Source organism: Flavobacterium sp. YO12, assembly GCF_004119495.1.
GTDB lineage: Bacteria > Bacteroidota > Bacteroidia > Flavobacteriales > Flavobacteriaceae > Flavobacterium.
Map to the genome: position 1 here is coordinate 1 of NZ_NRQU01000031.1, position 51,421 is coordinate 51,421.

The following is a 51,421-nucleotide window of genomic DNA, read 5'->3' on the forward strand; positions in this document are numbered from 1 at the left end:
AAAAATCTAATAAGAAATTCTCTGCGTAAGTATCAGCAAAATCGTTTACAACATATTGATCTTTAAAAGCAACTGACTGTAAAAATGCTGTAGCACTTTTTTTCATGGCGCGCATTACATATTCACGACCTTTTGGATCTGACATTCTAAGCGAAACAGATTGGTGCCCGCCGCCTTCTCGAATAGGTTTTAATCCTCCCATTAAAGTATCAACTGTAGCCGTTTTTACTTCGATTGGCATGCTGTAATATTTTCTGTAATGCTGTCCGAACAAGAATTTATGAAAGATACTTTTTTCAGTCATTTTCGGCGGATAGATCGAAGTCGTTATTTTTGGAGGGAAGTTATTCGGAATATCTGCCGCCCAGTTAATTTCTTTAGCTTTGATTATTTCGCGTTCAAAAAGCAGTTTTTCTTTATTGTTTTCATTTCCATAAAAAGAAACTTTAGCATCACCGCTTTTAAACAAAGTTAAAGTCGCATAACCATTTCCGCCATACGAGAAATCGTAAGGATTTACAGCTCTGGCGGCTTCAGATTTTGATCCAGCTCCGCTGATAATCTGCTGAATATTTTCTTTGCTGATGTATTGCAGATTGTGATCGTGTCCAGAAACGACAATTACATTTTTCTGTTTCTGCAGCAGCGTTTTAATTCTTTTGGCGTAAATAGTATATTGCTTATTTTGAATATCCTGCGGACTTACACCAGATGTTTTTCGAAGTAAATTAATAAAAGATCCAATAATTGGAAGCGGAATTTTATTCTCAAGAGGGAATAATTGCTTTTCCATAGAGAATTGTCCGCCATGGGTTCCATTGCTCAACAAAGGATGGTGAATTGCCAAGACAACTGTTTTTTCTTGATTTTTATTTAAAATACTTTCCAGCTCATCAAAAAAATCTTCTCTTGTTTTTATAGAACAATTGTCATTGATAGTCGGGTGATCGTCCCAGTTTTCTAGAAACCATTCGCTGTCAATTGTTACTAAAGTTGTTGTACTGTCAATTTTTACGCCTTCAATAGGGCATGATTTTCTTGGTAAAAAAGCTTTTTTATCATTTAAATAATTAGTCACAAAATCAGCTTGTCGTTCTAAACCTTTTATGCCGCTGTACCAATCGTGATTGCCGGGAATAAAAATAGTTTTTCCCTTAAATCCTTTAGTCAGTTTTAATTGATTGGTAAGTTTAGTTTCTGCAAGTGCTTTATCATTAGGGTTTTTATCGCTCGGAAAACCTTTTGGGTATATATTGTCTCCTAAAAAAAGCAAAGTTGACTTTTTACTGGCTTTTTTTAATCTTTGATGTAAAAGCTCCAAAGTCTGCTGTGCCTGTTCTTCGTCAGCATTTCCAGCATCTCCAACAAGATAGAATGTTTGGGCAATTTTTATGGTATCAGTTGCGTTTTCTGTTTCATTAGCGCTTACATTTTTTCCATATTGAGGTTTATGCGTAGCACAAGAGCTAATTAATATAAGAGTTGCAATTGCTAATAAATAGTTTTTAATCTTAGCAATGAAATGATTTTCCAAAAACAATTTCATAATTTAGTGGTATAAAAATATTCTTTATGAATCTAATAGATCAATCCGAAGATTTCGTCAGTAATTTACTCAAAGATAAACTTTCTAATTTATATTCTTACCATAATTTTAACCATACATTAACGGTAGTTACTGCGGTTAAAGAACTATGTAAGAAAGAGGAAGTAAGTGATGGCGATAAAGAGGCTCTTATAATTGCGGCTTGGTTTCACGATACAGGTTACATTAATGGTTATGATAATCATGAGAAGGAAAGCGTGAAAATTGCAACTGCTTTTTTGAAAGAAAAAGGACAGTCAGAAGAGTTTATTGCCACTGTTGCCGGTTTGATTTTGGCAACACAGAAAGAATATGTTCCTAAAACGCATTTAGAAAAAATTATTAAAGATGCAGATTATGCTCATCTTATGGGAACGGAATACGTGACCACGTGCGAGCTGCTGCGTTTAGAATTAAAAAATACAGGAAAAATATCGTTCACAAATGCAGAATGGGCAAAAGAGAATTTGAACTTTTTATTGAATAAACACCGTTTTTACACAGATTATGCCTTGCGAAAATGGCAGCCACTTAAAGAGAAAAATTTAGTTCTTGTTCGAAAAAAAATAGATAAACAAGAATTAAAAGCTGCCGAAGCAATAGAGGAGGAGAATAAAAAGAAAGAAAAACTCGAAAAACCAGACCGTGGTATTGACACTTTATTTCGTGTTACTCTTGGAAATCACACACGTTTAAGCGGTATTGCCGATAGTAAAGCGAATATTCTGTTATCTGTTAACGCTATTATTATTTCGATTGCACTTTCGTCTATTATTCCAAAACTGGACAGTCCAAAAAATGCACATTTGGTATTGCCAACATTTATTATGTTGATGTCTAGTGTAGTTACCATTATTTTTGCAATACTTTCTACGCGGCCAAAAGTAACTTCTGGTTTTTTTACTCGTGCCGATGTTGAAGAGAAAAAAGTGAATTTAATGTTCTTTGGGAATTTCTATAAAATGCCTCTTGAAGATTATGACTGGGCAATGAATGAAATGATGAAAGATCGTGATTATTTGTATTCAACAATGATCAAAGATTTATATTACTTAGGATTGGTTTTACAGCGAAAGTACAATTTACTACGTATTGCCTACAATTTTTTCATGGTAGGTATAATTATTACGGTAATTGCGTTTGTAATCGCTTTTAAGTCTATTTAATTTTAGTACGTATTTAGACGCTGATTTTACGGATTCGCTATCGCGAAAACGCTGATAAAATCGGATTTTGGAATAAATTAAAATACTTTTCAATCTGTGTTCATCTGTGTTTTCGCGATAGCGAATCCGCTCGATCTGCGTTCAATATATAATAAAAGAAAAAGCTCAACTAATTAGTTGAGCTCGTCTAATAAATCCTGATAGGTTATTTTTTTTACCTCTGAATTCGAAGTATTGTTAATCACTTTTACTCGAATCGCTCTTAAGCCCGAAACTCCCTGAAGATCTTCGACCTCAAATTGTTCTATTGCAGGTTCAAGAACTTTAGTATGCTGCAAGTATTTTATATATTTTAAATACTCCGCTTCTTCTCCGTTTTGCGAATACACAATCGTTATTTTTTCCTTTTCGGTAATACGTTCGTTAGTTCCTTTAATATTTGCTTTGTCGATTCGTTTTTTAACAACTTCATATCTGGCATTATAAGTTCCATCAACATCAAAACGTTTTTCATCCATTCTAAAACGTATCGAAAGCGGAGAACTAAATACCAAAATCAACGAAGTAACATCTAATTCGTATGGCAATGATTCTTTTAACTGATGATGTGCCAATTCCATTTCGCATAACGTTTGCAGCTGCCACAAACGTAAATTATGAAGATACATTATATCAAACGGTTTTGTTGGTGCAATTGAAGCTCCAATATATAAATTATGTTCAACACCGTCCGTTTTAAAACGCTCGTAATAATGTGGATAAATTTGCTGTGCCTCGATTTGCTTTTTATCTAGAACAGAAGCTAATCTTTTGTTGATAATCGACATCGCATTGTCAAACTTCTTTCTTTCCTGATAAAACATTCCTGTTTTTTCGTCTAGAGTTTCAAAGTACAATTCTTCTAATTTTACATTTTTAGCATTGTCCTTTGTGTTTTTTAATATCGGATGAATTTCTTCTTCGATATAGCGCTGAATATGCTGCTCAGTATCTGCTTTCAAAGGAAATTCTAACTCGTCTCGAAGCGATTCTAACTCAAATTTTCTCTGCTCTAAAAGAACTAAATTAGAGTTGGGTTTTTGATTATTGAAAATTTCTAATAGCGCTGTAAGTTGATTTTGAAGATCTATTTTTACAGTTTCATTTCGATGTTCAGATGAACTTTTAATATCAATTTGTCCGTATAATGGGAATACATTTTTAAACACTATTTCTTTAAAAATATAGTCTTTGGTATGATTTATATTTTGAAAGTAATTTTGAGATTCTTTTTTGAATTTCCAATAAACACTTGGGTGAATTGTTGTATACTCACGCTGAATAATGGCTTCAACCTGATGCTGCATATCGGTATTATAACGATCGATAGTATCTGTTAAATACGGTAAAACTAATTCTAGTTTTGTAGCATTTACGCTGTTTAGTTCTCTTGCATTTTCAGAAACCAATTCGACTACACCCAATAAATGACCATCTTTTATAACCGGAGCAAAAACACAGCTTTGAATTCCTTGTTTTAAAAGATGTTCACCTAGTTTTTTGTTTGAAGAATCTTCGATGAATTTTTTAACATTAGAAATAACAAGCGGTTCTTTTTTGTCTAATAAATTTTCAAAAGAACATCCAAAAAAAGCGTTTTTGCAATCTACTTCCTGATCTGATTTTAATAAAAAACTGGTAAGTTGATTGTCAAACTTTATGGGTCTGATGAATTTTTCTTCTTCAGGATTATAGATTATAAATCCCACTTTTAAATTCGAAATTTTAAAGATGGATTTAAAAATGTTTTCAATTATTTCTGTCGAAGCAACTCTTGTTGTTTCGGGTTTTAATAAATTACTTTTTAAGTTCGAAATCGCGCTTTCAGTCGTTGCATCAAACAAAGAAACAATGCCAAAACCTTTTAGAATCCAGCTTCCTTTAGGGAATTTAGATTTCCATAAATCGATATCATTATAATTATCAATAAGAAGGTCAATATCATCCTGTGTTAGATGTATTGCTTTTTCTGTTGGAGTAATTTCCATAAAATCGGCATTATACAAAATTCTATAATGCTTTTCGATGCCGTTTTCGTCTGGAATATCATAGAAAAAAGGTCTGTTGAAATCGAGATTTTGTTTGTAATAATCGCCTAAAATCAAACAGCAATTGTTGATGTAAAATTGATGTTCATCAAAATCACGAATTTCCATATAAAATTCGTCGCCGGCGTTACGTAAAATTTTCTTGAAACGTTCGGTATAATTGAATGAAACGTTTTGAAAAGGAATCGTAATTGCCTTTATCTCGTTATGTGTAAGTGCAGTTGGAAATAAATCGGCAACTAGATTTTTGATTAAACCTTCGTTGTTTTTAATAATAGAGTAGTCGTGAATTCCGGTTCTAAATTCCGGATATGCTTCAACCTCTTTTAAAATGGCTTTAGCGTAATTAGATCGATAATCAACATCAGATAAAGCAATTTCTTCAAAAGATTCAATCAGCTTATGAAATGAGATTATCGTTTCGAAAGGACTTTCGTTGTGTAAAAGACGATCCATCTGTTTTGGTTTTAATATGCAAAATTAAGCATAAATTAAGAATCTTTTGCATTTTGCGATTTCTTTCGCTTATAGTGCTATCAAGTTTAATTGATGTTTTGAAATAAAAATGTTTTATAGAGGGAAACGTTCAATAAAAAACGGCAGTTACAAATTGCAACTGCCGTTTTTCGTTTTAAGTAAGTAATAGAAAATGAATAACTCTTAGCTTTTTTCTTCTTTATTGAAGTATACTAAGTAGTAATACATTTGTTTTTCTTCATCCCAGCCTTTTTCAACAAATTTCTCTGCACTTTCAGGATTGATAAAATCCATTTTAATCTGAATATGAGTATCTAGATTAATAACGTTTTTAATCGATTTTCTAGCGTCAGAAACGGCTGCATTTGCAATTGGGAATGAGGTTACATCTTCGATGCTGTATTTTTCTCCTTTATCCACTTTATAATTTTTGAATTCAGGAATTAAGTCTGGATTATCAAGTACTTCATTCAAGAAATTTTGTTCTTCAAACTGATCGTTTTTAGCGAAATAATTCACTGATCTGTTCATGAACATAACTTCTTCTTTCTTGTCTTCTGCAGGTAAAACAACATCTTTTGCGAAGTTTTGACAGAATTTTAAGTACTTTTTAGTGATGAAGTTTTCATCTTCAAAAGCATCAACAGATAAAAAGTGCTCTAACCAATAACGTGCATCATAACGGTTGCTGTCTACAGTTAGGATTTTATATCCTTCTTCTTTTTTATAATTAAAAATCAAACATCCTTTGTCAAGTTTACTCAAGTTGATACCTTGTTGTAAAATCATTTCAAGATTGCTGTCTTTTTCTTCAAATTGTAAAAAGTCAGCCTGTAACTCACTTTTAAAAATTCCGATAGCATCAACTACATTATTGTCGATACTTAAGTTGGTTAAGTACGTAACATAAACCTCTCCGTTTTTAATATGCGGATGGTTAGACTGCTCGTATAAATGCTTTGTGATTTTTTTTGAAACTTCCTGAACATTCCCAGGATTATCAAAAATTTCAGAAGCATACTTAAACATATCATTGTAATCCAAATCCACTTCATGCGCAAACTGATAATAGTTTTCTTCCTTTTCTCTAAAAGGTTTAAAGAAATACTCTTTTATCAAAGGCACAATTTCGTCATTTAAATTAAATGGCTGTTCTGATAAAAAAATAGCTTCGTTACGGCTTTTGTTCCCTACGCGGTGTATCGAAAGCGTCTCGATGTGGGTGTTGAATAAGTTGATCATGTATTTATTTAGGTTCAGAGAAGCAAAGATTCAGAGAAGCAAAGGTTAGTTTCTATCTTTTATTTTTCTGATAAAAGAACTTAACATTCGTTCTATTTCTCTGCTTTCTCCATTTACTTTATTGAATTGGTGCTCGGTTATATATTTTAAATTGAATGAAATTTCAAGTTGAGTCTGCATTTCAAACAATGACGAAATTGAGATGTTTAAAAACCTCAAATAATCATTATTTCCATCTCTGCCGTATCCCTCAGCAATATTACTTGGTATTGAAATGGAGCATCTTCTAATTTGTGAAGATAAACCATAAATTTCTTCTTTAGGGAATGAATTTGTTATTTGGTAAATTTCAGTTACCAAATTCATAGATTTTTGCCAGATTAAAAGATCTCTAAAAGTTTTCATTTTTACAATTAAGAATTAAGTGTAAAAATAGTAAAAAACCTACAATTTTAAACTGTAAAGTTTAAAGAGAACCTTTGTGCCTTCGTTGCTCTGTACCTTTGAACCTCAAAAAACTAATTCCAATTCTCCTCAAATCCAAAATCTTCAAAGCTGTCATCGCCTTCAAACATATCTAGATCGTCTTCGTCTAAATCATCTTCAAATTCGCCGTAGATATCGTCGTGCATATCAGCTTCAAAATTTTTCTCGCCAGAATCATCAGGCATTTCTCCATGAGAGAATAAAGTTTCTGGGTAAACAGCTCCAACAGATTGATCTTCAATAGCAGCCAATTCAACTAAGAAAGTCCACATATGAATGAAATCGTAAACATAAATGATTTTGGTATTTTCTTTATCTAAGATAGAAGATAATGGATAATCGCCCATAGTTCTTTGTTCACCAGGAACATCGCCAGTATCAAAAAGCGGAATTTCATCTTCTTGATTCCAAGTTTCATCGCAGGTGTAGAACGAAGCTACTTCCATTCCGTCAAAACCAAAAGCGTTGAAGATTGCATTGTGTAAATCTTCAAGAGTATCTTCTTCAAGAATAGCAATGTCTCTAAAAATATCTTCTTCGGCGTCTAGAATTACTCTAAATTTATAAACCATAATCTTTGTTTTTATTGAGAGGTCAAAGGTAAAATATAAAAAACAAAATACGAATTGTGAATTACGATTTGTTGAAAAGATTTTAAACTATTGTTTTCCTGTGATTTAGTCTGTTTTGTGAATTTGCCGAATTTTCAGAATCATTTATTTTTCAATGATTCCTAAAATTATAGCTGTAAGTTCATGAAAACAGTACAGGAACAGTTGAAGCAATTACTGCTTACCAGTTAATCTCTTTTTGATTTTATGATAATGTTTGTGGTATGTGCTATGGCTTGGATAACTTCTGCTTGATGTCATATTATTAAAAAGCAGAGCAGTCAAAAGTAAAATAAGAGTTCCAACAAGAACCGGCGAAATCACATAAAAATATCCCAAAGCTTTAATTTTATCTGAACCAATAATAGCAATCAAAGCTGTTGCACCTCCGGGTGGATGCAGGGTTTTAGTAATCTGCATAAAAATTATCGCAAGTGAAACTGCCAAAGGTGCTGCAATCCAGATAATATCCGGTGCTAGTTTATGAACTGTAACGCCTATGAAAGCCGAAATTACGTGCCCGCCAACTAAGTTTCTAGGCTGCGAAAATGGACTTTGAATAATTCCGTAAACCAAAACGCTTGAGGCTCCAAAAGAACCAATTAAATAAACAGCATCATTTCCTGTAAAATGTATAGATTGTACATAAGCTAAAATACCAATACCAACAAATGATCCGAGAAACGACCAAAAATGTTCTTTATAGTCAATTAAAGTTTCTTTATAAAGAATATAACGAGTTTTGCGATAGCTTCTTTTAATTCTAGGAGTGGGCATAATTATTTAATATTTGTGTATTTTAGAGCGAATGGGTTAAAGATTAATATTTAAATCTGTAAGATTTGTGAGTTGGTTTCGGAACTGTTATTTTGTTAAACTTGGAGCATATGTATAAACGGTATGCGGATAAATCATTTTTGCGGTGTATTTAGAAATTAAACATACTACAAGAATTGGTAAAAACAACGTGTAATCGTTTGTTAAACCGCATACTAAAAATATTGCTGTAAAAGGGGCATGAATGCTTGCGCTTAATACCGCAGCCATACCAATAATCATAAAGTTTACTGGAATTACATGCAGATTGAAAAAGGTGTTTAAAACTGATGCAAGCAATAATCCTAAAAAGGCACCAATAAAAAGACTTGGCGCAAAAACACCGCCATCACCGCCAGAAGCTAATGTAATCGAGGTAACGATCGGTTTTAGAATTAAAACACCAATAAAGGTAAAAGCTAATGTCAGGGTTAAAGGGATTTCTGCCGAATTTCCAAAAATACCTTTTATTGCATGATAGCCTTCTCCGTACAATTGAGGGAAAGCAAATAATGAGATGCTTAAAACTACAGAACCGATAAGGATTTTATAATAATGCGTATCTATTTTTCCAAATTGAGATTTAAAAAACAATACACATCGTGTTAAATACACAGAATTCATTCCAGCTAAAATTCCTAAAAGAATAAAATACGGAATTGCTTTTAGATGCCAAGTTGTAATAGAAACGGCAAATAAAGGTTCTTCTTTTAAAATCGAAAGCAAACCGAATGCAATAGAAACGGCAATTACATTTGAAATAATAAATGCACGAGTTACTTTTCTTGAAATAACTTCAAAAGCGAACAGAATTCCTGCTATTGGACTACTGAAAAGAGCAGTAACACCAGCAGCAACACCCGCACAAATTAATTCGGTTTTGTATTGACGGAAGACATTTTCTTTTTCATGAGCAACAGATCCAATGGTTGCAGTAGCTACAACTGTAGAAACCTCTATTCCTGTTGATCCGCCAAAAATAACTGTGATTAAACCATTTATAAAATGCGATGGGATTTTATAAGAAGGAAGATTTTTTTTTGTTTTTGTACTTTCAAAAACCTCTTTGATTCCTTTGTTTTCTTTTTTCTTAAAGAGATATTGTCTCAGGAAATAAATTACAGACAATCCGAAAACTGGAAAAATAATATAGAATATTGGATGAACCGATACTTCATGAAAGAAGATTTCCTCGTAATATTCAGTGATTTTTTTAAGTGAAATTCCCAAAAAGGCTGATAAAAAGCCAATTAAAACAGATACAATAACTAATTTTCGGAATTTGATAAATTGATGATTTTTTTTGATTTTCGCCGTTTTGTTCATCAGAAGTAAGTCGCAGCTTTTTTATGCGGATTACAAAATTAAGCATCAAAATCGGTTTTTAATAGAAAATCTTCAATATAGTGTGTTAAAATGTATATAAACAAGAAAATTCTTTCAGTGTGTTTTTCTTTGTATATCGGTTATTTAGGGGCAAAGGTACAAAGTAGCAAAGGTTCAAAGATTCTTATTTCAAGCCGTTCTATAAAATAAAAAAAATAAGAAAAATCTTTGTTCCTTTGAGCCTCTGTACCTTTGAACCTTAGTTTCTATCTTTCATAAAACTCAATTGGCAATAAATCAGGATCAGCAATAAATGTAAAACGTTTTTCGGTCGTTTCATCTATTCTGATAGGTTCCGCTTCTATATTTTTTGAAGTTAAAAAAGCGATAGTTTCTTCTAAATTAATTACTTCAAATGCCAAGTGTCGTAAACCAACTGCTTCAGGTCTCGATGGACGCTGCGGCGGATTTGGAAAAGAGAATAGTTCTACTACATAACTGCCATTTAATGCCAAATCAAGTTTGTACGATTGGCGTTCCTCACGATAGATTTCTCTAATAATGGTAAGTCCTAAAACTTCTGTATAAAAAGTTTTAGATTTTTGATAATCCGAGCATAAAATGGCAATATGATGGATTTTGTTTAAGGTAAGCATTAGTTTTTTTGTTGAGGTTCTTGATTTAATTTTCGAATTACTTTAGCAGGATTTCCAACGGCAAGTGAATTATCAGGAATATCTTTTGCTACAACAGATCCCGCTCCAATAACACAGCCTTTGCCAATTGTTACGCCAGGACAAATAACGGAGTTTCCGCCAATCCAGCAATCATCGCCAATTGTAATTGGTTCTGCGTTTTCTAAAGATTTTCTCAATTCAGCATCAAGCGGATGCGTTGCGGTGTAGATTTGAACATTTGGTGCAAAAAAAACATTTGATCCAATATTTACTGGACAACTATCAAGAACAACACAGTTAACATTAAAATAAACATTATCGCCACAAGTTATATTGTATCCATAATCGCAATGAAAAGGAGGTTCGATATAAAAATTGCTGCCAGAATTAGGGATTAATTCTTTTAAAATTTCTTTTGCTTTTTTGGTCAAGCGGTATTCTTTTACATTTAATGTATGCAATAATATTTTTGCTTTTCGGCGGTCTTTTACTAAAACAGGATCTCCTGGTAAGTAATATTCTCCCGCAATCATTTTTTCTTTTTCTGTTTTCATATAAAGAGATTACATTTTTGTCTTGGCAATTTTTTCGTGAATTTTTACCGTTTCCTGCAAAGCCGCACTCGAATACCACGGTGTTAATTCGGCTTCAAGCAAATTGGCTTTTATGGCAGGATCTGTTGCAACAAGAGCTTTTGCTTCGTCAACAGTTTCTACATTAAAAATATATATACCGCGATAATTTCGATCGTTTTTCATAAAAGGACCAGCAACAGCCAGTTTTCCTTCTTTGGCTAGTTTATTGATATTTGCCATATGACCTTCAAAAAGTTTTTTAGTTTCTTCTTTTGAAGCTGTTTTGTTTGTTCCAGATTTCAATAAACAGAAAACATATTTTTTCATTCCATATTCATCTGCATTCAACGATTTAGCTAAATTTTCATCAAATTTAACTTCCGTTTCCTGAGCGAATCCAATTGCATTTATTAACAAGAAAGCGAATAAAAAGAAAGAGTTTTTCATAACACTATTTTTAAAGAAGTTTTTTCAAAATAACAATCTGCCCTAAATGATAAACATCGTGCTGAATTATGCCGTGTATATGTTCGTAGAACGTGTGATTGTTCGCCGCATATATTTTTGCCAGATCAGCATCGTCAAAATCCTCAAAAAATGAATTCCATGATTCTTGTGATTTAGCCAAATTTTGAAGTGATTGTTCCCAAGCGGCTTCAGACGGATCTAAAACGGGAACAAAATAATTATGATCTGGCGTTACGACCGTTTCTCCCTGAACACGTTCTAAAATGTTTCTTCTCCATTGTATCAGGTGATTTACAATTTCCCAAATCGTGTTTAAATTAGGATTTGCTTTTTTATAAGCCTGTTCAGCACTTACATTTTCTAAAGTATGTGCTAAAGTAACCTCCAGCCATGGATTTCCATTATAAATGGATTGATATAGATTTGAAATTCTCTTGCTTTCTGACATAATTGATAGTTTTGCAATTCAAAGCTAATATACAAATAAAGTAAATTACAACTCAGTCATAAATTTCTACAGTTCAGTTATTATATATTTTTTAACGCTGAATGTTAAAATACATTTGCTTCAACAAAAACCAATGTTATGAAAACCAAGTTATTTTTTACAATTACTTTTTTACTTTTTACCGTTTTTATTTTTGCTCAAAATACGATTTCTGGAAAAGTGCTTGACCAAAAAGGAAGACCAGTTCAAGGCGCTAATATTTACCTAGACGGAACATATGACGGAGCAACTAGCTCTGCAACGGGTGAGTTTTCTTTTGAAACAAGTGCGACTGGAAATCAATTTCTTGTAGTGAGTTTTTTGCTTTTTGAAACCTATAAAAAAGAAATTGATGTTACTAATTATAAAGAGCAAACGGTTAAACTTAGAGAAAATATAAATACACTTGATGCCGTTGTAATCACAGCAGGAACTTTAGAATCTGGAGATAAAGCAAGAGTTTCGGTTTTAAAGCCTTTAGATATTGTAACAACGGCGGGTTCAGCTGGAAATATTATTGCTGCTTTGCAAACTTTACCAGGAACACAATCTGTGGGTGAAGACGGGCGTTTGTTTGTTCGTGGTGGAGAAGCAAACGAAACACAGACTTTTGTAGATGGAATTAGGGTTGCACAGCCTTATGGCGCAACGACAAATAATTTGCCAACTCGAAGCCGATTTTCTCCTTTTTTGTTTAGCGGAATCTCTTTTTCGACTGGAGGTTATTCTGCAGAATATGGTGAAGCATTATCAAGTGTTTTACTTTTAAATACACAGGATGAAGTAGATCATAATAAAACAGATATTGGTTTAATGACTGTAGGTCTGAGTTTAGGACATACTCAAAAAATGAAAAAGAGTTCGTTGAGTGTAAACATGGCTTACATAAACTTAGCTCCATATCAGGCGGTAATTCCTCAAAATGTAGATTGGAATAATCCGTATCAGTCTCTTGGAGGTGAAACGGTTTACAGATATAATTTTACAAACGGAATCTTTAAACTTTATGCTGCTTTTGATTCAGAGAAATTTGATTTGAATCAGAAAAATATCAATTTCGAGAATCCTATTAGAACAGATTTGAATAACAATAATTTTTATTTGAATTCTTCTTACAAAGGAACTTTTGGAACTGGATGGCAGCTAACTACAGGAATTAGTTACGGATACAGTAAAAACAAAACAAAATATGATATAAATGATATTGATGCAGATGAAAATGCGGCACAATTGAAATTGAAGTTTGGTAAAAAAGTTTCGAATTATTTTAAAGTATCTTTTGGAGCGGATTATTTCATTACAAAATTCGATGAAAATTTTAATGACAATATTTCAATCGATGTTACAAACGGATATGATTCAAACATTTTTGCTGCTTATACAGAAGGAGATATTTTATTTTCTAAAAGGTTAGCAATGAAAGTTGGTTTAAGATATTCAAACAACAGTTTATTAAATGAAAATAATATTGCGCCAAGAGCTTCAATTGCCTACAAGTTTTCAAAAACCAGCCAGCTTTCATTTGCTTACGGAGATTTTTCGCAAACACCAGTTGTAGATTATATTAAATATTCAAAATACCATCAGTTTGAAAGCGAAAAAGCAAGTCATTATATTTTGAATTATCAATTTACAAAACCGGGACAGATTTTTAGAGCAGATCTTTATTATAAAGATTATAGAAATTTAGTTCAATACGATACAAAAGATATTAGATACAATTCAGTATTCAATAATAACGGTTCAGGTTATGCAAAAGGTTTAGAATTATATTGGAGAGACAGTAATTTGTACAAAAACTTAGAATATTGGATTTCTTATTCTTATATCGATTCTGAGCGACAATACAAGAATTATCCAACAATGGCTAGGCCAAGTTTTATTGCAAATCATACTTTATCTGTAGTAACAAAATATTTTATTACAGATTGGAAATCACAAATAGGTTTTACAAACAACTACAGTTCAGGACGCCCTTATAATGACCCGAATCAGACACAATTTATGAGCGGAAAGACAAAGTCATACAATAGTTTGAGTTTCAACTGGGCTTATATATTAACAACACAAAAAATCCTTTATTTCTCCGTTTCGAACGTTTTAGGAACACAGAATGTTTTTGGATATGATTATGCAAAATTACCAGATCCAAACGGAGTATATCAAAGACAAGCCGTAGTACCAACCGCAGATCGATTTTTCTTTTTAGGTTTCTTTTGGACGATTAGCCAAAATAAAAATGAGAATCAGTTGAAGAACTTATAATTTGAGGTTCAGAGTTACAAAGGATCAAAGGTTCAGAGTCTTCTAAAATGTAAAAAACCGTTGTTGCTTTGAGTTCAAAAAAGGAAAAACTTTGCCCCTTTGCTGCTATGAACCTTTGAACCTCAAGAAAGAAACAATTCAGCAGCAAAAATCAACAACTCAGTATCATTTAATTTTAAAAGAGCAAAATCCAACATACTTTTGAAGTGTAAATTAAAAGGAACAAAGAAGTAAAGCGACAAAGGTTCAACGTTTTTAAAATATCATAATGAGAAAATCAAACCTTTGAGCCTTTGCAACTCTGAAGCTTTGAACCTAAAAAAAAGAGTTTTAATCATCAACAAAAATTTAGAACCGTATTAACTAAAAAAAAGAAATCATGACCAAGATTATTACGATTATCACATTATTTATCTGCAGCTTATTATCTGCGCAAACACAGTTTGAACAAGGAATGACAAAAGCTTTCGGGCTTTGGAAAGAAGGAAAAAATGCTGATGCTTCGGCATTGTTTGAAAGAATTGCAGCGGCCGAAAAAAATAGTTATCTGCCAAATTATTATGTCGCTTTAATCAACACGACATCGGCTTTTAGCGAAAAAGATAAAACTAAAATAGATTTATTGTTAACAAAAGCGCAAGATGCTGTTGATGCTGAAATGTTAAAAGATCTAAACAATTCAGAGTTGTACGTAATGCAAGCATTAATATACACAGCTTATGTAGCGTCTGATCCAATGACAAACGGAATGAAATATTCAGCTAAAGTGATGGAAGCTTATGCAACTGCTAAAGCATTAGATCCAAATAATCCGAGAGCTGTTTTTGGCGAAGCTGATTATCAGTTGGGAGGAGCAAAATGGACAGGGGTTGATACAAAACCACTTTGCGAACAAGTTAACAGATCTATCGAACTTTTTGGTACTTTTAAGCCTGAAACGCCTTTTTCTCCTAAATGGGGTTTAGAAAGAGCGTTGGAAATTCAAAAAACGTGTAAATAAAAAATAGTAATAAATTAAGTTAATTATAATGAAAGACCATAGAAATGCATTTGCTGATTTGAAAAGTGGAACCATAGTGTGTTTCAAGATTTCTATGATCTTTACAGTAATATTCTGCGCTCTTTTAGGTACTGATTTAAATCTAAAAAATGTTGTACTAACATTTCTTTTAAGCTGTCTTTATTCGTTTGGACTTGGTTTTGGAAATGGGTTTATCAGTGTTCTCTTAGATCGAAAATGGGATTGGCTGGAACAGACTAATTTAAGAGTATATTACGGAATTTTAGTAACTGTTTTATATACAGTTCCCGCAGTGTTAGGAATTAATTATATCATTTTTGTTGTCGTTCAGAAGCTTCCTATAGATCAGTTTTTTGGCAATAGAATGATTTGGAATCACGTTTTTTATATTGTTTTATCATTTGGAGTTTCTACTTTCATGCAAGCCAGAAGTTTTATGGTAAAATGGAAACAAGCTTCTAAAATTGAAATAACGCAGCAAAAAATTATTGCAGGAACGGCAAATGCACAATTTGAGAGTTTAAAAAATCAGATTGATCCGCATTTTCTGTTCAACAGTTTAAATGTTTTAAGTTCCTTGATCGAAGAAAATCCTGATAACGCACAGCGTTTTACGACTTCTTTATCAAAAATTTACCGCTATGTTTTAGAGCAGAAAGATAAAGAATTGGTTTCTGTAGAAGATGAATTATCATTTGCAAAAACCTATATGAATCTGTTGAAAATGCGTTTTGAGAATAGTTTATTTTACGAATTGCCAGCCGAGAACATAAATCCTGACGCAAAGGTAGTTCCGCTTTCACTACAGCTTTTGCTTGAAAATACAGTAAAACATAATGTTGTAAGTGAGCAAAAACCACTTCATATTCGAATTTTTATTGATGGAGATTACTTAGCAATTCAAAATGATCTTCAGAAAAAAGAAGTTCTTCAGGACAGGCAAGGAGTTGGATTACAGAATATTGTAAATCGATATGCAATCGTGACCAACAGAAATGTGATGATCGAACAAGATGAGAAAAATTTCACGGTTAAGATTCCAATTTTAACAAAACAAATTAATGTTATGGAAACAAATGCAGATTATAACGATGAAACTAAAGCTTATTTTAGAGCTAAAAAAAGAGTAGAAGAATTAAAAGGGTTTTATGGAAATGTAATTTCATATTGCTGTGTAATTCCAATATTAGCTTTTGTTAATTTAAGATATTCACCAGGATTTCAATGGTTTTGGTTTTCAGCTTTAGGCTGGGGATTTGGAGTTGTAATGCATGCTTTTAAAGTATATGGTTACAGCACAGGTTGGGAGGAAAGAAAGATTAGAGAGATTTTAGAGAAAGAAAAAAACAAGCAAACTTGGAAATAATCATGAAGCCAAATTATACAGAAGCGGAACGCTATTACCAGGCTCAGAAAAAAGTAAAAGAAATTAGAGGATTTTATGAGCATTTGGCAGTTTTTATTTTCGTAACCATAGTTTTAGTTGTTATCAACCTTGTGACTTCACCAGAATATTTATGGTTCATTTGGTGTATTGGAGGCTGGGGGATAGGAGTGGTTTTTCATGGATTGAAAGTTTTTGGATACTCGCCGTTTTTTAATAAAGAATGGGAAGAACGAAAGATTCAAGAAATTTTAGAAAAAGATAAAAATCAAAAAACTTCAAACTAAAGATGAAAACGAATTATAATAGTGATCAGGAAGAATATGAATTACAGCAGTTAGCCAGCAAAAAGGTTGTAAAGCTTAAATCATTTTATATTCATTCAATTTTTTACATTATAGCGCTGGTACTTTTTGTTTTAAAAGAGTATTATAAATTGCCTTTGGATGTGTTTCCTGCTAAATTTTTAAATGGAGTTGTAATGATTCTTTGGTCAACCGTATTTTTTGGTTCGGCGATTGATTTATTTGTCTCTGCTAAAATTTTTGGAGATAAATGGGAGAAACGTAAAATGGAAAGTATTTTAGAAAAAAGAGAAAAAAAACAAAAATGGGAGTAATCATGGAAATGAAATATAGTGAAGAGGATAAATATTTTTTGGCTAAAAAGAAAGTCGGAGATATTAAAGGGTTTTATGGAAACTTGGCATCTTATGTATTTGTAAATGCAATTTTGATTTTCGTTAATTTGTACACATCACCGGAATATTTATGGTTTTTTTGGCCTTTGTTGTGGTGGGGAATTGGAGTAGTTTTTCATGGATTAAGGGTTTTTGAAGTATTTCCAGCTTTAGGAAAAGACTGGGAAGAAAGAAAAATCAAAGAGTTTATGGAAAAGGAAAAATGGAATAAAAGTAAATGGCAATAATTTTTAAATCAAAATAAAATGGGACGATTTAGAAGACGTATGTATGAAGAATACGGAGATGAATTTAGTACAGATGAAAACTTTAATGCTGCCTATAGAAAGGTAAGAAGAATAAAAGGATTTTATTCGCATCTTAAGGTTTACATTATAGTAAATATTATTATCATTATTTCAAATTTGAATAATGGTTTTATAGGCAATCGTATCGAAATTAGAGGCTTTCGAGATTGGGAAGTTTATTCAACTGCATTTTATTGGGGGATAGCTTTAGCCATTCATGCTTTTACTGTTTTTGGCCCGGATATTTTTTTTAATAAAGATTGGGAAGATAGAAAAATCCAAAAATATATGGAAAAAGAAGCTCAGAATAAGAAAAAATGGGAGTAATTTTAACTTGTATATTTTAAACCTTGTATTGTATTAAATGACCACATTAATTATAGAAGACGAAAAACCAGCTGCACGTTTATTGCAGCGAAAACTTGAAAAATTAGATATAACTGTAAAAACAATGCTGCATTCTGTAGAAGAATCAATTCATTGGTTTACAAATAATGAACATCCAGATTTGATTTTTCTGGATATTCAGTTATCAGATGGTTTATCGTTTGAGATTTTTGAAAAAATAAATATTCAAAGCGCCATAATTTTTACCACCGCTTATGATGAGTATGCTTTGAAAGCTTTTAAACTAAATAGTATTGATTATCTTTTGAAACCAATTGATGAAGATGATCTAGAGGCCGCAGTAGTAAAGTATAAAGCACGAATGCCTAAAGCTGATGAAGGAAATCATAATCTGCAGCTAGACTTTGAGCAGATACGTCAAATGCTGTCAAATCCTTTTGAAAAGAGTTTCAAAAAGAGATTTACCGTTAAAATAGGACAACACTTAAAAGTAATAATGACAGAAGAAATTGAATGTTTTTTTAGCGAAAATAAAGGAACCTATATACATACTTTTGATAATCGAAACTACTTAATCGATTCGACTTTAGAAATTTTAGAACAGGAACTAGATAAAAAGGATTTCTTTCGCGTAAGCAGAAAATTTATTGTACCGCTGCAGGCAATTAAAGAAATTCAGGTATATACAAATTCTCGTTTGAAAGTTATTTTACCAACTTACAAAGAAGATGAGGTAATAGTAAGCCGAGAAAAAGTGCAGGATTTTAAAAGCTGGCTGGGGTAATAGATTTAAATTTTATCAAATGTTCCACCAGAACGTATGTGTTTATGATTAACATATCTGACGGATTGAAATCCGTCTCTACAATATAGATTGTTCCTTCGGAACTTTTCGTGACGTATGATTATTCCATATAAAGTGCCGTAGGCTGGATTCATTTTGCAGGGTCGGATTTTAATCCGGTTTAACGAAACATAAATTTTCAAACGAATATTGACCAAAATACATAAAATAAAAAAAGAGCCGACAATTTCAGCTCTTTTTTTATTTTATTCAAAACATTATTTACTCAATCGATGCAATGTAAAAGTCATAGCACTTAAAAGGAAAAATGCCATAATCTGATGAATTAATCCTAAAGCCAAAGGCACGCTGTATAATAAAGTGAAAACTCCTAGAAGAAACTGTATAAATACAAATACCACCAAAGTTTTAATTCCGTTTGATTGTGTATTAGTAAGCGTATATTTTTTACTTCTAAAATATAGGAAAAGTATAATCGCAACTACTACGTAAGCAAAAGTTCTGTGTACAAACTGAACACCACTTTTACCTTCAATTAAATTTTTTATTAAACTTGATTGTTCAATAAGAACAGATTCATGCATAAATTCTCCGTCACTCATTAAAGGCCAGTGATTGTGAATTAATCCTGCATTTAATCCAGCAACAAACCCGCCATAAATAATTTGAATTAGTAAAGCGACCAAGGCATAACGTGCTATAGTGCGCAACGGTAATATTTTGTTGATATTTCTTTCTGGATAAATCAAATCCAGCGCTACCCAAAGTGTATAAGCAAAAGTTATAAAAGCAAAAGTTAAATGCAGCGAAAGTCTAAAATGACTTACATCTGGATTGTCGATTAAACCGCTTCTAACCATAAACCATCCAAGAAAACCTTGAAAACCGCCCATTGCCAAAAGTACGATACACTTTTTAATCGTTGCTGTATCTAATTTCTTTTTAATTAAGAAATAAACAAAAGGAACAAAAAATACTAAACCAATAATACGACCGATGAAACGGTGAAACCATTCCCAGAAATAAATAAACTTATAGTCTGAAAGCTGAAAATCATTGTGTATATTAATCTTTTGATATTCAGGAAACTTCTTGTACTGCTCAAAAGCTTCATTCCATTTGGCTTCCGTTAAAGGCGGGAAAGTATCGGTTACCAAATGCCAATCCGTCATTGATAAACCTGAATTGGTCAGACGTGTGATACCGCCTACAACAACCATTAAAAACAATAAAACACAACCTGAAAGCAACCAAATGATTACTGATTTATTCTCTTTTTTCATTTTATTAAATACTTATTCTTATACTTTTTTTAAGCCCATTTTTTCGGCTCTTTTAATTACAAAATCGTAAGCCGCCTGATATTCATTCGGAATGTCGCCTTCTAGAATTGCTTCTTTCACCGCTTCTTTCAAAACTCCAATTTCACGTGATGGCTGTAAATTGAAAATTGCCATAATTTCTTCACCGGAAATTGGCGGTTGAAAATTACGAACATGATCGCGCTCTTCCACTTCTACAATTTTCTTGCGAACGATCTCAAAGTTTTTATGATATTTCTTGAATTTCGATGGGTTTTTGGTTGTAATATCAGCCTCGCACAAAGTCATTAAATTCTCGACATCTTCGCCGGCATCAAAAACTAAACGACGAACTGCACTGTCGGTAACAATATCCTGTGCCAAAACAATTGGACGCGAACTCATAATAACCATTTTTTGAACAAATTTCATTTTATGGTTCAAAGGCATGTGCAGGCGTTCGAAAATTTTCTTTGCCATTTTTCCGCCTAAAAACTCATGTCCATGAAAAGTCCAGCCTTGCTTTTTACTGAAACGTTTTGTTGGCGCTTTTCCAATATCATGTAATAATGCCGACCAGCGCAGCCAGACATCATCTGTATTTGGACAAATATTATCAACCACTTCAAGCGTATGATAAAAGTTGTTTTTATGTGTATGACCTTCTATTTCTTCAACCTGATTCAGCGCCGTTAATTCAGGTAAAATTAAATCTAAAAGCCCTGTTTTATATAAAAGTAAAAATCCGGTTGAAGGTTTATCTGTTGAAAGAATTTTATTTAATTCGTCAACAATTCTCTCGCCCGAGATAATTTTAATACGATCAGCATTTTTAGTAATTGCATTCAATGAATTTTCTTCAATCTCAAAATTCAATTGTGTTGCAAAACGAATCGCGCGAAGCATTCGAAGCGGATCATCAGAATAAGTAATATCCGGATCCAAGGGAGTTTTTATCGTTTTATTTTCTAAATCTTTTAAGCCGTCAAAAGGATCTAAAAGATCTCCAAAATTGTTTTCGTTTAAAGATAAAGCCAATGCATTGATTGTAAAATCACGACGGTTTTGATCATCCTGAAGTGTTCCGTTTTCTACAATCGGATTTCGGCTGTCGAAATTATAAGATTCTTTTCGGGCGCCAACAAATTCAATATCTGTATCTTCAAAACGTAACATTGCAGTTCCATAAGTTTTAAAAACCTGAACCTTTGGTTTGTTAGGAAGTAATTCAGAAACCTTTAAAGCCAATTCGATTCCGCTGCCAACCGCTACAACATCAATATCTTTTTTAGAACCTCGATTTAAAAGTAAATCTCTAACAAAACCGCCAATAACATAACTGTCAACATTTAGTTCCTGAGACGCTTTCGAGATGATATCGAAAATTTTATTTTGTAAAGCTGTTTTATAATTTGTTTGTATAGCCACGAATTCACTAATTTTTGAATAAAAACACATTTCAAATTTCTAAGAAATGAAACGCATGCAAATTTACAACATAGAAAATGCCTATTACAATCTATCGCTCACTTTTTTGAACAATTTCACATTTTGTAGTGCCGATTTTTATGAATTGGGAAAGGTTTGCTAAAAATCACACTAATTTCGACGAATTATTTTCTTTTACGCAGATTGTGAAGATTTTTTGCCACAGATTAAAAAGATTTACACAGATTTTTTTAATCCTTTTAATCCTGTAATCTGTGGCTCAAAAAAAGATAATTCGTGGAAATTAGTGTAATTCGTGGCGAAAAAAATTATACCTCCATAAAACAAATCAATTGCGATAATCAATTTTTAGAAATGCAATTTGTATTTTTGAATCATACAAAAAAGCACAAATGAAAATAGTTATATCGCCAGCGAAGTCTTTAAATTTTGAAAAAGAATTACCAACTTCTCAATATACAGAACCATCATTTTTAAAAGAAGCAAGAGTGGTTCATAAAGTTGTTAAACAAAAAAAGCCTGCCGAATTATCGGAGCTAATGTCAATTTCAAGCAAACTTGCCGATTTAAACTGGAAACGAAATCAAGAATGGAAAACCCCTTTTACGCCTGAAAATGCACGTCCGGCAGTTTATACTTTTGACGGAGATGTGTACACAGGTTTAGACGCTTATACAATACCATTAGAAAAACTAGAGGTACTTCAAGATAAATTAAGAATCTTATCTGGACTTTACGGGCTTTTAAAACCTCTTGATTTAATGCAGGCGTATCGTTTAGAAATGGGAACAAAAATGCCGGTTGGTGAATATAAAAACCTTCATGAGTTTTGGAAACCTGTGGTTACAAAAGCTTTAAATAAAGAATTGAAAAAAGACGAGTTGTTCGTGAATTTAGCGAGTAATGAGTATTTTTCGGCAGTTGATGTAAAAGCTTTGAAAGTTCCTGTAATTACACCAGATTTTAAAGATTATAAAGATGGGAAATTAAAAATGATCAGTTTCTTTGCAAAAAAGGCGAGAGGCATGATGGTACGTTATATAATTGATACCAATGCAGAAACTATCGATGACTTAAAAGGGTTTAATTACGAAGGATATCAGTTTGATGCTAATCTTTCAAAAGAAAATCACTTGGTTTTTACAAGGTAGGTTTTATAGGGACAAAGGTTCAAAGATACAAAGGTTCAGAGGTTTTTTTAGGTTCTCAGTAGCTAAGAAGCTATCTCAATAGCTATAGGGACTAAGGTCTTCTACTAGAGAACCGAAGGCTCGGAACATATTGTAGGCAGGGATTTCAATCCCTGCAGATTATAAGATAAATGAAAGAAAAAAATAAACGCCGAATTCTAAATGATGAATTCGGCGTTTCTGCGTATTATAAAATTATTATTATTAATGCATTGCGTCGGCTGCACTAATTTTGTTCTTCCCTTTTTTGATAAAGAGAATAATCGGTATGCAACATAAAAACATAACTCCAAGATACAAGAAAATATCCATGTACGCCATTACGGTGCTTTGCTTCATTACTGAATATTCTATAGCTTGATACGCTTTCTTTAAAGCAACATCTGCGCTGTATCCTTTTGCCATAAAAGCGTGCTGCATTCCTGCAATACGTTGTTGGACATCATATTTTGCAGGATCTAAATTGTTAATTAGATCTACTCTGTGTGTCTGACTAAAACGTGTGATAAAAGTGGTAATAATCGCAATACCAAAAGATCCACCCAATTGACGCATCATCCCAGTAAATGCAGCTCCTTCACCAATATGTTTTCCTTTTAAAGTCGAAAGAGAAAGTGTGGTAATAGGAACGAAAAGCAATCCAAGACCAATTCCTCTTAAAATTAAAGGCCAGTACATATGTTCAACACCAGTGTCTGGGGTCATACGGCTGTACATCATAAAGGTAAACAAGAAGAAAATAAAGAATCCAACTCCCACCATATATCCTTGCGGTACACCTTTCTGAATCATATTACCTACAAATGGCATCATTAGCGCTGTGGTAATAGATCCTGGAATTAATAATAATCCTGCATCAGTAGCGGTCCATCCTAAAATCGACTGTGTGTAAATAGGGATAATCAATGTTGATCCGTATAAACCGAAACCAAGAATAAAACACATTACAGTTCCGATTCTTAAATTTCCATCTTTTAAAACACTTAAGTTTACGATTGGATATTTATAGGTTAGCTCTCTCCAAATAAATAATATTAATCCAAGAACCGTAACAACACTTAAAGTTACAATAAGTGGATCGTTAAACCAATCGTCCTGCTGTCCGTGTTCCAATACAAATTGTAAAGAACCAATAAAGGCACTCAACAAAATAATTCCCCACCAGTCCACTTGATTAGCTTTCAATTTTTCGCCATACTTCGGACTTCTCACAAAAGTTATAGCCAAAATAGTAGCGATAATCCCTAACGGAATATTGATATAGAAAATATAAGGCCAAGAATAATTATCTACCAAATAACCTCCCAAAGGTGGTCCAAGAGTAGGTCCAACAATTACACCCATTCCGTAAATAGCCTGTGCCATTCCACGTTTTGCAACTGGATAACTTTCGGTAATAATCGTTTGGGCTGTTACTAGTAATGCTCCTCCGCCCATACCTTGTACGAATCGGAAAGCTACAAGTTCCCAAATATTGGTGGCATTACCACACAAAAAAGAACAGACCGTAAATATAATGATAGAAGCCACAAAATAATTACGTCTTCCAAATTGCTGTGATAGCCAGCTTGTCATCGGTATTACAATAACATTCGCAATTGCGTATGCTGTAATTACCCACGCCACATCAGTCAAGGTAGCACCAAGACTTCCGCGCATGTCTGTCAGCGCTACGTTTACAATCGTTGTATCAACAATTTCCAACAGTGCACAAAGTACTGCCGTAATCGTAATGATAACACGTCTATAACCGTATTCTACTAAATCGTCGTCTGCTTGTACTGCTCCTGCCATGTTTTATTTTAAATGTACGTCTACGTCAACATTCATTCCTGGTCTTAAAAGTTTTACTTTTTCAGGATCGTTTGATTCATCTAAACTAATTTTTACTGGTAATCTCTGAATTGTTTTTACGAAGTTTCCTGTAGCATTATCAGGAGGTAATAATGAAAAACGAGATCCTGTTGCTGGAGAGAAAGAAGTTACTGTACCTTTAAACTCATAGTTAGGGTAAGCATCAACTTTTAAACTCACTTTTTGACCTACAATCATTTTGTTTAATTGTGTTTCTTTAAAGTTTGCTACAACCCAAGCTTCGTTATTATTGATAATGTAAAACAAAGATTGTCCCGGTTGTACCAATTGTCCCGGCTGAATATCAACTTTTGAAACCTGACCATCAATTGCAGCAGTAACTACTGTATAAGAAAGGTTCAAGTGAGCAACATCAAGCATTGTTTTTGCTTTTTTGATGTTTGCAGCAGCAACTTCTGTTTGTTTATCAGAAGCTTTAGATTTAGATTCAATTACCGATTTTTGGTAAGAACTTGCTCTTTGTTGTTGTTGTAAAACACGTACTTGATTTTCTGCTTCTTCCTTTGCAGTCAAAGCTTGCTCATATTGTTGTTTTGTAATAGTATGTGTTTTATACAAATTATTATAACGGTTATAATCGTTTGTAAGTTGTCTCAATCTAATTTTTGCGCTTTCGATAGAACCGCTAGCCGATTTCATGTTGGCATCAGAAACAGAAATACTTGCATATGCACTTCCAATATCTGCTTTTGCAGCTTCGTATTGTCCTTCAGCTCCTAACAAAGCAGCGTTTGCTTCATCAATTTTTAATTGATAGTCTCTCTTATCGATAGTAAATAAAGTATCTCCTTTTTTTACATAATCATTATCTTTCACATAAACTTTGCTGATATATCCTGAAACTCTCGGAATAATCGGGTTCATTTTTTTCTCGATTTGAGCATCATCCGTTTCTTCGTGAGCTTGTGAGTGAATATATTTTGATATTCCATACGTTCCGCCCACTAAAACCAATACGGTTAGTATGATGATGAATTTTTTATTTGTCTTTTTCTTTTCCATGAGAGCTGTCGATTATATTTTAGAAAGATTGAATGATTGTGATAATTGTCCTGATACTGAAAGTAATTCGTAATATTTTTGAATAATTGCTGCTTTAGAAACAGCGGTGTTAATTTTGGCACTTAATTGCTCAACATCAGCTTCAACCAAATCATTGGTATCTGCTAAACCATTGTCGAATTTATCTTTTACAAGTCTGTAGTTTTCCGCAGCCTGCTGTAATGCCTCATTATAAACCACACTTTGATTGATCGCTAAATCATAATCTTCGATAGATTTTTGAACTTCTACCTTAATACGATCAGTCATAATTGCCTCAGTATTTTTTACTTCTAGAGCTCTGCTTTCGGCTTCCTTAACGTGTGCGCTGTTTTTTAAGATTCCCGATAAATCATAGGATAAACCTAAACCAAAGTTCATAGCGTATTTTACCGTTATAATATCTTTAAGATCAAAAGCAGTGTAACCTCCAAGTAAAGAAATAGAAGGATAATATCCCGCTTTTGCTACTCTAATACTTGCTTCAGAAGCTTTTTGCTGTAAACGAACAGCCTCAAGATCTTTTCTGCTCTCCAAAGCAATTGCATCAGATGTTGGTGCATTGTTTGTTTTTAAATTAAAGAAATCATCCTCATTAACCTGTAGTTTTGTTTCAGGAGCTAATTTCAATAAAGTGGTCAGATAAAAATTGATGTTGTTTAAGTTGTTTGTAGCTTCATCAATAGATAATTGTGTTTTTGAAACTAATAATTGTGCTTTCAACAAATCGTTTCTCGGAATAATTCCGTTTTTCTCCAATTCAATAAAATCAGTAACACGCTGTTTCGCACTTTTTTGATTCTCATTTAAAACATCAAGTGTTTTTTGAGCTTTGTATAATGCCGTGTAATAAGTGATTACTCTTAATGCAACATCTTCTTTAGTTTTTGCTGCATTGGCAGTTTCTGCTTCGTATAAGTTATCGTAAGCATCAATACTGCTTTGAATTTTGAATCCTGCAAAAATAGGTAAACTCAAGTTCGCCATTCCAAGCATTGCACGATCAGGAGATGCTAAAGAAGCACTTTTATCCTGATTAGGCATATCAATAGATGCTTTTGTAAGACGCTGATATTGACCAGAAACTTTTAAATCAGGATATTGATTGTTTTTTACGGCTGTAAGCTCGTGTTTTTTTGTGTTTACCTTAGTATTGGCAAGCGTAACTTCGTTGCTTTTTTCCCAAGCCATTTTTACGGCTTCGTCTAAGGTTAAACTTGTTTTTTCTTGTGCTTCTATTGAAGATATTCCTATGAAGAATACTCCAAAGAGCATTAATTGACTAATTTTCATAAACAAGTAGCGCTTTTATAGTTTGTTGAATGTGCTTTGTGAGACTGGTTTTAATGTAATCATTGTACAATGCTTCGGTGTTTAAGTTCAGTAACTCTACGAAGAAAGGTTTATTCATATGAAAGTGAAAATACGTTCCTATGATCGTTGGCGTAATAAGCGGAATGATTACATCTTTCCTAAAAACACCTTTTTCCTGACCTTGAGTAATAATACTCTCAACAGATTTTAGATTCCCTTTTTTTAATTCTGTAAATGCAATAAAACTTTTTTCTCTTTTTTTTGCGTTAATTTCAAAATGTAAAACTCTGAAAATCCCTTTGTTACAACTGATTCTGTTAATGTAAATTTCGATTAATTTATTGACTTTTTCAATCGGTTCCAGATTTTCTTGTAATAAATTTTCGAGTTGTAATTTTAAATCCGAAGTTTTGTAAATAATTAAAGATTCTAGTAATCTTTCTTTGGACCCAAAATAATACGAAATCATTGCAATGTTGATTTTTGCTTCTTTCGAAATATCCCGTATTGACGTCCCCTCAAATCCTTTTTCAGAAAACAACCTTTCGGCAACGTTTAGAATCTGAATTTTTTTATCGTTTAGTTCGATGTGTGACATGATGTTGTTTCTAATCGAATGCAAAATTAAACACTTGTTTAAATTAAACACTTGTTTAATTTTATTTTAACATAATATTAACATAAAATAGATTTTCGATTTGGTGCAAAAAAAAGCTGAAACCCCTAGTGTTTCAGCTCTATAGTTCTGTTTTGTCATTTCGACAAAGGAGAAATCTTCGCAAGCAGCTCCGCAATCAAAAGCTTTAATCTTTGTCGATTTTGCAACGGAGATTCTTCGTTCCTCAGAATGACAAACTATATGTTTATTGTATACGATTTATCGAATCTCTCCAACAAATTCTGCAATTTTTCCACTGCCATTTTCGCTTAGATGTTTAATAAAAGCACTTCCAATGATAGCACCTTTTGCATATTTAGTAGCTTGATTGAAAGTTTCTTTATTCGAAATTCCAAAACCTACTATTTGCGGGTTTTTCAAATTCATGTTCGCAATTCTTTCAAAATAACTTTCTTGAACATTTCCAAAACCAGTTTGAGATCCTGTCACACTCGCAGAACTCACCATGTAGATAAATCCGTTTGAAACGCTGTCGATAAAACGAATGCGTTCTTCTGAAGTTTGTGGTGTAATCAAGAATACATTAAGCAATCCGTATTTTTCGAAAATTGCTTTGTATTCATCAGCATAAACATCAACAGGTAAATCAGGAATGATTAATCCGTCAATGCCAATTTCAGCACATTTTTTGCAAAAAGCTTCAACTCCGTATTGTAACATCGGATTAAAATATCCCATAATAATCAACGGGATTTTTACGCTTTCGCGGATGTTTTGCAGCTGATCGAAAAGAATTTGAGTCGTCATTCCATTATGCAGTGCTTGTGTCGAACTTGCCTGAATCGTTGGTCCGTCTGCCAAAGGATCGCTAAACGGAAGTCCAATTTCGATTAAGTCAACGCCGTTTTTTTCTAAATCTTGAATAATCTGCACGGTATCATTTAAACTTGGATATCCAGCAGAAAAATAGATCGAAAGGATCTTTTTATCTTCTTGTAATTTTTGAGTTATTCTGTTCATTTTAATATCTTTTATTTCTTATGCAAGGTTTTCAGAACCTTGTAAGTATGTTAAGTTTTGTTCTGCCACAGATTAAAGGATTTTTACTGATAACTGTTGTAAATTACTTCACGCAGATTTAAATTGATTTAAGCAGATTAGGACAGATTTTTTTTAATGTTACCAATAAAATCTGCTTTAATCTGCTAAATCAGCGTGCAAAAAATCTTTTCAAATTTGTGTAATTTGCGGCATATGTTTTAAATTTTTACAATCTTACTTGTCCAGTTATCATTGTCATTTTTCTTTTTCATAACCTGTAATCGACATTTGGGGAAAAGTGATTAATTGCGCTCCATTTTGAACTGCCAATTCAATTAGGTTATAATGATCCAGTAAATTAGTTTCAATATATCCTTGTGTTGGTTTTGTTTGCGGAGCAGCTAGAATCATTTTCTATTTTTACAACTGTTAGTTTTCTGTATAAACCCAAGCAGAAATTCCAGAGTTCAATGTTACTTTAACTCTTTTGTACGCATTCGATTCAAATAAATCTACTTTAGCTAAATCTGCAAGAGTAACATTAAAAACAACACCATGAATAACATCTGAAAGGCTTTCACTTGCTATTGCAACAACATAATCTGCCATTCCAAATTCTTCTTCAATTTTCAGGCTTTTTAATTTGTAGCCATTAAGCTGATCAGGATTGCCAGTTAATATTTTTCTAAAAACTCGCATCTGAATTTCTTTTGAACGTAATGTTCCGTAAGAGAATAACTGTTCCATAATTATTATTTTTCTCGTTGTTTGTCTGCGTTAAATATCTTTTAATCCGTTGCTGCGGAAAACGCTCCAAATTACGATTTTTATTACAATTTAAAATAATCAATATAATTATCTAAATCTTTATCGCCGCGGCCTGAAAGACTGATTACTAAAATATCTGTAGGTTTAAATTTCTTTTGATCCAAAACGGCAAAGGCATGCGCGCTTTCAATTGCTGGAATAATTCCTTCTAATTTTGTTAACTGTAAACCAGCGTTCATAGCATCGTCATCTGTAACAGAGAAAAATTCTCCACGTCCAGTTTGTGCCAAGTGTGCGTGCATAGGACCAACTCCTGGATAATCTAATCCTGCAGAAATAGAATATGGTTCTGTAATTTGTCCGTCTGGAGTTTGCATTAACAATGTTTTGCAACCATGAATAACACCAACTTTTCCTAACTTACTTGTGGCAGCGCTGTGACCGCTGTCAACACCTTTTCCTGCAGCTTCTACAGCAATAATACCTACTTCTGGTTCATGCAAAAAGTGATAGTATGTTCCTGCCGCATTACTTCCTCCACCAATACAAGCCACTACATAATCAGGATTTTCACGTCCTTCTTTTTCTTTTAACTGCCATTTTATTTCCTCAGAAATTACACTTTGAAAACGCGTTACCATATCTGGATAAGGATGAGGTCCAATGGCTGAACCAATAATATAATGTGTATCAACTGGATTATTAATCCAATCACGAATGGCTTCGTTTGTAGCATCTTTTAAAGTTCTTGAACCCGAAAGTGCTGGACGAACTTCTGCGCCTAACATTTTCATACGAGCTACGTTTGGCGCTTGACGAGCAATATCTATTTCGCCCATATAAACAATGCATTCCATTCCCATTAAAGCACAAACTGTTGCTGTTGCAACTCCATGCTGACCAGCTCCCGTTTCGGCAATAATTCTTTTTTTGCCTAAACGTCTTGCAACTAATATCTGTCCGATAGTATTATTTACTTTGTGAGCACCAGTATGATTTAAGTCCTCTCTTTTTAAGTAAATTTTTGTGTTGTATTTTTCAGATAAGCGATTTGCAAAATAAAGCGGACTTGGACGGCCAACATAATCTTTTAAAAGTTTATCAAACTCAGCTTTAAAACCTGGTTCACTGGTAATTTTTAAGTAGTTTTGGCGTAATTCCTCTACATTTGGATATAGCATTTCTGGAATATAAGCTCCGCCAAATTCTCCGTAATATCCTTTTTCGTTAACGTTAAAATTCATTTTATTCCAATTTTAAAAGTTGGCAACATCAAATTTTCGTTTGAAATTGCTAAATAGATTTTTGTTTTTAAGCCCCGGTTCGATTTCAAATTTACTATTTACATCGACAGCATAAATAGGTAAATTTGTTTTTGAAATTTCTTCAATGGCTTTTAGTTCGTTAATCCCGATTCCGCCGCTTAAAAAGAATGGCTTATCCGAATTGTATTTTTTTAATATAGTCCAGTCGAATGTTGTTCCGTTTCCGCCCGGCAGCTTGCCTTTTGTGTCAAACAGAAAATAGTCAGCGACAGCTTCAAAAGGTTTTATAACTTCAAAATCGAAGTTTTCATCGGCCGAAAATACTTTTATGATTTCGATTTTATTTGGCAGTTGTTTTTTTAGTTCTGATAAAAAATCAACCGATTCATTTCCGTGTAACTGAACGGCTTGTAAATTGTATGTTGTTACTTTTTCTAGAATTTCTTCCTGACTTTGATTAACAAAAACACCTACTTTTTTGACTGTTTTTATTAGTTCAGGAATGGTTCCGTTAAAATATCGTGCGGACTTTTCCCAGAAAATAAATCCCATATAATCGGGCAGGAGCGCTCCAACTTCTAGAATGTTTTCGGGGTATTTCATACCGCATATTTTGAGTTTCATTTTTTTTATTGCTTTAAGCTTTAGGCAATAGGCTTTAGGCTTTTTGCTTTGTGCTGATTTTTTTATTTGTTTTGCCACGAAGGCGCTAAGACACTAATTTTGTTTTCTTTTTTTTAGCCACTAATTGCACGAATTTCCACTAATTCAATTCGTGCTAATTCGTGAAATTCGCGGCAAACTTTTAAATTTACAGCTGACTAATAAAATCAGTTGCCGCTTTGCCAGCGTTCTCGGTTTTCATGAAGTTTTCTCCAATTAAGAAACCTTTGTATCCAAAAGGTTTAAGTTCCTGAATGGCTTCGATTGATGAAATTCCGCTTTCAGAAACTTTTACAAAATCATTTGGAATTTGTGATGCCAGTTGTTTGCTGAAATCTAAGCTTACTTCGAATGTTTTTAGGTTTCTGTTGTTTACACCAATCATATCTAAACTAGGCATGATTGATTTTTCTAATTCTTCCTGATTATGAACTTCTAGTAAAACTTCTAATCCTAGTTTTTTTGCAAATTCAGACAGCGATTTTATTTCTTCTCTTGTTAAAACTGCCGCGATTAATAAAATTAAATCGGCTCCGTGAGCTTTTGCTTCTAAAATTTGGTATTCATCGACAATAAACTCTTTTCGCAAAAGCGGAATATTGACACTCGCTCTTGCTAAAAGTAAATCGTCAAGTGAACCTCCAAAATATTTCCCGTCTGTTAAAACAGAAATTCCACAAGCTCCAGCATTTTCGTACCCTTTAACGACTTCTTCGACTGTAAAACTTTGATTGATAATCGATTTTGAAGGAGAGCGACGTTTGTGTTCTGCAATAATTCCAGAATTGCTTTCTTTTAATTTTTGGCTAAGAGAAATTGTCTGTTTTCCAAAAAATACTGAAGTTTCCAATTGAGAAACCGGAATAATTGATTTCTTTAGAATAACTTCTCGTTTCTTGTCTAGTATAATTTTATCTAAAATATTCATTGTTGTTGTTTTGCCACGAAGTCACAAAGGCGCAAATTTTATTAGTGCTAATTTGTGAAATTTGTGTTTGTTTCTTATTTGCTTAATTCTTGTAAAGTCTTTAATGCTGTCAATCCTTTTCCAGACAATAAACTTTCTTTTGCTAATTCAAATCCTTCTTTAGGAGAACATTTTGTAACAGTCGAAATTGCCATTGCTGCATTGGCACAAACCACATTATTTTGAGCTTCGTTTCCTTTTCCTGAAATAATATTGGTGAATATTTCTGCTGATTCTTCGATGGTTTTTCCGCCTTCGATTTCGGTTTGTGATAAAAGACGAACGTTAAAATCTTGTGGATTCAACATTCCTTCCATATGACTTGTTATAATTTTTGTCGGACCAGTTAAAGAAATCTCATCGTAGCCGTCAAGCGAATGCAAAATGGTGAAATTTACATTGGTATTTTGATATAAATAAGCATACATTCTCGCTAATTCTAGATTGAAAACACCAACCAATTGGTTTTGCGGAAATGATGGGTTTACCATTGGCCCCAACATATTAAAGAATGTTTTTACTGCCAATTCTTTACGGATTGGCCCCACATTTTTCATCGCTGGGTGAAATAGGGGAGCATGCAAAACGCAAATACCTGCTTTATCGATACATTTTTCTAAAAAGGAAGGATCGTTGCTAAATTTAATTCCCATTTTTTCCATTACGTTGCTTGACCCTGAAATGGATGAAACACCATAATTTCCATGTTTGGCAACTTTAATTCCAGCTCCTGCCGAAACAAATGAAGCTAAAGTGGAAATATTAAAAGTGTCTTTTCCGTCACCGCCCGTTCCGCATAAATCGATGGTGTTGTAAGCTGATAAATCAACGCGAATACACAAGTCTAATAAAGCTTCACGAAAACCCGAAAGTTCATCGATTGTTATGCTTCGCATCATAAATACGGTCAAAAATGCCGAAATCTGACTTGGATTGTATTGACCGCTTGAGATATTAATCAATACGTTTTTTGCTTCTTCTTTAGTAAGCACTTCGTGATTGATTAATTTGTTTAATATAGTTTTCATTTAATTTAGTCTTAAAGTCATAAAGTCGAAAGTCTTAAAGTCTTCTTATTTTTGACGTTTATTTTTAAAATTGATTAATGTTTTTTAGTTTTAATAGGAAAGACTAAGTTTTTAATATTTGACTTTATGACTTTCGACTTTAAAACTTTTGACTAACTTCTAATCCAATTCTCTAAAATCCTTTTACCTTTTGGTGTCAGCACACTTTCTGGGTGAAACTGAACGCCTCTTACATCAAATTTTTTGTGACGTAAAGACATAATTTGTCCGTTTTCGTCAACAGAAGTAGCTTCAAGAACTTCTGGCAGGTTGCTGTCAACCACCCACGAATGGTATCTTCCAACTTCAAACTCATTTCCTAAGCCTTCAAATAAAATTTCATCTGAAACTACTGTTTTTACATTTGTAGCCACGCCATGATATACTTTGTCAAGATTTGAAAGAGTTCCGCCAAAAACTTCTCCAATGGCCTGTTGTCCTAAGCAAACGCCCAAAATGCTTTTTGTTGGAGCGTATTTTTCAATTACTGCTTTTAATAGACCAGCTTCATCTGGAATTCCAGGTCCCGGCGAAAGTAAAATTTTATCAAAAGATGCGATTTCGTCAATTTCGAATTCATCATTTCTGTAAACGGTTACTTCGCAGTTTAAATCTTCCAAATAGTGCACTAAATTATAAGTGAAACTATCGTAATTGTCTATAACTAATATTTTTTTCATTTTTTTTGAGGTTCTAAGTTGCTAAGATTCTGAGGTTCTAAGTTTCAGTATCTTGAAACTTGAAACAAAGAAAACTTGAAACTAAATTTTCTTATTTTTCTCGAACGTATTTTTCGACTATAATTCGATCAACGCCTAATTTTTCTACTTTTTCAATTCCTTTTTGAATCAACGTGTCATTTTTGATTTTTACTGTAAATTCAAATTTGTTGTTTTCCCATTCTCTATTATTAAAAAATTCCAAGTTCTCAGTGTAAGTACTGTCTTTTAAAGTGTACTTTCCGCCGCCGCCAAAAAATAGTGCGGTACTGTCTTTTCCATTATTTAAATCATGATTGAAAAAAGCAAAATGGGTGTCATTTATAATTTTAATCATTTTTGTTTTTGAATTGAAAGTAGAAAACGTAGAGTCTTTTTCAGTCGTTTCAGCTGATATAAGACGCCAAGTTCCTGATATCGGAATCAAATTTGATTCTTTTTTCGTTTCACAAGATGTAAATAATAAAACTGCAACAGCAAATGGAATTAATTTTTTCATAGTTTTTTGTTTATAGTTTATGGTTTTGTCAATCTTTGTCTCCAGCGGTTGAAACCGCTGGCTATATTTACTTAGCTTTTTTATGATCGTTTTTCAAATATAGCCCGAGATTTCAACCTCGGGAAACGTATTGTGAGCTATATTTTCTCAGCCATTTCTAAGGCGGTGTTCAATGCTCTTAATTTGTTATACACTTCCTGCATTTCACTTTCTTCGTCAGAACTTGCTACAATTCCAGCGCCTGCCTGACAATGTAATTGATGGTTTTTGCTAAGGAAAGTTCTAATCATAATAGCATGATTAAAATTGCCTTCAAAATCCATGAAGCCAATTGCGCCTCCATAAAAATTACGGTTGGTTTTTTCGTAATCTTCGATTAATTGCATCGCTCTGTGTTTTGGTGCTCCGCTTAAAGTTCCTGCTGGAAAAGTATCTGCAACAACCTGCATTGTAGTTGCTTTGTCGTGTAAATGTCCAGTTACTTTTGAAACTAAGTGAATTACGTGCGAGAAAAACTGAACTTCTCTATACTTCTCTACATTTACATCATGACCGTTGCGGCTTAAATCGTTTCTTGCCAAGTCAACTAACATTACGTGTTCGCTGTTTTCTTTTTTATCTTCAGAAAGTTCTTTGGCTAAAAGCGCATCACGTTCGTCATTTCCAGTTCTTTTAAAAGTTCCTGCAATTGGGTGAATTTCGGCTTTTCTGTTTTTTACGATAATTTGTGCTTCTGGTGAAGAACCAAATATTTTGAAATCTCCATAATCAAAAAAGAATAAATAAGGAGATGGATTAATACTTCTTAAAGCTCTATAAACATTGAATTCATCGCCTTTAAAACCTTGTGTGAAACGACGCGATAAAACCAATTGAAAAACGTCTCCGCGGAAACAATGTTTTTTAGCTAAAGCAACATTATGTTTAAACTCTTCATCAGTTAAGTTTGAGAAACCTTCGCCTTCTTTAGTAAATTTATAAGAAGCAATATTTCTGGACTGAAGTAATTGTTCAATTTCTGAAATGTTATTTCTTCCATCAACACTATGGCAGAATATATAAGCTTCATTTTTAAAGTGATTGATCGCAATTATGTTTTGATATACAGCATAAAATACATCAGGAATTACAGTTGCATCGTCTTTTTTTGCAATTGAAACTTTTTCAAAATAGCGAACAGCATCATAAGAAATGTATCCAAAAAGACCGTTATTGATAAATTTGAAATCATTTTTTTCTGATTTAAATTGACTTGAAAATTCCTGAATTACTTCGGGAATATTAGTTGTTGCATCAATAGAGATTTGTTCCGTTGTTCCGTCAGGAAAAGTTTTTGAAATGATTTCATTTTCAATTTTAATTGTTGCAATTGGATTGCAGCAGATGTAAGAGAAGCTGTTGTCATTTCCATGATAATCACTACTTTCTAGTAATAAACTATTTGGGAATTTGTCTCTTATTTTAAAATAAATACTAACCGGCGTAATTGTGTCAGCCAGAATTTGTTTATAATGTGTATTAAGGATAAAAGGTTTCAAAGTATGTTGTTTTATAGTTTTTAATTTCGTTTTTTGCTTAAGTTTTTATCAAAAAAAAAGGCTTGTCGTGATGACAAGCCTTTTATATTTATAGTTTTACAGTACCATAGGAAGCTTCGTTCACGACGTTTGACGTAAATTCTTCCACCACCAAGTATTGTTCATTATTGTTTTCATTTTCTTATTTTGATGTCACAAAGATATAAATGTAAATTGGATTAGAATACATAAAAATTCAAAAAAATCTTTTCTAAATTTAGAAATTTGTTAAATTTTAAAATGCAAATCCTGCTTAATGCCTTAATTTCCAATAGCCAGCGTGTTGTTTACATTTACTCTAAAATCTGGATTACTTTTAATATTTGGAAGCATAAAAAGCTCTGTATTTTTAGATTTTGTGTATTCTATGTTTGATTGGGCAGTGTTATAATAGTTCTGAATTATCGAATTACTGGCAGAAGATTCACTTGTAATACCACCTGTGCAATTGTTTATAATTAAGTTTTTAAAGGTTAGTTTATACAAATTTACTTCGCCGTTTCCAATATTTCCTTCTAATAAAACAAAAGGAGAGAAGCCTGAAACAATACTGTTGTTTAAATTGAAAAAGGTGTTCTCTCTCACATAAATAGATTCTCTCACTAAACCTTGATTGTTTTCCTCGAGATTAACTAGGGTAACATTGTTTGCATTTATCTTAGTCATCTTTTTTGTCATGTCCGTATTTTCAATTTTATCGTATGAATCAACTTCAAAACATCTTGATCCTGAGATGTCTGATGAAAACGGATGACGAATTGCAATACTGTTATTAATGTTGATTTGTGCACCTTGCGTAAAATCAAAATCATCATCAGTAGTTCGATAAGAAATAAGATTGTTTAGGTTCAAATCACCTCCGTAACATTCAAAAGAATCATCATTTGAATAACTGATTTGGATATTGCTTAAAGTAGTTTTTCGTCCAACGCCAGCCAGAGAAAGTCCGTTTAACTCTTTTAAAGCACTTAATTTACGACCAGAATATTCAATTCTCACATATTTTAAAATTCCAGAATTATCCTCAACATCAGAACCTCCATAGTGATTTAACATAGGTTCTAAATTGAAAGGAAGAATGTGAACACCGCCAAGTGCATTTATAGGTGCTTTGCCTAGAATGATAATTCCACCCCAGTCACCTGGACGTCTTTCCGAAATTTCTTTGTTTGATGTAAAAACGATAGGATCCGTTTCAAGACCTTCGGCCATAATTTTGGCTCCATTTGTTACTACAAGTGTACCACAGGTTTTATCATCTCCTCGAATAACAGTTCCGGGTTCGATTGTTAAAGTGGCATTATTTGTAACATAAACAACGCCAACTAATTGATAAGTATTTCGTTTAACTAATTTGGTGTCTTTGTCAATATTTCCTGCAATAATATTGGTAGCTTCATTATATTCTGTATTTGCAGGTTTAAAGTTAGTCCAATTGTTCATCCAGTTTGTGCTGCCAAAAATTCCTTTTGGCTGCTGTTGCGCTTGAAGAAGAAAAGCATTTAGAAGTGTAAAAAGTACAATATGTATTTTTGTTTTCATAACTACGATTTTGATTTCTAGTTTTTGATTTTTAAGATGCTCAAAAGTAGAAGCCGAATGTTAATCAAAATGGCTGTAGTTATTATGAAAGCGTTATTGCAGTATTAAGAACGTTATGTTTTTGAAAAGTTTAAAAGAAAAAACCCTAACAGAATCAATCTGTTAGGGTTTTTCTTATATATGAATTAGTAAGTCTTAAATTAGAATTTTAAAGCTACAGTTAATTCGAAATCGTCATTGATAGTGTTGTCTCCTAAGTTTTGGAAGAAGTTACCAGACTTGTATTTGATATCGTATTTAGTTCTGTCAACTTTAAATGCAGTTGTTGCAGTGTTTCCTTTTACAGTGATATCAAAAGTTACAGGTTTAGTGATTCCTTTGATAGTTAAATCAGCAGTTACAGTATAAACGTCAGTTGCTTTAGCTCCGATAGTTTTGAAAACTAATTTTGCAGTTGGGAATTTATCAGTTCCAAAGAAATCGTCAGCTTTCAAGTGACCGTTTAATTTTCCTTGGTATTCTCCAGTTAAGTCAGTTGCAGTTAATGAAGTCATATCAACTGTAAAACTTCCTCCAGTTAATTTTTTTCCTTTGAAAACTACAGCTCCTTCTTTAAAGTTTACTGTTCCAGAGTGCTCTCCAGTTACTTTTTTACCTACCCATTTGATAGTAGATGCTTTTACATCGATTTTTTTAGTTTGAGCATTTACTGAAATACTAGCCGCTGCTACGAATAATGCTATTGCAATTGTTTTTAAATTTTTCATGTTGTTAAAATTGATTTTGGATTAATATTAATAATTATATAGTGATAAATAACTCCTCTTGAGATTTTCTAACTTTTTTGTAATGTTGAGCTTCGTCCTCCTCATGTCTGTAACCTACAGTTGCGATAACAGCAGCATTTAAGCCTAGTTCGTCGAAACCTAAAATTTCATTGAATTGTGCTGGGTTGAAACCTTCCATTGGTGTAGCATCGATTTTTAATTCTGCAGCAGCAGCCAATAAAGTTCCTAAAGCGATATACGTTTGTTTTGAAGTCCAGATATTTTTAGCTTCTTGAGATAAGTTTGAGATAACTCCATTCATCATATCTGCAAATCCGCCTAAAGCTTCAGTTGGAAGACCTCTTGTTTCGCTGATGTTTTTAATGTAAGCAGCTACTGATTCTGGTCCTGCATTTAAGTCATTTGCAAAAACAAATAAATTAGAAGCATCTGTGATTTGAGTTTGTCCCCAAGCTGCAGCTTTTAATTTTTCTCTAATTTCTGGGTTTTCTACAAGAACAACTTTAAAAGGTTGTAATCCGTATGAAGAAGCAGCTAATCTAACAGCTTCTTTTAATGTATTTAAATCTGCTGCAGATATTTTTTTAGTAGCATCAAACTTTTTTGTTGCATATCTCCAGTTCAAATTGTCTAATAATGTGCTCATAATATTAATTTTGTTGGGTTCTGTATTTTTCTAATAATTGATTTAATAATTCTAATTCTTCAGGACTTATATTCTTCGCAAATGCACGTTCATGTTCATCTACTTTCGGATCTAATTCTTTTAAAACATCTAATCCTTTCTGCGTAATCAAAACTTCAATTTTTCGTCGATTATCAGGACAAACATTTCGAGTAACAAATTCTTTTAGTAATAATTTGTCTACTAATCGTGTTGTGTTACTTGTTTTTGCCAGCATACGTTCCTGTATAACACACATATTGGCAGGATTTCCTTTTTGTCCTCTTAATATGCGCAGTACATTATATTGCTCTCCGGATAAATCATACTGTTTTATCAACTCGTTGAAATGATCCTGAATCACATTTTGTGTGTACATGATATTCAGAATAACTTTTTTCGCATTATCCATCTTAACTGTACTCTTAATTACCTCTTCGATTGTCATAGTTGTAAGTGTATAATTTGTATATACAAATGTATAACTTTTAATAGTTGTATATACAAGTATCATGTTAAATTTTTGTTAATTGAATTAAAACGAATAAATAACTTGATATATCCTATAGAATTAGTGTAAAAATAATATTTATTTTTTTAAGTTCTGAATTATCGTTATTAAAGTTTTTAAGATGTTGGTAATGATGTTTTTATGTTTCTGATGCTTAAAGTAATTGGCTTTAATATAATGTAAAATTTTATCATCAGGGCGTGCCACCATCCTGGTAAGAGGGCAAACTTACTTTGCGCCTATACGCCCTCTTATCAGGATGCTGTCGGGCTATCCATACTGCTTCGGCAGTTTATTCCTATCCCTCACGCGAGCGTAATCGTATTAAATTAAGTTTTTTAGACAACTTGATTTAGATTTTTTTCGGTAAAAACGTTGACTTTTGCGTACTAGATTTATTGAATAGCCTTCTGTTTCAGTTGGAGGTAATTAGTATGCGCAGTAATAAGGCTTTAGCCAAATCAGATATTTTTGGCTAAAGCCATTCTAATAGTAAACCCGACAGGTTTCAAAAAACCTGTCGGGTTTGAATATCAAAACGTAAAAGAATTAAAACTAAAATAGAGTAATTAATTAAGTACCAGATATAAAGCAGCCGCTAAACCAGATCCAATTATTGGTCCTACAATTGGAATCCAGGCGTATTCCCAATTACTGCTTCCTTTTATAGGTAAAAGCGCGTGCACAATTCTTGGACCTAAATCTCTTGCTGGGTTTATGGCATAACCTGTGGTTCCTCCAAGAGACAAACCAATTACCCATACCAATATTGCCACTGGAAGTGCTCCAATCGTTCCTAAACCAATTGCGGCATTAGAATCGGCTGTAATTTTTAAACTTGGTCCGGCAATATAAAAGATTGTAAAAATTAAAACAAAAGTGGCAATTATCTCACTGATTAAGTTGGATACATTATTTTTGATCGCTGGTGATGTAGAGAAACAGGCGAGTTTTGTTCCTTCATCTTCTGTTATTGCAAAATGATCTTTATGAGATAACCAGACTAGAAAGGCTCCTGTCATTGCGCCAATCATTTGTGCCAGAATATAAGCAGGGACTAAATTCCAATTAAATTTGCCAATAAGAGCCAAACCGAGCGTAACAATAGGATTTAAATGCGCGCCACTAATTGGTCCGGCAACAGTTACACCCACAAAAACAGCAAATGCCCAAGCGGTAGTGATAACAATCCAGCCTGAATTATTTCCTTTAGTGTCTTTAAGGACAACGTTTGCAACAACGCCGTTACCTAATAAAATCATTAACATTGTGCCTAAAATTTCTGCTGTAAAAGGAGTCATATTTTTGTTTTTTAGTTTTATTCTTCAATCCAGTTTGATGCGCGTCCAACAGCTTTATCCCAATTTTTCACAAGCTTATTTACTTCTGCTTTATCCATTTTAGGAGAAAACACTTTATCTATAGACCATTGTTCTTGTAAATCATCTAAGCTTGACCAATAACCTACGGCAAGTCCTGCTAAGTAAGCAGCTCCTAAAGCTGTTGTTTCTAGTATTGTTGGTCTGGTAACGTTAGATCCAAATATATCAGATTGAAATTGCATTAATAAGTTGTTGGCGGCTGCACCTCCGTCAACTCTTAATTCTATTCCTTTATACCCAAAATCAGCCTCCATAGCTTTAAGTAAATCATTTACCTGATAAGCGATTCCTTCTAGAGTTGCTCTGGCAATATGTGCATTTGTGGTACCTCTGGTTATTCCTACTATCGCACCCCTTGCATATTGATCCCAATACGGAGCTCCTAATCCAGTTAACGCGGGAACAAAATAAACGCCGCCATTATCTGGTACGCTGCTGGCTAAACTTTCGATTTCATCAGATCTACGAATCATTTTTGCACCATCTCGCAGCCATTGTACGGCGGCACCTCCTACAAATACACTGCCTTCTAGAGCATAAGTAGTTTTACCGTTAATTTTCCAAGCAATTGTAGTTAGTAAGTTATGGGTCGAAAAAATAGGTTTTTCACCCGTATTCATTAACATAAAACATCCCGTTCCATAGGTGTTTTTTACCATTCCTGAATTGGTACATAACTGACCAAAAAGTGCTGCCTGCTGATCTCCCGCAACTCCGCTGATAGGAATTTTTGTTGAAAATAGAGTAGTGCTAGTTTCACCATAAATTTCACTGCTCTGTTTTACTTCTGGCAGCATACCTCTCGGAATATCAAACAATGCTAATAATTCGTCGTCCCAATCTAAGGTATTGATGTTGAATAATAAAGTTCTGCTGGCATTAGAAACATCCGTCATAAATAATTTACTTCGGGTTAATTTCCATATCAGCCAAGTATCTACAGTTCCAAAACAAAGTTTTCCCTGTTCTGCTTTTTCGCGCGCTCCAGCAACATTATCTAAAATCCATTTTACTTTGGTTCCAGAAAAATAGGCATCCAGAATAAGTCCGGTTTTTTGCTGAATCATTTCAGTATGTCCCTGTGCTTTCAGTTCGTCACAATATTTTGCTGTTCTGCGATCTTGCCAGACAATTGCGTTGTAAATAGGTTCGCTTGTTTCGCGATCCCAAACAATCGTAGTTTCTCTTTGATTGGTGATGCCAATTGCGGCTATTTCTCTGCCCGAGATTCCAACTTTAGCAATTACTTCAGCAGCTACACTAACTTGTGAAGACCAGATTTCATTTGGATCATGTTCTACCCATCCTGGTTTCGGGAAAATTTGCTCAAAGGGCTTTTGGGAAATACTAACCGTTTCTCCTTTATGATTGAAAACAATGGCTCTTGAAGAAGTTGTTCCCTGATCCAGTGCTAAAATTAATTTGTCCTGCATGGTTTATATGTTTTTAAGTTAACCAGTTGGCTATAATTGTAAAAAAAAATCTAACACATAGAAACATAGATTTTATGTTTAAAAAAGGAGACAAAAAGAAACACGTTTCTTTCGCATAGCAGGGCTATGTATATTTTAAAAAAGTGAAACGCCTAATTTTTGACTGCAAAAGCTATGTTTCTATGTGTTGAAAGTAATTCCATCCAACGGGTTTAAGTTAGTAAAAGTCTATTGAAATTCTTTTAAAAGAAAACCTTTCGAAATTCCTTTAAAGTTTGAAATCTCTTTATGTACCCAAGCTTCATCATGTCCGAGTTCTTTTGCCAGTACTCTTGCTACTTTTTCAGAAGACTCAATTGCTGCTCTGGCATCTAAAAACAATAAACGTACACGTCTTGCTAAAATATCATCAACGGTTCTTGCCATTTCATATCGAATTGCCCAAACAACTTCTGCCATTGTAAATTCATGATCCGGATGAAGTTTTTCTTTTAATTCGGGTTCGTTTTTTTGTAATTCTAGTATTTCAGTAACATCTGAACCATAGATGTACAAATGATTCATTCTGTCTAAAGTCGTTGTGGGTTTATTTCCATGAATAGAAAGATGTTCTGTTACGCATGGCTTATTAGGTAATTTGCCTTTTTTGATTGCTTTATCTATAATGTCTTCAGCGATTTTTCTGTATGTTGTCCATTTGCCGCCGGTAATGGTTATTAAGCCGGTTTCTGAAACTATAATTTTATGACTTCTAGAAACTTCTTTGGTGCTTTTTCCTTCTTCCTCAGGAGCAGCTAAAGGACGTAAACCTGCAAAAACAGATAAAACGTCGGCTCTTGTTGGTTTTTTAGCTAGAAAACACTGCGCATTTTCCAATACAAATTCAATTTCACTTTCGAGAGCAATAGGTTCCAAACTGTGTTTTCTAATTAAGGTGTCAGTTGTACCCACTACAATTCTGTTGTGCCAGGGTACCGCAAACAAAACTCGTCCGTCGCTTGTTTTAGGAATCATCAAAGCGTGATCGCTTGGCAAAAATGATTTGTCAAATACAAGATGAATTCCCTGACTTGGAACAATATATTTTTTGTAAACCGTATCGTTCAGTTTCATAATGGCATTTGTAAAAACGCCGGTTGCATTAATAATTGCAGCACCTTTTATTTCGTAATGATCACCCGTTTCATGATCTATTGCTTCGACACCGATAATTTGGTTTTTATCATCTTTTAATAAGTTTACAACTTTAGCATAATTTAAAAGACAAGCTCCTTTTTCTACTGCAGTTTGAGCAATGTTTATAGCCAAACGAGAATCATCAAATTGTCCGTCATGGTAAATAACGCCATTTACCAAACCTTTTTCTTCTACGGTTGGAAGCATTTCGATTGTTTTTTTCTTCGAAATATATTTTGATCGGCCTAAGCTTAAACGTCCAGCCAACAAATCATAAATAGTCAGTCCTGTAGTATAAAAAAGTCCTCCCCACCAATTGTAATTGGGGATTACAAAAGATTGATTTTTAACTAAGTGTCCAGCATTTTTAGCTAGTAAACCTCTTTCTTTTAGGGCTTCTATAACCAAGTGTATATTTCCCTGTTCTAAATAGCGAACTCCGCCGTGAACTAATTTAGTACTTCTGCTTGAAGTTCCTTTTGCAAAATCGACCGCTTCAAGTAAGAGTGTTTTATAACCTCTGCTTGCTGCATCAAGAGCAGTTCCAAGACCGCTTGCTCCACCACCAATTATAATTACATCCCACTGTTCAGTATTTTTTAATTTCGACAATTGTTCTGAGCGTTTCATATAGTATCGATTTATTGGTGTTTTTTGTAAGATAAAATCTTATATAGTAAACTTAATAAAACTTAATGAAACTAAAATGAAGAAATACTCTTAATAAGAAAATTTGTCTGTAAAGAAGCTGTGAACTTTAGTTCTGGAAAAAATAAACCCGACAGGTTTTAGAAATCTGTCGGGTTTATAATATGTGAAAAGAATTTTATTTAATGAGGAAGTTTGTCTTTAATCAAACCATAAAACCAAGTTCCTGCAATGGCACTTAATAAGGTTACTGCAATTACAGTTGCACCTGTACCAATTTGAGCGAAAAGCGGCCCAGGACAAGCTCCAGTAATTGCCCATCCAAAACCAAATAATAATCCGCCATAGATTTGTCCTTTACTGAAAGTCTTTGGCTGAATTTCGATTTTTTCGCCTTGAAGGGTTTTAATATTGAATTTTTTAATGATAAAAACAGATATTACACCAACAACAACAGCGCTTCCAATTACGCCATACATAAAGAAAGATTGTAAGTGAAACATTTCCTGAATACGAAACCAGCTGATGATTTCTGCTTTTACGAATACAATTCCAAAAAGAATTCCAACAATAAGATATTTAAGATTTGCGAATCCTGAATCTTTTATTTGACTTCCGTTGATTCCTTCTGTGTCTGTATTTTTATTTTCTAAATTGCTCATTTTTGAAATTTTAAAGTGAAAGAATATAAGGTAAAATCAAAAGTGACATTACAAAACCGCCAATCATAAAACAGATTGTTGCTACTAATGAAGGCCATTGTAAATTTGAAATTCCCATAATCGCGTGTCCGCTCGTACATCCGCCGGCGTAACGCGTTCCAAAACCAACTAAAAATCCGCCTACAACAATCATTATAAATCCGCGAAGCGTTAATAAACTTTCCCACGAGAATAATTGCGCTGGAACTAAACCAGAATGATCTGTAATTCCGTAAGTCGCTAATTGCTCTGAAAGTTCAGGAGTAATTTGAACTGGATTTGGATTTGAAAGAAAATAAGCCGCAATAACTCCGCCAAGAAAAATTCCGAAAACGAAGAATAAATTCCAGCTTTCTTTTTTCCAATCGTATTTAAAAAACGAAATATTTGCCGGAATACAAGCCGCACAAATATGACGAAGCGAAGAACTAATCCCGAAAGATTTATTTCCGATTATCAATAAAATAGGAACGGTTAAACCAATTAAAGGGCCTGAAACGTACCAAGGCCAAGGTTCTTTTAAAATTTCTAACATATTTTTAAGGTTCAAAGGTTCATAGGGACAGAGGTTCAAAGGTTCAGATTCAAAGAAATAACTTTGTTCCTTTGAACCTTTGCCTCTCAGTACCTCAAATTTATTTTAATACTTTGCTCTGACAAACAAAATCTGATTTTGGAACTTCTGTTTTTGAGATGGCTCCAAAACCGCCGTCAATTTCAGAAAAATTTCTAAATCCACGTGCTTGTAAAATCGAAGCCGCTATCATACTGCGGTAACCGCCGGCACAATGCAGATAAAAATGTTCATTTGGGTTAATGTCTTTTACCCAGTCATTTATGTAGGCAAGAGGTTTGCTGTAAGCATCTTCAATATGTTCAGCTTCATACTCAGTTTCCTTTCGAACATCAATAACTTTATCTTCTTTAATATTGAATTCTTTTGAAAATTGTTCTGCAGAGATTCTGTTTACAGTATCAATTTCAAAACCAGCTTTCTGCCAAGCTTCAAAACCGCCTTCTAAATGTCCGATAATCGAATCGAAACCTACACGGCTTAAGCGTGTAACCGTTTCTTCTTCAAGACCTACTTCAGTTATCAATATAATAGGTTGTTTTACATCGCCAATTAAAGTTCCAACCCACGGCGCAAAATCACCATTGATTCCAATATTAATAGATTGTGGAATAAATCCTTTTGCAAAATCACCACTTTTGCGAGTATCTAAAATCAAAGCTCCAGTTTCTTCGGCAACAGCTTCAAATTCTTCGACTTTAATTGATTTCATTCCGTTATGCAAAACCGTTTCAAAGCTTTCGTAACCACCTTTGTTCATTGCCACATTCATACTGAAATATGCAGGAGGAGGCAATAAACCATCAGTAACTTCTTTAATAAATTCTTCTTCGGTCATATTGGCGCGCAAAGCATAATTGGTTGCTTTTTGATTTCCAATAGTCGAAACTGTTTCTTTGCTCATGTTTTTTCCACAGGCACTTCCTGCACCATGCGCTGGATAAACAATTACGTCATCTGCCAGAGTCATTATCTTATCTCTCAGCGAATGATACAAAATTCCTGCTAGCTGATCTTGAGTCATTCCTGCTGCTTTTTGAGCTAAATCAGGACGGCCAACATCACCTATAAACAAAGTGTCGCCAGAAAAAATAGCGTGATCTTTTCCGTTTTCATCAATTAGTAAAAAAGTAGCGCTTTCCATAGTATGTCCTGGAGTATGCAGTACTTTTATAGTTACTTTTCCAACTTTAAATTCCTGACCGTCTTTTGCAGAAATGCAGTCAAATTCGCAGGCAGCGTTTGGTCCATAAACAATCGGTGCTTTTGTTTCTTTGCTTAAATCAATATGTCCCGAAACAAAATCGGCGTGAAAATGCGTTTCGAAAATGTATTTCAATTTTACCTGATCGCGTTCAAGACGATCTAAATAAGGTTGAATTTCTCGTAATGGATCAATAATCGCGGCTTCGCCGTTTGAAGTAATATAATAAGCACCTTGTGCAAGGCATCCGGTGTAAATTTGTTCTATTTTCATGATATGAATTCTAAAAATAAGGGAAGACAAAGGTAACCTAGTTTTTTATTAAAATGGGTGACTAATGTTACAGAAATTTGATTTTATCTAAAAAAAGGAATTTTTACCACATAAGTGATATAAGTAAATTTAAGGCATGCGTAATCTGCGTTTTGCTAAAATGAACTGATATAACTTATATGGTGGAAAAAAATCTATGTAATTTTACAACTGACGAAAATTATTGATATGAACACAGGAGACTTATTAGATCAAATTGCTTTTATAAAAGAAATTGATAAAGTAAAATACATTCAGCGCAAGACAAAACTATTTAACAGCGATCGATGTGAGAATGATGCAGAACACAGCTGGCATTTAGCTTTAATGGCGATTGTTTTGGCAGAACATTCAAATGAGCCAATTGATGTTTTGAAAGTGGTAAAAATGGTTTTGATACATGATATTGTAGAAATTGATGCTGGTGATGTTTTTATATATGATACGGTAAAAAGTCATGATAATACTGATGAGGAACGTTTGGCTGCGAATCGCATTTTTGGTTTGCTTCCGAAAAGTCAGGCTGAAGAATTAATTTCTATTTGGGAAGAATTTGAAGCTGGAGAAACTAACGAGGCTAAATTTGCAAGATCGATGGACAGACTTGAGCCTTTATTGCAAAACACTTCTAATAACGGCGGAACTTGGAAAGAGTTCGGCGTGAAATATGATAAAGTTTACGAAAAGAAAAGCGTCATTAAAAATGGTTCACAATCTATATGGAATTACGCCGAAGGTTTGATTAATGAAAGTGTTGAAAAAGGAATTTTGAAGAAAGAATAAAATATAGCCTGCGGTTTCAACCGTGGGAAACAGGTCATGATTATGTATTTCTTACGTTGCGTTCCCGTGGTTGAAACCACGAGCTATGTTTAAGCACATAAATTTATACGCAATATTGTCATTTCGACCGAAGGGAGAAATCACACACGAGATTCCGCAACGTATATTTCTATTCGTTGTAGAAATTCTAGTGTGATTTCTCCTTTGTCGAAATGACAAATAGAGACACACTCATCATAAATCATAAGTGTAATTCATACTTTTAAATTGTTGAAAAGTTTAACTAATATTGGGAGATAAACTTTTTTTAAGAGGCTTTGTTCGGGTTGTAATGGTTAAATTTGTGGAACTTCATAAACAAATTACCACTTATGGAAGAAATGCTCTTTTATGACCGAATGCAATTTGCCTTCACCATTACTTTTCATTATCTTTTTCCGCAGCTTACAATGGGACTTTCCTTGATCATTGTATATTTCAAATGGAAATATTTAAAAACTAAAAACGAACAGTACAATCACGCCACTCATTTTTGGATGAAAATCTTCGCCCTCAATTTTGCAATGGGCGTTGTAACTGGGATTCCAATGGAGTTTCAGTTTGGAACCAACTGGGCAAAATTCTCTGAATTAACTGGAGGAATTATTGGTCAGACACTTGCCATGGAAGGAATGTTTTCATTTTTTCTGGAATCTTCTTTTCTAGGTATATTTTTATTTGGCGAAAAACTTCTTGGGCATAAATGGCATTTTGTAACCGGATTATTAATCTGCATTGGTTCTTGGGCGAGCGGATTTTTAATTATCGCAACACATTCGTGGATGCAGAATCCTGTAGGCTATGAAATTCTTGAAAACGGAAAATTTGTGCTTAATAATTTTCAAGCTTTGTTCTTAAATCCATGGCTTTGGCCTTCATATCTTCATAATCAAGCGGCTTCTATGGTAACAAGTTCATTTGTTGTTGCGGGAATTGGGGCTTTCTATATTTTAAGTAAAAAGAATGTTTCTTTTGGGAAATTGTTCTTGAAAACGGGAGTGATTTTCGGATTGATTTCGAGTATAATCGTTGCAATGCCAACTGGAGATTTACTGGCGAAAAATGTTGTGAAATACCAACCTGTAACTTTTGCTGCAATGGAAGGAATTTTTCATACTGAAAAGAAAGGTTCTGAAATTGTTTTAATAGGTCAGCCCGATGTAAAAGATAAAAAATTGGATAACAAAATCGCAGTTCCTAATATTTTAAGTTTCCTGACTTATGGAAATTGGGAGCAGGAAATAAAAGGTCTGGATCAGTTTGAAGAAGATCTGCATCCAACTAATATTTCGGGGTTATATTATGCTTATCATATTATGGTTGGACTTGGAACAGTATTTATCGGTTTAATGATGATTTCACTTTTTCAATTAATCAGAGGGAAATTGTTTGAAACCAAATGGATTTTATGGTCGTTAATGTTCATGATGCCATTTCCGTATATTGCCAATACAACGGGTTGGTATACGGCTGAATTAGGAAGACAGCCTTGGCTTGTTTACAATTTAATGCGAACTGCAGCTGGTGCGTCGCCAACGGTTTCATCAGGTAATACCTTGTTCACACTGCTTGGTTTTATTGGTTTATACCTTTTACTTGGCATGTTGTTTTTACTTTTGATTGGAAAAATTATCAATAAAGGTCCTCATCAAGATGGCATAACTGAAAATATATAAGTATGGAATTTTTTTGGTACGTAGTTTTAATGGGAATTTTGGCTGTTTATCTGGTTTTAGACGGTTATGATTTTGGAGCAGGAATTATTCATTTATTTTTTGCAAAAACAGAAAAAGATAAAAAAGCAATTACAAGTGCTATTGGTCCGTTTTGGGATGCTAATGAAGTTTGGCTGATTGCGGCTGGAGGTGTTTTATTTTTTGCGTTTCCAACTTTATATGCTTCTTCTTTCAGCGGATTTTATCTGCCTTTGATTATGATTTTGTGGCTTTTGATTTTTCGTGCAATCGGACTTGAAATGCGCGGGCAGATTCATCATCCAATGTGGGAAACGATTTGGGATAAAGCTTTTGGGGTTGCAAGTTTACTTTTGGCGCTTTTCTTTGGGATTGCTTTAGGAAATATTGTTCGTGGCGTAAATCTCGGAATGGTACAAAACGGTGTTTCTACACAAGAAGCGCATTTTTTCTTTCTGCCGTTATGGAATCCAACTTTTAGTCCGCAGGCAAGTGAATTGGGAATTATAGATTGGTTTACGCTTTTTCTAGGTATTGTGAGCGTTGTGGCGCTAACAATTCATGGTGCAAATTGGATTATTTACAAAACAAATTCAGCTTTGAATCCGCAGCTTAAAAATGTAGTTTTTAAACTGAATATTGTACTCTTGGTTTTAGTTTGTATCTCTTTGCAAATTTGGCATTTTATAGAGCCTAAACCGTTTCATAATTTCATAGAAAATCCTATTCTTTGGTTTTTCCCGCTTTTGACTTTTGTTGGAATTTTAGGATTGTTTAAAGTGCGCTCGTTTAAAAAAGATGGTCACGGATTTCTGTTTTCAACCTTGTTTTTATTAGGCGGATTTGCTTCAACAGCCGTTTCCATTTTTCCGAATGTTTTACCTTCTACTAATGATGTAAATCCTTCGCTGACAATTTACAATACCGCAGCGCATGAATATGGATTAAATGCAGGATTGAGCTGGTTTTTTATAGCACTGTTTTTAGTTGTCATTTACTTTATTATTCAGTATAAAGTTTTTAGCGGAAAAATGGATGATATTGGGTATGGGGAGCATTAAGATGTTTTTATAGCCACGACCCGAGCGATAGTGAACTGGCGAAGCAATTGCACTAATTTTCACGAATTAATTATATGAATAGCCTCCAGTTTTACCTGGAGGTTTTTTAATTTTTGATGACATGTTTATGACTAAAAATGTTTATTTATATTTGGTTGAAACCTATTACAAGCGGATAAGTGAAATTTAAAGTATTTACAAATTATGTTTTTTAGAAAGAAGCTATTAGATGAAACCCAGTTTTCTGAAAGATTTACTAAGCAATTAATTAAAAAAGTTAAAGGTTTAAAAATTATTTTCAATAAATAATCTTGAGATTAAAAGTGAATTTAATGAGGGAAAACATGAGCATTTTTTAAATAATGCTTATTCCGAATATATAAATGATCCAAAATTAATTAAAAAGATTATCGAAAAATATGTGAATGGTACGTTTGCTATGTTTTTACCAAAAAAACTTTTAGATATAGAGAGAATTCTTCCGGTTATTAAGGATAGAAGATTTGTAAAAAGTTTAGAAGACATAAATGCTGATTTCGAAGAAAATCATATTTACGAATTTTACAATGATGAATTAATTGTTTTTTATGTTGAAGACAGAGAAAATTCAATTCATTATATTTCCAAAGATGATTTAGAAGAAATAAATTTTCCAATTGAAAATCTAAACGAAAAAGCAGTTGAAAATCTTTCAAATAACTTTGAAAAGAAACGTCATGGAGAAAATGGATATTTTATGCT

The 51,421-nt window shown here is 33.3% G+C and carries 51 protein-coding genes; 14 read left to right on the top strand and 37 right to left on the bottom strand.

Annotated elements, in window-relative coordinates; translation table 11 throughout:
• On the bottom strand, positions 1-1,546 hold a 1,546-nt coding region (locus BOW55_RS11635), incomplete at its 3' end, for a metallophosphoesterase (protein ID WP_206733606.1).
• 26 nt (positions 1,547-1,572) lie between these two features.
• On the opposite strand from BOW55_RS11635, the gene BOW55_RS11640 reads away from it, so the two are divergent.
• Positions 1,573-2,751: a Pycsar system effector family protein gene (locus tag BOW55_RS11640; protein WP_129024255.1), complete on the top strand. Its 1,179-nt coding sequence runs from the start codon at positions 1,573-1,575 to the stop codon at positions 2,749-2,751.
• Between the two features lie 173 nt (positions 2,752-2,924).
• Here the strand turns inward: BOW55_RS11640 and BOW55_RS11645 are convergent, their stop codons facing one another.
• From BOW55_RS11645 to BOW55_RS11690, 10 genes are all read right to left on the bottom strand, one after another.
• Positions 2,925-5,294: a GAF domain-containing protein gene (locus BOW55_RS11645; RefSeq protein WP_129024256.1), complete on the bottom strand. Its 2,370-nt coding sequence runs from the start codon at positions 5,292-5,294 to the stop codon at positions 2,925-2,927.
• 204 nt (positions 5,295-5,498) lie between these two features.
• Positions 5,499-6,557 carry a nucleoid-associated protein gene (locus BOW55_RS11650; protein WP_089052970.1) on the bottom strand — a complete coding sequence of 353 codons (1,059 nt, stop codon included), beginning with the start codon at positions 6,555-6,557 and terminating at the stop codon, positions 5,499-5,501.
• A 45-nt stretch (positions 6,558-6,602) separates the two neighbouring features.
• Positions 6,603-6,962 (bottom strand): four helix bundle protein, encoded by a 360-nt coding sequence (locus tag BOW55_RS11655; protein WP_089052971.1) that lies wholly within the window; start codon positions 6,960-6,962, stop codon positions 6,603-6,605.
• Between the two features lie 113 nt (positions 6,963-7,075).
• Complete coding sequence (locus BOW55_RS11660) at positions 7,076-7,615, bottom strand: hypothetical protein (protein WP_089052972.1); 540 nt, start codon at positions 7,613-7,615, stop codon at positions 7,076-7,078.
• 213 nt (positions 7,616-7,828) lie between these two features.
• Positions 7,829-8,431 (bottom strand): HPP family protein, encoded by a 603-nt coding sequence (locus tag BOW55_RS11665; protein WP_129024257.1) that lies wholly within the window; start codon positions 8,429-8,431, stop codon positions 7,829-7,831.
• An 87-nt stretch (positions 8,432-8,518) separates the two neighbouring features.
• Positions 8,519-9,796 carry a chloride channel protein gene (locus tag BOW55_RS11670; protein WP_129024258.1) on the bottom strand — a complete coding sequence of 426 codons (1,278 nt, stop codon included), beginning with the start codon at positions 9,794-9,796 and terminating at the stop codon, positions 8,519-8,521.
• A gap of 266 nt (positions 9,797-10,062) precedes the next feature.
• Positions 10,063-10,452 carry a VOC family protein gene (locus BOW55_RS11675; protein WP_129024259.1) on the bottom strand — a complete coding sequence of 130 codons (390 nt, stop codon included), beginning with the start codon at positions 10,450-10,452 and terminating at the stop codon, positions 10,063-10,065.
• Positions 10,452-11,027 (bottom strand): sugar O-acetyltransferase, encoded by a 576-nt coding sequence (locus BOW55_RS11680; RefSeq protein WP_089052976.1) that lies wholly within the window; start codon positions 11,025-11,027, stop codon positions 10,452-10,454. Before BOW55_RS11680 ends, BOW55_RS11675 begins: the two co-directional genes overlap by 1 nt.
• A 9-nt stretch (positions 11,028-11,036) precedes the next feature.
• A complete protein-coding gene (locus tag BOW55_RS11685) occupies positions 11,037-11,495 on the bottom strand; it encodes a YciI family protein (protein ID WP_129024260.1) in 459 nt (152 codons plus the stop codon).
• A gap of 10 nt (positions 11,496-11,505) precedes the next feature.
• A complete protein-coding gene (locus BOW55_RS11690) occupies positions 11,506-11,964 on the bottom strand; it encodes a DinB family protein (RefSeq protein WP_129024261.1) in 459 nt (152 codons plus the stop codon).
• Between the two features lie 138 nt (positions 11,965-12,102).
• On the opposite strand from BOW55_RS11690, the gene BOW55_RS11695 reads away from it, so the two are divergent.
• From BOW55_RS11695 to BOW55_RS11730, 8 genes are all read left to right on the top strand, one after another.
• Positions 12,103-14,268 (top strand): TonB-dependent receptor, encoded by a 2,166-nt coding sequence (locus tag BOW55_RS11695; RefSeq protein WP_129024262.1) that lies wholly within the window; start codon positions 12,103-12,105, stop codon positions 14,266-14,268.
• Positions 14,269-14,647: 379 nt separating this feature from the next.
• On the top strand, positions 14,648-15,268 hold the full coding sequence (locus BOW55_RS11700; protein WP_129024263.1) for a hypothetical protein: 621 nt from the start codon (positions 14,648-14,650) through the stop codon (positions 15,266-15,268).
• Positions 15,269-15,296: 28 nt separating this feature from the next.
• Positions 15,297-16,655: a histidine kinase gene (locus BOW55_RS11705; protein ID WP_129024264.1), complete on the top strand. Its 1,359-nt coding sequence runs from the start codon at positions 15,297-15,299 to the stop codon at positions 16,653-16,655.
• 2 nt (positions 16,656-16,657) lie between these two features.
• Entirely contained in the window at positions 16,658-16,960 is a 303-nt protein-coding gene (locus BOW55_RS11710; RefSeq protein WP_129024265.1) for a 2TM domain-containing protein, read from the top strand.
• A gap of 2 nt (positions 16,961-16,962) precedes the next feature.
• A complete protein-coding gene (locus BOW55_RS11715) occupies positions 16,963-17,292 on the top strand; it encodes a 2TM domain-containing protein (RefSeq protein WP_129024266.1) in 330 nt (109 codons plus the stop codon).
• A 2-nt stretch (positions 17,293-17,294) separates the two neighbouring features.
• The gene (locus BOW55_RS11720; protein ID WP_241686543.1) at positions 17,295-17,600 is read left to right on the top strand and encodes a 2TM domain-containing protein; all 306 of its coding nucleotides are present in this window, start codon (positions 17,295-17,297) and stop codon (positions 17,598-17,600) included.
• 18 nt (positions 17,601-17,618) lie between these two features.
• Complete coding sequence (locus tag BOW55_RS11725) at positions 17,619-17,987, top strand: 2TM domain-containing protein (RefSeq protein ID WP_089052985.1); 369 nt, start codon at positions 17,619-17,621, stop codon at positions 17,985-17,987.
• Between the two features lie 37 nt (positions 17,988-18,024).
• Positions 18,025-18,792: a LytTR family DNA-binding domain-containing protein gene (locus BOW55_RS11730; RefSeq protein ID WP_129024268.1), complete on the top strand. Its 768-nt coding sequence runs from the start codon at positions 18,025-18,027 to the stop codon at positions 18,790-18,792.
• Between the two features lie 278 nt (positions 18,793-19,070).
• Here the strand turns inward: BOW55_RS11730 and BOW55_RS11735 are convergent, their stop codons facing one another.
• The gene (locus BOW55_RS11735) at positions 19,071-20,096 is read right to left on the bottom strand and encodes a COX15/CtaA family protein (protein ID WP_129024269.1); all 1,026 of its coding nucleotides are present in this window, start codon (positions 20,094-20,096) and stop codon (positions 19,071-19,073) included.
• An 18-nt stretch (positions 20,097-20,114) separates the two neighbouring features.
• Positions 20,115-21,572 carry a CCA tRNA nucleotidyltransferase gene (locus BOW55_RS11740; RefSeq protein WP_129024270.1) on the bottom strand — a complete coding sequence of 486 codons (1,458 nt, stop codon included), beginning with the start codon at positions 21,570-21,572 and terminating at the stop codon, positions 20,115-20,117.
• A 383-nt stretch (positions 21,573-21,955) separates the two neighbouring features.
• Here BOW55_RS11740 and yaaA point away from each other — a divergent pair, with 383 nt between their 5' ends.
• Positions 21,956-22,714, top strand: coding sequence for a peroxide stress protein YaaA (gene yaaA / locus BOW55_RS11745; RefSeq protein WP_129024271.1), 759 nt, complete (start codon positions 21,956-21,958; stop codon positions 22,712-22,714).
• 243 nt (positions 22,715-22,957) lie between these two features.
• Here the strand turns inward: yaaA and BOW55_RS11750 are convergent, their stop codons facing one another.
• The 24 genes from BOW55_RS11750 to BOW55_RS11865 form a co-directional block, all read right to left on the bottom strand.
• On the bottom strand, positions 22,958-24,547 hold the full coding sequence (locus tag BOW55_RS11750) for an MDR family MFS transporter (RefSeq protein ID WP_129024272.1): 1,590 nt from the start codon (positions 24,545-24,547) through the stop codon (positions 22,958-22,960).
• Positions 24,548-24,550: 3 nt separating this feature from the next.
• Entirely contained in the window at positions 24,551-25,630 is a 1,080-nt protein-coding gene (locus BOW55_RS11755; protein WP_089052990.1) for an HlyD family secretion protein, read from the bottom strand.
• 12 nt (positions 25,631-25,642) lie between these two features.
• Positions 25,643-26,962: a TolC family protein gene (locus BOW55_RS11760; protein WP_129024273.1), complete on the bottom strand. Its 1,320-nt coding sequence runs from the start codon at positions 26,960-26,962 to the stop codon at positions 25,643-25,645.
• The gene (locus tag BOW55_RS11765; protein WP_089052992.1) at positions 26,952-27,581 is read right to left on the bottom strand and encodes a TetR/AcrR family transcriptional regulator; all 630 of its coding nucleotides are present in this window, start codon (positions 27,579-27,581) and stop codon (positions 26,952-26,954) included. Before BOW55_RS11765 ends, BOW55_RS11760 begins: the two co-directional genes overlap by 11 nt.
• Positions 27,582-27,860: 279 nt before the next feature.
• The gene (trpA, locus tag BOW55_RS11770; RefSeq protein ID WP_129024274.1) at positions 27,861-28,622 is read right to left on the bottom strand and encodes a tryptophan synthase subunit alpha; all 762 of its coding nucleotides are present in this window, start codon (positions 28,620-28,622) and stop codon (positions 27,861-27,863) included.
• A gap of 276 nt (positions 28,623-28,898) precedes the next feature.
• Complete coding sequence (locus BOW55_RS11775) at positions 28,899-29,054, bottom strand: nitrilase-related carbon-nitrogen hydrolase (RefSeq protein ID WP_129024275.1); 156 nt, start codon at positions 29,052-29,054, stop codon at positions 28,899-28,901.
• Between the two features lie 18 nt (positions 29,055-29,072).
• The gene (locus tag BOW55_RS11780; RefSeq protein WP_129024276.1) at positions 29,073-29,390 is read right to left on the bottom strand and encodes a gamma-glutamylcyclotransferase family protein; all 318 of its coding nucleotides are present in this window, start codon (positions 29,388-29,390) and stop codon (positions 29,073-29,075) included.
• 83 nt (positions 29,391-29,473) lie between these two features.
• Positions 29,474-30,655: a tryptophan synthase subunit beta gene (gene trpB / locus BOW55_RS11785; protein ID WP_129024277.1), complete on the bottom strand. Its 1,182-nt coding sequence runs from the start codon at positions 30,653-30,655 to the stop codon at positions 29,474-29,476.
• A gap of 12 nt (positions 30,656-30,667) precedes the next feature.
• Positions 30,668-31,300 (bottom strand): phosphoribosylanthranilate isomerase, encoded by a 633-nt coding sequence (locus BOW55_RS11790; RefSeq protein ID WP_129024278.1) that lies wholly within the window; start codon positions 31,298-31,300, stop codon positions 30,668-30,670.
• Positions 31,301-31,487: 187 nt separating this feature from the next.
• On the bottom strand, positions 31,488-32,267 hold the full coding sequence (gene trpC, locus BOW55_RS11795; RefSeq protein ID WP_129024279.1) for an indole-3-glycerol phosphate synthase TrpC: 780 nt from the start codon (positions 32,265-32,267) through the stop codon (positions 31,488-31,490).
• A 74-nt stretch (positions 32,268-32,341) separates the two neighbouring features.
• Positions 32,342-33,334 carry an anthranilate phosphoribosyltransferase gene (trpD, locus tag BOW55_RS11800; protein WP_129024280.1) on the bottom strand — a complete coding sequence of 331 codons (993 nt, stop codon included), beginning with the start codon at positions 33,332-33,334 and terminating at the stop codon, positions 32,342-32,344.
• Between the two features lie 152 nt (positions 33,335-33,486).
• Positions 33,487-34,053, bottom strand: coding sequence for an aminodeoxychorismate/anthranilate synthase component II (locus BOW55_RS11805; RefSeq protein WP_129024281.1), 567 nt, complete (start codon positions 34,051-34,053; stop codon positions 33,487-33,489).
• 91 nt (positions 34,054-34,144) lie between these two features.
• Positions 34,145-34,591 (bottom strand): hypothetical protein, encoded by a 447-nt coding sequence (locus tag BOW55_RS11810; protein WP_129024282.1) that lies wholly within the window; start codon positions 34,589-34,591, stop codon positions 34,145-34,147.
• Positions 34,592-34,728: 137 nt separating this feature from the next.
• Positions 34,729-36,129, bottom strand: coding sequence for an anthranilate synthase component I family protein (locus BOW55_RS11815; protein WP_089053001.1), 1,401 nt, complete (start codon positions 36,127-36,129; stop codon positions 34,729-34,731).
• A gap of 300 nt (positions 36,130-36,429) precedes the next feature.
• The gene (locus tag BOW55_RS11820) at positions 36,430-37,710 is read right to left on the bottom strand and encodes a hypothetical protein (protein ID WP_129024283.1); all 1,281 of its coding nucleotides are present in this window, start codon (positions 37,708-37,710) and stop codon (positions 36,430-36,432) included.
• A gap of 200 nt (positions 37,711-37,910) precedes the next feature.
• Positions 37,911-38,477, bottom strand: a complete 567-nt coding sequence (locus BOW55_RS11825; RefSeq protein ID WP_129024284.1) for a YceI family protein — start codon at positions 38,475-38,477, stop codon at positions 37,911-37,913.
• Between the two features lie 34 nt (positions 38,478-38,511).
• Complete coding sequence (locus tag BOW55_RS11830; protein ID WP_129024285.1) at positions 38,512-39,144, bottom strand: NAD(P)H-dependent oxidoreductase; 633 nt, start codon at positions 39,142-39,144, stop codon at positions 38,512-38,514.
• A 4-nt stretch (positions 39,145-39,148) separates the two neighbouring features.
• Positions 39,149-39,610, bottom strand: coding sequence for a MarR family winged helix-turn-helix transcriptional regulator (locus BOW55_RS11835; protein ID WP_129024294.1), 462 nt, complete (start codon positions 39,608-39,610; stop codon positions 39,149-39,151).
• 632 nt (positions 39,611-40,242) lie between these two features.
• Positions 40,243-40,974, bottom strand: a complete 732-nt coding sequence (locus BOW55_RS11840; RefSeq protein WP_129024286.1) for an MIP/aquaporin family protein — start codon at positions 40,972-40,974, stop codon at positions 40,243-40,245.
• 17 nt (positions 40,975-40,991) lie between these two features.
• On the bottom strand, positions 40,992-42,488 hold the full coding sequence (gene glpK / locus BOW55_RS11845) for a glycerol kinase GlpK (RefSeq protein ID WP_129024287.1): 1,497 nt from the start codon (positions 42,486-42,488) through the stop codon (positions 40,992-40,994).
• A 228-nt stretch (positions 42,489-42,716) separates the two neighbouring features.
• The gene (locus BOW55_RS11850) at positions 42,717-44,294 is read right to left on the bottom strand and encodes a glycerol-3-phosphate dehydrogenase/oxidase (protein WP_129024288.1); all 1,578 of its coding nucleotides are present in this window, start codon (positions 44,292-44,294) and stop codon (positions 42,717-42,719) included.
• Positions 44,295-44,494: 200 nt separating this feature from the next.
• Positions 44,495-44,974: a DUF6691 family protein gene (locus BOW55_RS11855; RefSeq protein ID WP_129024289.1), complete on the bottom strand. Its 480-nt coding sequence runs from the start codon at positions 44,972-44,974 to the stop codon at positions 44,495-44,497.
• Positions 44,975-44,984: 10 nt separating this feature from the next.
• Positions 44,985-45,548: a YeeE/YedE family protein gene (locus BOW55_RS11860; RefSeq protein ID WP_129024290.1), complete on the bottom strand. Its 564-nt coding sequence runs from the start codon at positions 45,546-45,548 to the stop codon at positions 44,985-44,987.
• A 100-nt stretch (positions 45,549-45,648) separates the two neighbouring features.
• Positions 45,649-47,064 carry a rhodanese-like domain-containing protein gene (locus tag BOW55_RS11865; protein WP_129024291.1) on the bottom strand — a complete coding sequence of 472 codons (1,416 nt, stop codon included), beginning with the start codon at positions 47,062-47,064 and terminating at the stop codon, positions 45,649-45,651.
• Between the two features lie 228 nt (positions 47,065-47,292).
• On the opposite strand from BOW55_RS11865, the gene BOW55_RS11870 reads away from it, so the two are divergent.
• From BOW55_RS11870 to BOW55_RS11885, 4 genes are all read left to right on the top strand, one after another.
• Positions 47,293-47,886, top strand: coding sequence for an HD family hydrolase (locus tag BOW55_RS11870; protein WP_129024292.1), 594 nt, complete (start codon positions 47,293-47,295; stop codon positions 47,884-47,886).
• Between the two features lie 371 nt (positions 47,887-48,257).
• Positions 48,258-49,601: a cytochrome ubiquinol oxidase subunit I gene (locus tag BOW55_RS11875; RefSeq protein ID WP_089056166.1), complete on the top strand. Its 1,344-nt coding sequence runs from the start codon at positions 48,258-48,260 to the stop codon at positions 49,599-49,601.
• A 2-nt stretch (positions 49,602-49,603) separates the two neighbouring features.
• On the top strand, positions 49,604-50,680 hold the full coding sequence (gene cydB / locus BOW55_RS11880) for a cytochrome d ubiquinol oxidase subunit II (RefSeq protein WP_129024293.1): 1,077 nt from the start codon (positions 49,604-49,606) through the stop codon (positions 50,678-50,680).
• A 421-nt stretch (positions 50,681-51,101) separates the two neighbouring features.
• Positions 51,102-51,421 (top strand): hypothetical protein (locus BOW55_RS11885; protein ID WP_371414518.1); only part of this gene is annotated, 320 nt, incomplete at its 3' end.

Bases quoted from the DNA above. Each gene is read 5' to 3' on its own strand.
- BOW55_RS11830 (WP_129024285.1), bottom strand. From the start codon at position 39,144: ATGAGCACATTATTAGACAATTTGAACTGGAGATATGCAACAAAAAAG.
- BOW55_RS11810 (WP_129024282.1), bottom strand. From the start codon at position 34,591: ATGAAAAAATTAATTCCATTTGCTGTTGCAGTTTTATTATTTACATCT.
- trpD (WP_129024280.1), bottom strand. From the start codon at position 33,334: ATGAAAACTATATTAAACAAATTAATCAATCACGAAGTGCTTACTAAA.
- BOW55_RS11670 (WP_129024258.1), bottom strand. From the start codon at position 9,796: ATGAACAAAACGGCGAAAATCAAAAAAAATCATCAATTTATCAAATTC.
- yaaA (WP_129024271.1), top strand. From the start codon at position 21,956: ATGAAAATAGTTATATCGCCAGCGAAGTCTTTAAATTTTGAAAAAGAA.
- BOW55_RS11640 (WP_129024255.1), top strand. From the start codon at position 1,573: ATGAATCTAATAGATCAATCCGAAGATTTCGTCAGTAATTTACTCAAA.
- BOW55_RS11825 (WP_129024284.1), bottom strand. From the start codon at position 38,477: ATGAAAAATTTAAAAACAATTGCAATAGCATTATTCGTAGCAGCGGCT.
- BOW55_RS11750 (WP_129024272.1), bottom strand. From the start codon at position 24,547: ATGGCAGGAGCAGTACAAGCAGACGACGATTTAGTAGAATACGGTTAT.
- BOW55_RS11650 (WP_089052970.1), bottom strand. From the start codon at position 6,557: ATGATCAACTTATTCAACACCCACATCGAGACGCTTTCGATACACCGC.
- BOW55_RS11865 (WP_129024291.1), bottom strand. From the start codon at position 47,064: ATGAAAATAGAACAAATTTACACCGGATGCCTTGCACAAGGTGCTTAT.
- trpB (WP_129024277.1), bottom strand. From the start codon at position 30,655: ATGAATTTTAACGTTAACGAAAAAGGATATTACGGAGAATTTGGCGGA.
- BOW55_RS11790 (WP_129024278.1), bottom strand. From the start codon at position 31,300: ATGAAACTCAAAATATGCGGTATGAAATACCCCGAAAACATTCTAGAA.
- BOW55_RS11735 (WP_129024269.1), bottom strand. From the start codon at position 20,096: ATGAAAAAAGAGAATAAATCAGTAATCATTTGGTTGCTTTCAGGTTGT.
- BOW55_RS11685 (WP_129024260.1), bottom strand. From the start codon at position 11,495: ATGAAAAACTCTTTCTTTTTATTCGCTTTCTTGTTAATAAATGCAATT.
- BOW55_RS11710 (WP_129024265.1), top strand. From the start codon at position 16,658: ATGAAGCCAAATTATACAGAAGCGGAACGCTATTACCAGGCTCAGAAA.
- BOW55_RS11850 (WP_129024288.1), bottom strand. From the start codon at position 44,294: ATGAAACGCTCAGAACAATTGTCGAAATTAAAAAATACTGAACAGTGG.
- BOW55_RS11775 (WP_129024275.1), bottom strand. From the start codon at position 29,054: ATGATTCTAGCTGCTCCGCAAACAAAACCAACACAAGGATATATTGAA.
- BOW55_RS11780 (WP_129024276.1), bottom strand. From the start codon at position 29,390: ATGGAACAGTTATTCTCTTACGGAACATTACGTTCAAAAGAAATTCAG.
- BOW55_RS11835 (WP_129024294.1), bottom strand. From the start codon at position 39,610: ATGACAATCGAAGAGGTAATTAAGAGTACAGTTAAGATGGATAATGCG.
- BOW55_RS11740 (WP_129024270.1), bottom strand. From the start codon at position 21,572: ATGTGTTTTTATTCAAAAATTAGTGAATTCGTGGCTATACAAACAAAT.
- trpC (WP_129024279.1), bottom strand. From the start codon at position 32,267: ATGAATATTTTAGATAAAATTATACTAGACAAGAAACGAGAAGTTATT.
- BOW55_RS11675 (WP_129024259.1), bottom strand. From the start codon at position 10,452: ATGCTTACCTTAAACAAAATCCATCATATTGCCATTTTATGCTCGGAT.
- BOW55_RS11720 (WP_241686543.1), top strand. From the start codon at position 17,295: ATGGAAATGAAATATAGTGAAGAGGATAAATATTTTTTGGCTAAAAAG.
- BOW55_RS11655 (WP_089052971.1), bottom strand. From the start codon at position 6,962: ATGAAAACTTTTAGAGATCTTTTAATCTGGCAAAAATCTATGAATTTG.
- BOW55_RS11875 (WP_089056166.1), top strand. From the start codon at position 48,258: ATGGAAGAAATGCTCTTTTATGACCGAATGCAATTTGCCTTCACCATT.
- BOW55_RS11695 (WP_129024262.1), top strand. From the start codon at position 12,103: ATGAAAACCAAGTTATTTTTTACAATTACTTTTTTACTTTTTACCGTT.
- BOW55_RS11820 (WP_129024283.1), bottom strand. From the start codon at position 37,710: ATGAAAACAAAAATACATATTGTACTTTTTACACTTCTAAATGCTTTT.
- trpA (WP_129024274.1), bottom strand. From the start codon at position 28,622: ATGAACAGAATAACTCAAAAATTACAAGAAGATAAAAAGATCCTTTCG.
- BOW55_RS11700 (WP_129024263.1), top strand. From the start codon at position 14,648: ATGACCAAGATTATTACGATTATCACATTATTTATCTGCAGCTTATTA.
- BOW55_RS11765 (WP_089052992.1), bottom strand. From the start codon at position 27,581: ATGTCACACATCGAACTAAACGATAAAAAAATTCAGATTCTAAACGTT.
- BOW55_RS11715 (WP_129024266.1), top strand. From the start codon at position 16,963: ATGAAAACGAATTATAATAGTGATCAGGAAGAATATGAATTACAGCAG.
- BOW55_RS11855 (WP_129024289.1), bottom strand. From the start codon at position 44,974: ATGAGCAATTTAGAAAATAAAAATACAGACACAGAAGGAATCAACGGA.
- BOW55_RS11725 (WP_089052985.1), top strand. From the start codon at position 17,619: ATGGGACGATTTAGAAGACGTATGTATGAAGAATACGGAGATGAATTT.
- BOW55_RS11645 (WP_129024256.1), bottom strand. From the start codon at position 5,294: ATGGATCGTCTTTTACACAACGAAAGTCCTTTCGAAACGATAATCTCA.
- BOW55_RS11730 (WP_129024268.1), top strand. From the start codon at position 18,025: ATGACCACATTAATTATAGAAGACGAAAAACCAGCTGCACGTTTATTG.
- BOW55_RS11755 (WP_089052990.1), bottom strand. From the start codon at position 25,630: ATGGAAAAGAAAAAGACAAATAAAAAATTCATCATCATACTAACCGTA.
- BOW55_RS11660 (WP_089052972.1), bottom strand. From the start codon at position 7,615: ATGGTTTATAAATTTAGAGTAATTCTAGACGCCGAAGAAGATATTTTT.
- BOW55_RS11870 (WP_129024292.1), top strand. From the start codon at position 47,293: ATGAACACAGGAGACTTATTAGATCAAATTGCTTTTATAAAAGAAATT.
- glpK (WP_129024287.1), bottom strand. From the start codon at position 42,488: ATGCAGGACAAATTAATTTTAGCACTGGATCAGGGAACAACTTCTTCA.
- BOW55_RS11805 (WP_129024281.1), bottom strand. From the start codon at position 34,053: ATGAAAAAAATATTAGTTATAGACAATTACGATAGTTTCACTTATAAT.
- BOW55_RS11665 (WP_129024257.1), bottom strand. From the start codon at position 8,431: ATGCCCACTCCTAGAATTAAAAGAAGCTATCGCAAAACTCGTTATATT.
- BOW55_RS11690 (WP_129024261.1), bottom strand. From the start codon at position 11,964: ATGTCAGAAAGCAAGAGAATTTCAAATCTATATCAATCCATTTATAAT.
- cydB (WP_129024293.1), top strand. From the start codon at position 49,604: ATGGAATTTTTTTGGTACGTAGTTTTAATGGGAATTTTGGCTGTTTAT.
- BOW55_RS11760 (WP_129024273.1), bottom strand. From the start codon at position 26,962: ATGAAAATTAGTCAATTAATGCTCTTTGGAGTATTCTTCATAGGAATA.
- BOW55_RS11705 (WP_129024264.1), top strand. From the start codon at position 15,297: ATGAAAGACCATAGAAATGCATTTGCTGATTTGAAAAGTGGAACCATA.
- BOW55_RS11840 (WP_129024286.1), bottom strand. From the start codon at position 40,974: ATGACTCCTTTTACAGCAGAAATTTTAGGCACAATGTTAATGATTTTA.
- BOW55_RS11860 (WP_129024290.1), bottom strand. From the start codon at position 45,548: ATGTTAGAAATTTTAAAAGAACCTTGGCCTTGGTACGTTTCAGGCCCT.
- BOW55_RS11680 (WP_089052976.1), bottom strand. From the start codon at position 11,027: ATGAAAACAGAAAAAGAAAAAATGATTGCGGGAGAATATTACTTACCA.